General features: G+C 73.5%; 53 protein-coding genes and 1 tRNA gene (2 of these 54 only partly in view). 32 read left to right on the top strand and 22 right to left on the bottom strand.

Annotation, left to right across the window (positions count from 1 at the left end; genetic code table 11):
• Positions 1-185, bottom strand: the beginning of a protein-coding gene (locus ACFPIJ_RS18945) for an STAS domain-containing protein (protein WP_380116457.1). It extends 280 nt beyond the left edge of the window; 185 of the gene's 465 nt are visible here — the first part of the coding sequence; the start codon lies at positions 183-185; its stop codon lies off the left edge, out of view.
• Positions 186-280: 95 nt separating this feature from the next.
• Positions 281-835 (bottom strand): O-methyltransferase, encoded by a 555-nt coding sequence (locus tag ACFPIJ_RS18950; RefSeq protein WP_380116459.1) that lies wholly within the window; start codon positions 833-835, stop codon positions 281-283.
• A 79-nt stretch (positions 836-914) separates the two neighbouring features.
• On the opposite strand from ACFPIJ_RS18950, the gene ACFPIJ_RS18955 reads away from it, so the two are divergent.
• The gene (locus tag ACFPIJ_RS18955) at positions 915-1637 is read left to right on the top strand and encodes a DUF4097 family beta strand repeat-containing protein (protein ID WP_380116460.1); all 723 of its coding nucleotides are present in this window, start codon (positions 915-917) and stop codon (positions 1635-1637) included.
• Between the two features lie 5 nt (positions 1638-1642).
• Here ACFPIJ_RS18955 and ACFPIJ_RS18960 read toward each other — a convergent pair whose 3' ends face one another.
• From ACFPIJ_RS18960 to ACFPIJ_RS18985, 6 genes are all read right to left on the bottom strand, one after another.
• Positions 1643-2917: a serine hydrolase domain-containing protein gene (locus ACFPIJ_RS18960; RefSeq protein ID WP_380116461.1), complete on the bottom strand. Its 1275-nt coding sequence runs from the start codon at positions 2915-2917 to the stop codon at positions 1643-1645.
• A 22-nt stretch (positions 2918-2939) separates the two neighbouring features.
• Positions 2940-3515, bottom strand: coding sequence for an ATP-dependent Clp protease proteolytic subunit (locus ACFPIJ_RS18965; protein WP_380116462.1), 576 nt, complete (start codon positions 3513-3515; stop codon positions 2940-2942).
• Between the two features lie 187 nt (positions 3516-3702).
• Positions 3703-5610 carry an AMP-binding protein gene (locus tag ACFPIJ_RS18970; RefSeq protein WP_380116463.1) on the bottom strand — a complete coding sequence of 636 codons (1908 nt, stop codon included), beginning with the start codon at positions 5608-5610 and terminating at the stop codon, positions 3703-3705.
• Between the two features lie 10 nt (positions 5611-5620).
• Positions 5621-5899 carry a DUF6295 family protein gene (locus ACFPIJ_RS18975; protein WP_380116464.1) on the bottom strand — a complete coding sequence of 93 codons (279 nt, stop codon included), beginning with the start codon at positions 5897-5899 and terminating at the stop codon, positions 5621-5623.
• Between the two features lie 2 nt (positions 5900-5901).
• Positions 5902-6684, bottom strand: coding sequence for a dienelactone hydrolase family protein (locus ACFPIJ_RS18980; protein WP_380116465.1), 783 nt, complete (start codon positions 6682-6684; stop codon positions 5902-5904).
• 56 nt (positions 6685-6740) lie between these two features.
• The gene (locus tag ACFPIJ_RS18985; RefSeq protein ID WP_380116466.1) at positions 6741-9371 is read right to left on the bottom strand and encodes an FHA domain-containing protein; all 2631 of its coding nucleotides are present in this window, start codon (positions 9369-9371) and stop codon (positions 6741-6743) included.
• Positions 9372-9491: 120 nt separating this feature from the next.
• Here ACFPIJ_RS18985 and ACFPIJ_RS18990 point away from each other — a divergent pair, with 120 nt between their 5' ends.
• From ACFPIJ_RS18990 to ACFPIJ_RS19060, 15 genes are all read left to right on the top strand, one after another.
• Positions 9492-10676, top strand: coding sequence for a S8 family peptidase (locus ACFPIJ_RS18990; protein ID WP_380116467.1), 1185 nt, complete (start codon positions 9492-9494; stop codon positions 10674-10676).
• Positions 10677-10816: 140 nt separating this feature from the next.
• On the top strand, positions 10817-11380 hold the full coding sequence (locus ACFPIJ_RS18995) for an RNA polymerase sigma factor (RefSeq protein WP_380116469.1): 564 nt from the start codon (positions 10817-10819) through the stop codon (positions 11378-11380).
• 40 nt (positions 11381-11420) lie between these two features.
• Entirely contained in the window at positions 11421-11849 is a 429-nt protein-coding gene (locus ACFPIJ_RS19000; protein ID WP_380116470.1) for a hypothetical protein, read from the top strand.
• A 50-nt stretch (positions 11850-11899) separates the two neighbouring features.
• Positions 11900-12307: a VOC family protein gene (locus ACFPIJ_RS19005; RefSeq protein WP_380116472.1), complete on the top strand. Its 408-nt coding sequence runs from the start codon at positions 11900-11902 to the stop codon at positions 12305-12307.
• A tRNA-Ala gene (locus ACFPIJ_RS19010) sits at positions 12298-12370 on the top strand. Before ACFPIJ_RS19005 ends, ACFPIJ_RS19010 begins: the two co-directional genes overlap by 10 nt.
• Before the next feature lie 41 nt (positions 12371-12411).
• On the top strand, positions 12412-13713 hold the full coding sequence (locus ACFPIJ_RS19015; protein WP_380116473.1) for an SDR family NAD(P)-dependent oxidoreductase: 1302 nt from the start codon (positions 12412-12414) through the stop codon (positions 13711-13713).
• A complete protein-coding gene (locus ACFPIJ_RS19020) occupies positions 13707-14837 on the top strand; it encodes a leucine-rich repeat domain-containing protein (protein ID WP_380116474.1) in 1131 nt (376 codons plus the stop codon). The genes ACFPIJ_RS19015 and ACFPIJ_RS19020 overlap by 7 nt, the downstream gene beginning before the upstream one ends.
• Entirely contained in the window at positions 14834-16438 is a 1605-nt protein-coding gene (locus ACFPIJ_RS19025) for an ankyrin repeat domain-containing protein (protein WP_380116475.1), read from the top strand. Before ACFPIJ_RS19020 ends, ACFPIJ_RS19025 begins: the two co-directional genes overlap by 4 nt.
• 7 nt (positions 16439-16445) lie before the next feature.
• A complete protein-coding gene (locus tag ACFPIJ_RS19030; protein WP_380116476.1) occupies positions 16446-17921 on the top strand; it encodes a hypothetical protein in 1476 nt (491 codons plus the stop codon).
• A 52-nt stretch (positions 17922-17973) separates the two neighbouring features.
• Positions 17974-19392, top strand: coding sequence for a hypothetical protein (locus tag ACFPIJ_RS19035; RefSeq protein WP_380116477.1), 1419 nt, complete (start codon positions 17974-17976; stop codon positions 19390-19392).
• A gap of 94 nt (positions 19393-19486) precedes the next feature.
• Positions 19487-20674 (top strand): AAA family ATPase, encoded by a 1188-nt coding sequence (locus ACFPIJ_RS19040; protein WP_380116478.1) that lies wholly within the window; start codon positions 19487-19489, stop codon positions 20672-20674.
• A gap of 5 nt (positions 20675-20679) precedes the next feature.
• Positions 20680-21957, top strand: coding sequence for a vWA domain-containing protein (locus ACFPIJ_RS19045; protein WP_380116479.1), 1278 nt, complete (start codon positions 20680-20682; stop codon positions 21955-21957).
• A gap of 65 nt (positions 21958-22022) precedes the next feature.
• Positions 22023-22703, top strand: coding sequence for a YqeB family protein (locus ACFPIJ_RS19050; RefSeq protein ID WP_380116480.1), 681 nt, complete (start codon positions 22023-22025; stop codon positions 22701-22703).
• Positions 22700-23980 carry a sensor histidine kinase gene (locus ACFPIJ_RS19055; protein WP_380116482.1) on the top strand — a complete coding sequence of 427 codons (1281 nt, stop codon included), beginning with the start codon at positions 22700-22702 and terminating at the stop codon, positions 23978-23980. Before ACFPIJ_RS19050 ends, ACFPIJ_RS19055 begins: the two co-directional genes overlap by 4 nt.
• Positions 23968-24636 (top strand): response regulator, encoded by a 669-nt coding sequence (locus ACFPIJ_RS19060; protein ID WP_380116827.1) that lies wholly within the window; start codon positions 23968-23970, stop codon positions 24634-24636. Before ACFPIJ_RS19055 ends, ACFPIJ_RS19060 begins: the two co-directional genes overlap by 13 nt.
• Positions 24637-24639: 3 nt before the next feature.
• Here ACFPIJ_RS19060 and ACFPIJ_RS19065 read toward each other — a convergent pair whose 3' ends face one another.
• Complete coding sequence (locus ACFPIJ_RS19065; protein ID WP_380116483.1) at positions 24640-25548, bottom strand: SDR family oxidoreductase; 909 nt, start codon at positions 25546-25548, stop codon at positions 24640-24642.
• Between the two features lie 122 nt (positions 25549-25670).
• Between ACFPIJ_RS19065 and ACFPIJ_RS19070 the strand changes: the two genes are divergently transcribed.
• Both ACFPIJ_RS19070 and ACFPIJ_RS19075 read left to right on the top strand, forming a co-directional pair.
• Positions 25671-26291 (top strand): TetR/AcrR family transcriptional regulator, encoded by a 621-nt coding sequence (locus ACFPIJ_RS19070; protein ID WP_380116484.1) that lies wholly within the window; start codon positions 25671-25673, stop codon positions 26289-26291.
• Between the two features lie 72 nt (positions 26292-26363).
• The gene (locus tag ACFPIJ_RS19075) at positions 26364-27278 is read left to right on the top strand and encodes a proteasome assembly chaperone family protein (RefSeq protein WP_380116485.1); all 915 of its coding nucleotides are present in this window, start codon (positions 26364-26366) and stop codon (positions 27276-27278) included.
• A gap of 1 nt (position 27279) precedes the next feature.
• On the opposite strand, the gene ACFPIJ_RS19080 is transcribed toward ACFPIJ_RS19075, so the two are convergent.
• Positions 27280-28272, bottom strand: a complete 993-nt coding sequence (locus tag ACFPIJ_RS19080; RefSeq protein ID WP_380116486.1) for a phosphoribosylaminoimidazolesuccinocarboxamide synthase — start codon at positions 28270-28272, stop codon at positions 27280-27282.
• On the opposite strand from ACFPIJ_RS19080, the gene ACFPIJ_RS19085 reads away from it, so the two are divergent.
• A complete protein-coding gene (locus ACFPIJ_RS19085) occupies positions 28214-30229 on the top strand; it encodes an FAD-dependent oxidoreductase (protein WP_380116487.1) in 2016 nt (671 codons plus the stop codon). The two genes, ACFPIJ_RS19080 and ACFPIJ_RS19085, sit on opposite strands and share 59 nt — an antisense overlap.
• Here ACFPIJ_RS19085 and ACFPIJ_RS19090 read toward each other — a convergent pair.
• Together ACFPIJ_RS19090 and alr are read right to left on the bottom strand one after the other, a co-directional pair.
• On the bottom strand, positions 30190-31284 hold the full coding sequence (locus tag ACFPIJ_RS19090; protein ID WP_380116488.1) for a D-alanine--D-alanine ligase family protein: 1095 nt from the start codon (positions 31282-31284) through the stop codon (positions 30190-30192). The genes ACFPIJ_RS19085 and ACFPIJ_RS19090 overlap by 40 nt on opposite strands.
• Positions 31277-32404: an alanine racemase gene (gene alr / locus ACFPIJ_RS19095; protein WP_380116489.1), complete on the bottom strand. Its 1128-nt coding sequence runs from the start codon at positions 32402-32404 to the stop codon at positions 31277-31279. Before alr ends, ACFPIJ_RS19090 begins: the two co-directional genes overlap by 8 nt.
• A gap of 109 nt (positions 32405-32513) precedes the next feature.
• On the opposite strand from alr, the gene ACFPIJ_RS19100 reads away from it, so the two are divergent.
• Entirely contained in the window at positions 32514-34364 is a 1851-nt protein-coding gene (locus ACFPIJ_RS19100; RefSeq protein ID WP_380116490.1) for a sensor histidine kinase, read from the top strand.
• Positions 34328-34966, top strand: a complete 639-nt coding sequence (locus ACFPIJ_RS19105) for a response regulator transcription factor (protein ID WP_380116491.1) — start codon at positions 34328-34330, stop codon at positions 34964-34966. Before ACFPIJ_RS19100 ends, ACFPIJ_RS19105 begins: the two co-directional genes overlap by 37 nt.
• On the opposite strand, the gene ACFPIJ_RS19110 is transcribed toward ACFPIJ_RS19105, so the two are convergent.
• Genes ACFPIJ_RS19110 through ACFPIJ_RS19130 form a run of 5 tightly spaced genes read right to left on the bottom strand, consistent with a single transcriptional unit; the run spans position 34934 to position 41746 of the window.
• Positions 34934-35884 (bottom strand): WxcM-like domain-containing protein, encoded by a 951-nt coding sequence (locus ACFPIJ_RS19110; protein ID WP_380116492.1) that lies wholly within the window; start codon positions 35882-35884, stop codon positions 34934-34936. The genes ACFPIJ_RS19105 and ACFPIJ_RS19110 overlap by 33 nt on opposite strands.
• Positions 35884-36879 (bottom strand): glycosyltransferase family 2 protein, encoded by a 996-nt coding sequence (locus ACFPIJ_RS19115; protein ID WP_380116493.1) that lies wholly within the window; start codon positions 36877-36879, stop codon positions 35884-35886. The genes ACFPIJ_RS19110 and ACFPIJ_RS19115 overlap by 1 nt, the downstream gene beginning before the upstream one ends.
• Positions 36867-37982, bottom strand: coding sequence for a DegT/DnrJ/EryC1/StrS family aminotransferase (locus ACFPIJ_RS19120; RefSeq protein WP_380116494.1), 1116 nt, complete (start codon positions 37980-37982; stop codon positions 36867-36869). The genes ACFPIJ_RS19115 and ACFPIJ_RS19120 overlap by 13 nt, the downstream gene beginning before the upstream one ends.
• On the bottom strand, positions 37979-40390 hold the full coding sequence (locus tag ACFPIJ_RS19125) for a hypothetical protein (RefSeq protein ID WP_380116495.1): 2412 nt from the start codon (positions 40388-40390) through the stop codon (positions 37979-37981). The genes ACFPIJ_RS19120 and ACFPIJ_RS19125 overlap by 4 nt, the downstream gene beginning before the upstream one ends.
• 42 nt (positions 40391-40432) lie before the next feature.
• Complete coding sequence (locus tag ACFPIJ_RS19130) at positions 40433-41746, bottom strand: hypothetical protein (protein ID WP_380116497.1); 1314 nt, start codon at positions 41744-41746, stop codon at positions 40433-40435.
• Between the two features lie 92 nt (positions 41747-41838).
• Between ACFPIJ_RS19130 and ACFPIJ_RS19135 the strand changes: the two genes are divergently transcribed.
• From ACFPIJ_RS19135 to ACFPIJ_RS19145, 3 genes are all read left to right on the top strand, one after another.
• A complete protein-coding gene (locus ACFPIJ_RS19135; protein ID WP_380116498.1) occupies positions 41839-42858 on the top strand; it encodes an ROK family protein in 1020 nt (339 codons plus the stop codon).
• A 52-nt stretch (positions 42859-42910) separates the two neighbouring features.
• Entirely contained in the window at positions 42911-43099 is a 189-nt protein-coding gene (locus tag ACFPIJ_RS19140; RefSeq protein ID WP_380116499.1) for a hypothetical protein, read from the top strand.
• 313 nt (positions 43100-43412) lie between these two features.
• The gene (locus ACFPIJ_RS19145) at positions 43413-44300 is read left to right on the top strand and encodes a pirin family protein (protein ID WP_380116500.1); all 888 of its coding nucleotides are present in this window, start codon (positions 43413-43415) and stop codon (positions 44298-44300) included.
• A 7-nt stretch (positions 44301-44307) separates the two neighbouring features.
• On the opposite strand, the gene ACFPIJ_RS19150 is transcribed toward ACFPIJ_RS19145, so the two are convergent.
• The 5 genes from ACFPIJ_RS19150 to ACFPIJ_RS19170 form a co-directional block, all read right to left on the bottom strand.
• On the bottom strand, positions 44308-44673 hold the full coding sequence (locus ACFPIJ_RS19150) for an RICIN domain-containing protein (RefSeq protein ID WP_380116501.1): 366 nt from the start codon (positions 44671-44673) through the stop codon (positions 44308-44310).
• Positions 44674-44762: 89 nt separating this feature from the next.
• Complete coding sequence (locus ACFPIJ_RS19155) at positions 44763-45746, bottom strand: hypothetical protein (protein ID WP_380116502.1); 984 nt, start codon at positions 45744-45746, stop codon at positions 44763-44765.
• Positions 45743-46306 (bottom strand): sigma-70 family RNA polymerase sigma factor, encoded by a 564-nt coding sequence (locus tag ACFPIJ_RS19160; RefSeq protein ID WP_380116503.1) that lies wholly within the window; start codon positions 46304-46306, stop codon positions 45743-45745. Before ACFPIJ_RS19160 ends, ACFPIJ_RS19155 begins: the two co-directional genes overlap by 4 nt.
• 72 nt (positions 46307-46378) lie before the next feature.
• A complete protein-coding gene (locus tag ACFPIJ_RS19165) occupies positions 46379-46939 on the bottom strand; it encodes a hypothetical protein (protein WP_380116504.1) in 561 nt (186 codons plus the stop codon).
• A gap of 10 nt (positions 46940-46949) precedes the next feature.
• Positions 46950-47966, bottom strand: coding sequence for a potassium channel family protein (locus tag ACFPIJ_RS19170; protein ID WP_380116505.1), 1017 nt, complete (start codon positions 47964-47966; stop codon positions 46950-46952).
• An 83-nt stretch (positions 47967-48049) separates the two neighbouring features.
• Between ACFPIJ_RS19170 and ACFPIJ_RS19175 the strand changes: the two genes are divergently transcribed.
• The 8 genes from ACFPIJ_RS19175 to ACFPIJ_RS19210 all read left to right on the top strand — a co-directional run.
• Positions 48050-49162, top strand: coding sequence for a polysaccharide pyruvyl transferase family protein (locus tag ACFPIJ_RS19175; RefSeq protein WP_380116506.1), 1113 nt, complete (start codon positions 48050-48052; stop codon positions 49160-49162).
• Entirely contained in the window at positions 49159-50601 is a 1443-nt protein-coding gene (locus ACFPIJ_RS19180; protein ID WP_380116507.1) for an FAD-dependent oxidoreductase, read from the top strand. The genes ACFPIJ_RS19175 and ACFPIJ_RS19180 overlap by 4 nt, the downstream gene beginning before the upstream one ends.
• Before the next feature lie 73 nt (positions 50602-50674).
• Positions 50675-51718: a hypothetical protein gene (locus tag ACFPIJ_RS19185; RefSeq protein ID WP_380116508.1), complete on the top strand. Its 1044-nt coding sequence runs from the start codon at positions 50675-50677 to the stop codon at positions 51716-51718.
• Positions 51711-52358, top strand: coding sequence for a 4'-phosphopantetheinyl transferase family protein (locus tag ACFPIJ_RS19190; protein ID WP_380116509.1), 648 nt, complete (start codon positions 51711-51713; stop codon positions 52356-52358). The genes ACFPIJ_RS19185 and ACFPIJ_RS19190 overlap by 8 nt, the downstream gene beginning before the upstream one ends.
• Positions 52355-52915 carry an HD domain-containing protein gene (locus ACFPIJ_RS19195; RefSeq protein ID WP_380116510.1) on the top strand — a complete coding sequence of 187 codons (561 nt, stop codon included), beginning with the start codon at positions 52355-52357 and terminating at the stop codon, positions 52913-52915. The genes ACFPIJ_RS19190 and ACFPIJ_RS19195 overlap by 4 nt, the downstream gene beginning before the upstream one ends.
• A 148-nt stretch (positions 52916-53063) precedes the next feature.
• Entirely contained in the window at positions 53064-54086 is a 1023-nt protein-coding gene (locus ACFPIJ_RS19200) for a LacI family DNA-binding transcriptional regulator (protein WP_380116511.1), read from the top strand.
• A 3-nt stretch (positions 54087-54089) separates the two neighbouring features.
• Positions 54090-54827, top strand: a complete 738-nt coding sequence (locus ACFPIJ_RS19205; RefSeq protein WP_380116512.1) for a (Fe-S)-binding protein — start codon at positions 54090-54092, stop codon at positions 54825-54827.
• Positions 54824-55900 carry the 5' portion of a LutB/LldF family L-lactate oxidation iron-sulfur protein gene (locus ACFPIJ_RS19210; RefSeq protein WP_380116513.1) on the top strand. The gene runs 453 nt beyond the window's last position, so 1077 of the gene's 1530 nt are visible here — the first part of the coding sequence; its start codon is at positions 54824-54826; the stop codon falls past the right edge of the window. The genes ACFPIJ_RS19205 and ACFPIJ_RS19210 overlap by 4 nt, the downstream gene beginning before the upstream one ends.

A 55900-nucleotide genomic window follows, 5' to 3' on the forward strand; every position in this document is an offset into this window, starting at 1 on the left:
TGCCAGGCGAGCGTCGCGACCCGCACGAGCAGGGCCGCGCCGGCGGTGTCGCAGACCGTGACCTGGGACACGTCCAGCACCAGCCGCGGCTCCGCGGCGACAAGGCAACCGGCCAGGACCGGTTCGACGGTCTCGACGGTCCCTTCCACGAGCAACCCGTGCAGGGCAAGCACCACGGCGTTCATCGACTTCGACGGTACCGGCACACCCCGGCCCCGGCGCTTCCTTCGGTCGGATGACCCTGCCCGGGCCGTTGGTGCCTCCGGCACGCCCGAGGGTCTTACCGGCGGGTGCTCAGCACCATGCCGGAGCCGTGGTCGAGCTCGACGGAGACGAGGTGCGGGTGCTCGACGAGGGTCCGGCGGACCCCGTCCTGGCGGACCTTGAACTCGTCGGGCCAGTCCTCGACGGTCCGCATGTCGTCGACGACGAGGATGCCCCGCGGGCGCAGCGCGGCGATCGTCAGGTCCAGTCCTTCGCTCTTTCCACCCTGGGCGTCGGCGAAGATCAGGTCGAACGCGCCGGCGGCGGTGGCCAGGAACGTCAGGGCGTCGGCGATCCGCAGGTCTACATAGGACGGCCAGGTCTCCTTCGCCGCGACCGCCGCCGTCGCCGGGTCGAGCTCGATCGAGGTCACGGTCACGTCGGTGCGCTCGCCGAGCCCGCTGACCAGCCAGGCGACGCCGACCCCGGCGCCGGTGCCGAGCTCCAGGATGTTCCCGCCGGGTCGCACGCCCGCCGCGAGGGCCGCGAGCAACCGGCCGACGGGACGCTCGCAGGACATCGGGAAGTCACTGGCCTCGGCGCGGTCGTACGCGGCATCGACAAGGTTCATCCGGCGAGCCTACCGAGCCGCCCCTGCCGGGCAGTGCCCTGTTTGAACGGCGCGCTGGGCGCGTGCGAAGCTGACCTCCGTGAAGTCACCGCGGATTCTGACGCTCGCCGCCCTGCTGGCCCTCGCGGCACCGCCGGCCCTCGCCGGCTGCGGCTCCGACACGCCGTCGGGCAGCGACGGCGCCGGGAAGGGCAACGGCAGCTCGCAGACCGCCACCAACACGTTCGAGGTCAAGGACGACGTCAGCGTGGTCGAGATCGACAGCGCCGGCGGCGCGATCACGGTCAAGGTCGGCACCGGGCCGACGATCAAGGTGACCGAGACGTCGACCTTCAAGGCCGACAAGCCCGGCCGCAAGCAGAGCGTCGACGGTGGTGAGCTGGTCTTGGCCTCGACCGGCTGCAAGAGCGGTGACTGCTCGATCGCGTACACGGTGGAGATCCCCTCCACGCTGACCGTGCGCCTGGACAGCTCCGGTGGCACGATCGCGCTGACCGGGCTGACCGGCATCATCGACGTGTCCTCCGACGGCGGCGCGCTGACCGGCGCCGGCCTCGCCCCGCCGGAGCTGACCGCCCGCACCGGCGGCGGCGCCGTCGACCTCGCCGTGACGCAGGCCCCGGACCGGATCGACGTCGACAGCGGCGGCGGCGACGTGAAGCTCAAGCTCACGAAGGACCGCTACGCGGTCGCCGCCGAGCTCGACGGCGGCACGCAGTCCGGCGCCGTGCAGTCCGACGCTGCCTCGCTGCACAAGGTCCATGTGGCTACCAGCGGCGGGAACCTGAGCTTCAGTCAGTGAGCTGGTCAGTCGGTGAGCGCTGAGTAGATCAGCTGGCGCAGCTGCGGCCGGATCGGGTGGGTGCTGGACGGCAGCAGCTGGGTGTAGAACGCGACGGTGAGCCGCTCCGCCGGGTCGACCCAGAAGGCCGTGCTGGCCGCGCCGCCCCAGTAGTACGAGCCGGGCGAGCTCGGTGTCCGGGCCGGCACCGGGTCGCGGACCACGGCGAAGCCGAGCCCGAAGCCGATGCCCTCGAACGTGGTCTCGGCGAACCCCCCGGTCTGTAGCCGGTCCAGGTCGACGCCGCCGGGCAGGTGGTTGCGGGTCATGAACCGCACGGTCCGGCTGCTGAGCAGGCGCTCCCCCGCGGCAGTGCCCTCACTTGCAACAGTGCCCTCACGGAGCAGCATCGACGTGAAGCGGTGGTAGTCCGCGGCGGTGCAGATCAGGCCGCCGCCGCCGGAGTGCAGGTCCGGCTCCCGCAGCGCATGCTGGCCGATGGGATCGAACCTGGTCGCGGCGCCGGCTTGCACTGCGGCATTGGCAGCGGGGCCCGGCACGTACAGCGCGGCGAGGCGTTTCGCGTCGTCGCCGGCCGGGTCGACCCACCAGTGGGTGTCGGTCATGCCGAGCGGCTCGAAGATCCTGGTGCGGAGGAAGTCGCCGAGCGACTGGCCGGACACCACCTCGACGAGCCGGCCGAGCACGTCGGTGGACACGCCGTAGCCCCAGCCGGTGCCGGGCTGAAAGAGCAGTGGCAGCGCCGCCCAGTCGCGGCAGGCCTGGGCCAGGTCGACGCCCGGCTTGGACATGATGTCGTAGCCGGCCTTGCGGTACAGCGCGTCGACGACCGACGTCTGCAGGAACCCGTACGTGAGGCCCGACGTGTGCGTCAGCAGGTGCCAGACCCGGATCGGTTCGGCCGCCGGCACCGTGTAGGGCTGCCCGGCGGAGCCCCGGTCGTACACCTGCGGTGCGGCGAACTCGGGCAGCCATCGGCTGATCGGGTCGGTCAGCTCGAAGCGGCCCTCCTCCCAGAGCATCATCGCGGCGACCGACGTGATCGGCTTCGTCATCGAGTAGACGCGCCACAGGGTGTCGGGCTCGACCGGCAGACCGGCCTCCAGGTCGCGCCGCCCGCACGTCGAGGCGTGCGCGACCCGGCCGTCCCGGCTGATCACGAGCTGCCAGCCGGCGAGCCGGCCGTCCTCGACATACCGGGCGAAGTGGGCGTCCAGCGCGGCCAGCCGTTTCGCGTCGAAGCCGACCTGCCCGGGCGCGACCTCACGTTCGATGCTCACGCCCGGCAGCCTAAACGCGCGATCAGGAAACGGCCAGCTGCTCGGCGCCGGCGACGACCTTGTCGACGAACCCGTAGTCGACGGCCTCCTGCGCGGTGAACCAGCGGTCCCGGTCGGAGTCCTCCTCGATCTGCTCATACGTCTGGCCGGTGTGCTCGGAGATCAGCCGCTGCATGGTCTTCTTCGTGAAGAGCATCTGCTCGGCCTGGATCGCGATGTCGGAGGCGGTGCCGCCGATGCCGCCGGACGGCTGGTGCATCATGACCCGCGAGTGCGGCAGGGCGTAGCGCTTGCCGCGGGTGCCGGCGCTGAGCAGGAACTGGCCCATCGACGCGGCCATGCCCATGACGACCGTCGACACGTCGTTGGGCACGAACCGCATCGTGTCGTAGATGGCCAGGCCGGCGCTGATGACCCCGCCCGGTGAGTTGATCCAGAGGCTGATGTCCTTCTCGGCGTCCTCGGCGGCGAGCAGGATCAGCTGCCCGCAGATGCGGTTGGCGCTCTCGTCGTTGACCTCGGTGCCGAGGACGATGATGCGCTTGGCGAGCAGTCGGTCGAAAACTGCGCTGTCGAAGGGGATCTGCGTGTCGGCCATGGCTTGACCGTATGCGCGGCGTCCCGGAAAAGCTCCTCCGGTTCGCTCACAGCGTGTTCGCTGTCAGCGTGTTCGCAGGATCAGGCTTGCCTGATCAGGATGAGCGCAGGATCAGGCTTGCCTGATCAGGATGAGCGCAGGATCAGGCTTGCCTGATCAGGATGAGCGCAGGATCAGGCTTGCCTGATCAGGATGAGCGCAGGATCGGGCGCAGCGTGTCCAGCACTGACGCGTCCTCGATCGTGGACGGGACCGCCGGGTCGTCGCCGGCCGCGATGCCGCGCATGGTCTTGCGCAGGATCTTGCCGGAGCGGGTCTTGGGCAGTGCCGGCACGACCTGCACCCGGCGCAGCGATGCCACGGCGCCGATGCGCTGGCGCACCAGCGCCACCAGCTCCGACTCGAGGACGTCGTGGGCGGTGCCGACGCCCGCCTTCAGCACCACGAAACCACGCGGCACCTGGCCTTTGAGGTCGTCGTCGACGCCGATCACCGCGCACTCGGCGACGGCGGGGTGGGCGGCGAGGACCTCCTCCATGGAGCCCGTGGACAGGCGGTGCCCGGCGACGTTGATGACGTCGTCGGTGCGCCCCATCACGTAGAGGTACCCGTCGGCGTCGAACCGGCCGCCGTCGCCGGTGAGATACACGCCGTCGGGGTACGTGTCGGTGAACGCGGACAGGTACGACGCGACGAACCGCTCGTCGTCCTGCCACAGCGTCGGCAGGCAGCCCGGCGGCAGCGGCAGGGCGATGACGATCGCGCCGTCGACGTCCGGCGGGGCGGGCGTGCCGTCGGGCTGCAGGATCCGCACGTCGAAGCCCGGCACCGGCACCGACGGCGAGCCGGGCCTGGTCGGCATCGGCTCCAGGCCGCGCGGGTTCGCCGCGACGGGCCAGCCGGTCTCGGTCTGCCACCAGTGGTCGACGACGGGGACGCCGAGGACCTGGCCCGCCCATTCGTAGGTCTGCGGGTCGAGCCGTTCACCGGCGAGGAACAGGGTGCGCAGCGTCCCGCCCTGCCGTGGTCCCGCCCGGTACTTCGCGATGAGCGCGCCGTCCGGGTCCTCCTTGCGGATCGCGCGGATCGCGGTCGGGGCCGTGAACAGCGCCGTCACCCCGTGCTGCTCGACGACCCGGAAGAACGCGCCGGCGTCCGGGGTGCCGACGGGTTTGCCCTCGTACAGCACGGTCGTGGCGCCGACGAGCAGCGGCCCGTAGACGATGTACGAGTGGCCGACGACCCATCCGACGTCCGACGCCGCCCAGAACACGTCCCCGGGTCCGGTCGCGTACACGTTGGCCATCGACCAGGTGAGGGCGACGGCATGGCCGCCGTTGTCGCGCACGATGCCCTTCGGCCGGCCGGTGGTGCCCGACGTGTAGAGGATGTACAGCGGGTCGGTGGCGGCGACCGGCACACACGCCACCTCGGGCGCACCGTCGAGCGCCTCGTCCCAGGTCAGGTCGCCGGGGCCGAGCTCGCCCGGGGCCTGCCCGCGTTGCAGGATCACGCAGTGCGCGGGCCGGTGCGCGGCCTCGGCGAGCGCCGCGTCCAGCAGCGGCTTGTAGGCCACGACGCGGCTGCCCTCGATCCCGCACGAGGTGGCGACGACGACCTTCGGCCGGGCGTCGTCGATGCGGGCGGCGAGCTCCTTCGGCCCGAACCCGCCGAACACGACGGAGTGCACGGCGCCGAGCCGGGCACAGGCGAGCATCGTGATGATCGCCTCCGGCACCATCGCCATGTAGATGACGACCCGGTCACCCTGGTCGACGCCGAGCCGGCGCAGCGCTCCGGCGCACACGGCGACCTCGTCCCGCAGCCGGCGGAAGGTGTACGTGCGCAGCGTCCCGGTGACCGGGCTGTCGTAGATGAGCGCCGTGTCCTCGCCGCGCCCGGCGGCCACGTGCCGGTCGAGGGCGTTGTGGCAGGTGTTGAGCTCGGCGTCGGGGAACCAGCGGTAGAACGGCGGGCGGTCGCGGTCCAGCACCCGGATCGGCATGCGCGCCCAGTCGACCCCGGCCGCGGCGTCCCGCCAGAACCAGTCGGGGTCGCTGAGGCTGCGCTCGTACGTGTCGCGATAGGCGCCCATCCCTGGATGTCTACACCTGCATCTCCCTGCTCGCCAGGCCTGCGGGCGCGTGGTCCAGGGCGGCCGTGATCGCGGCGACCAGCGCCCGGGCGGCCTCCTCGGTCAGCTCGACCGCCACCCGCGCCGACGGGCCCAGCGCCGGGTCGGCGAAGTCGATGTTGAGGGTGTGCCCGAACGGCGCGTGGTGCGGGTGGTCGACGTAGACCGCGGCGCGGGTGACCGGGAACCAGCCGGCCGGCCCCTTGGCGCTGCCCTCGAGCTCCACGGTCTCGGTGTCGTAGGTGCACATGCTCAGACTTCCAATCGCTTGCCGCCGAGGTGCCGGTCGAAGAACGCGAAAATCCGCTTCCAGCCGTCGACGGCGGCCTGCGGCCGGTAGCCGGGCCGGTCCGGGGCGAAGAACCCGTGGCCGGCGCCCTCGTAGCTGTGCCGCTCGAACTGCTTGCCGTGCTCCGCGAGGATGCCGGCGAGCCGGTCGACCTCCGCCGGTGCCGGGTTGCTGTCGTCGTCGCCGAACAGGCCCAGCACCGGGCAGTTCAGGTCGCCGAGCCGGTCCTTGATCGAGGTCATCTTCAGCCCGCTCGCCGCCGGCGGCGGCTCCAGCGCGAACGCCCCGTAGCAGTCGACGGCGGCATCCAGGGGCAGCGCGGTCGAGACCAGCAACGCCTGCCGCCCGCCGGAGCAGTGCCCGATGACGCCGACCTTGCCGTTGTGTGCGCTGCCGTTGTGGATCGGCGTGCCGTCGGCGCTGTGCACCGCGTGCAGCGCGGCCGCGGCGGTCCGCACGTCGGCGATGATCTGCTCGTCGGGGATGCCGCCCTGGCCGCGCACGAATGCCGACGCGTCGTCCGGGGCGGCGCCGGGCGCCTCCCGCCAGAACAGGTTGGGGCAGATCGCCAGGTAGCCGTTGACGGCGAACCGGCGCACCATCTCCTTCGTCGACTCGTCGAAGCCGGGCAGGTGGTGGATCACCACCACGCCGGGGAACGGCCCGGCGCCGAGCGGCACCGCCTGGTAGGCCTGGATCTTCTCGTCGCCGATGTACACCGTCTCGGCGCGGATCGCATCTGACATGATCTCAACGCTACTGCCGGGCACCGGCCGGGATCACTGCCGGGCACCGGCCGGAATTACTGCCGCCCCGGTTCCAATCGGCGCAGGGCCAGGCGGGCCAGGCCGATGAGCGCGGCGATCTGCAGCGCCAGGATCAGCACGGACCGCCACCATGCGCCCGTGGTGTGCTCCCAGAGCGAGTCCTCGAACGGGATCATCGACGTCAGGTCGACCGTGGACGCGCCGGCCGCCAGGCCCCAGCGGGTCGGGAAGATCCACGCGATCACCTGCAGGACCGTCTGCCCCTGCAGCTCGAACAGGCCGCCGGACAGCACCAGCTGCGCCATCACCACCACGACGAGCACCGGGGTCGTCTGCTCGGTCGTCTTCGCCAGGGCGCTGACCAGCAGGCCGAACGCCATCGACGCGAGCGCGACCAGCGCGACCGGGATGCTGATCTCCAGCAGCCAGTGCTCCTGGAAGATCAACGGGTCCTTCGGCGGGTTCTTGCCGAGCAGCGCGAGCCAGGTGAACAGCGCCGTCTGCCCGACGATGATGATCGAGAACACGAAGACCTTCGACGCGAGATACGCCCCGGCGGACAGCCCGACGGCCCGCTCCCGCTTGTAGATGGTCGCCTCGTTGACGATCTCGCGGATCGCGGCGGCGGTGCCGAGGAACGCGGCGCCGACGGCGAGCACGACCAGCAGGCGCTGCGCCTCCAGGCTGATCCTGCCCGGGCCGGGCGCGAGCCCGTTCTCCCCCGGCACAGTGCGGGTCAGCAACGCCAGCGCCAGGGGCAGCCCGACGGTGAACAGGGCGAGGCCCCGGTCGGCGCCGATGACCCAGAACATGCGCAGACACAGGGTGAGGAACTGCCGGATCGGCGCGGCCGGGTGCAGCGCCCGGCTGCGCAGCGACGCACCGCCGAGTTTCACCCGCGCCCGGCCGACCGCCCGGGCCGGTTTCCCGCCGGGGGACGGCTCAGGGGCCGGGGACGCCGCGGGTGCCGACGACGGCCGCTTCGGCATCGCCTGCTCGTCGGTCGGCGAGTCGAGGGACGTCGCAGCGGGAATCGCCGCAGTCGGAACGGCCGCAGTGGGAACGGCTGCAGGAATCGCAGCGTCGGCCGGGTCGCGGGGCATCGGGACGGTCACGCGCTCGACCGCGGCCGGCTTCGGCAGCGGGGCCTCGGCGATCTGTGCCGTCACGTACTGCGTGTAGAGCTCGGAACTGCGGTAGGTGCGGGTCCAGTGCTCGGCGTTGGTGGTGACCTCGCGGAACACCTCGGCGTAGTCCTCGGCGCCGAAGAAGGACAGCAGGTCGGCGGGCGGGCCGAAATACCCCATCCGGCCGCCGACGGTCAGGACCAGGACCCGGTCGCACAGGTCGAGGTGCATCACGTTGTGGGTCACGACGGCCACCGTGCGGCCCTTGTCGGCCAGGTCGCGCAGCTCCTCCATGACCTCCTTGTCCAGGGCGGGGTCGAGGCCGGAGGTCGGCTCGTCCAGGAACAGCAGCGACGGCTCGGTCAGCAGCTCCAGGGCGACGGAGACGCGCTTGCGCTGGCCGCCGGACAGCTTGTCGATGCGCATCTTGGCGCGCTCGGTGAGGTTGAGCGTGCGGAGCACCTCCGCGACGCGGACCCGGCGCTCCTTGCGCGGCACGTCGTCGGCGAAGCGCAGCGCGGCGGCGAACCGCAGCGCCCGGCGCACGGTGAGCTGGCGGTGCAGCACGTCGTCCTGGGGGACCATGCCGATGCGGTAGCGCAGCTCGGCGTAGTCCGCATAGAGGTCGCGGCCGTCATACCGCACCGTGCCCTGGGTCGCCGGCCGCAGCCCGGCGACGGCCTTGACCAGGGTCGACTTGCCGCAGCCGGAAGGTCCGATGACGGCCAGGAGGCTGCCCTCGGCCAGCGCGAAGCTGACGTCGTCGAGCAGGATCGCGTCCTTGATCCGCACGGTGAGGTCGTCGGCGATGAGGGACGACGGGCCGGCGTCCTCGAACTCGTGCAGCCGCATCCCGTCGAAGATGAACTCGTGCTTGCCGATCGAGATCATGTCGCCGGGCTGCATCGCCTGGCGGGTGACCTGCTTGCCGTTGTGGAACGTGCCGTTGCGGCTGCCGAGGTCGACGACCTCGTAGCCGGTCGGGGTGCGGCGCAGCTCGGCGTGGTTGCGGGAGGTGCGCAGGTCGCTGAGCACGATGTCGTTGTCGGGCCCCCGGCCGAGCCGGATCAGCGCGCCCGCCGTGTGCAGCGCGGCCTCGCGGGGCACGGCGGGCGGATGCTGCGCCGGCTGTTGTGCTGCCGGCTGTTGTGCTGCCGGCTGCTGCGGCACCGGCGGCTGGACCGGGATCTGCTCGGTGATCGTGATGACCTTGAACGTGACGGCGGGACCGTCGGCGGCGCCGAGGTGGACCTCTCCCCCGTCGACGGCGGCGACGAACGCGGCCTTCTCGCCGGCCACGTAGGTGCCGTTGCGGCTGCCCAGGTCACGCAGGAACCAGCCGTCGTCGTTCCAGATCACCTCGGCGTGCCGGCGGGAGATCAGGGTGCCCTCGACCACCAGGTCGTTGGCGGCGTCGCGGCCGATGGTCACGGTGTCGTCCGGGCGCACCAGTGAGCGCGCCGTCCCGGTCGCACCGGCGACCGTCACTTCGAGGACGGTGAGTTCACGGGTCACGGTCTGCTGGTCATCGCTCGCCACGGGCATCATCATGCCGCCCGGGTACGACAGAAAACAGCCGGGGCGGACACCGGCCAGGAATTTGTGTATCAGGAACCCGACCGCCTGCCTCTTCTTTGCAGACCACGTGAGGAGGAGCCCATGGCAGCAGCGGACGCCCGTTCGGAGCAGTGGCGGTCACGCCGTGCCCGGCGGCTCGCCGGGCTGGGCTGGGTGCGTCGCGAGGACCGGGCGGACGGCACCCCGGTGCGGTTCGTCGCGGACGAGCTCCTGGTGCTCGACGACCACTTCGCCACCGCTCGTCAGGCGTTCCTGGAGCAGGGCTTCACCGTGCGGGACATCGTGGAGGAGGGGGATGTCCCGGACGGGTTCCGGCGGGTGCGGTTGCCTGGCCTGGACGTCGCGCGCGCCGCGAGGCGGGTGCGGGTCCAGGCCGAGGCGGCCGGTGACGGCAGGGTCGCCGCCGGACCCAACCACGTGTTCGTGTCGACGCCGTTCGAGCACGCCGGGCCGTACGGCCCGCCGCGGCCGGTGGCGCCGGGGCATCTCACGGTCCGTGACCGTGCGGTGCCGGAGGTCGAGGTGCTCGTGCTGGACACCGGGGTGTGGCTGAACAGCCCGCTGCCCAAGGACCGGTATGTCACCGACGACTTCGAGTCCGACCTGCAGCACGACGCCGGCACGGACGACGGGGTCCGCGACGGCGACGTCGGGCACGCCAACTTCGTCGCCGGCGTGCTGCTCACCAGGTCCGAGCATGTGCGGCCGAGGGTGATGAGGATCGTCGACACGTACGGGGTCTGCCGTGAGAGCGATCTGATCGCCGGTCTCGGGCAGGCGTACGACCATCAGATCATCAACCTGTCGCTGGGCGGTTACACGCTCGACGACCGGCCGCCGTTGCTGCTGACGGCGGCCCTCGCGGGACTGCTCGGCACCGGCGACCGGGTGGTGGTCGCCGCCGCCGGCAACGACGGGCAGCACGACCGGCCGTTCTGGCCGGCGGCCTACGCCGGCACCAGCGTGTCGTGGCGGCGGCGGGTCATCGCCGTCGCGGCACACGACGGCCGGCGGATCAGCGACTGGAGCAACACCGGCACGTGGATCACACTCGCCGCGCCGGGCGCCGACATCACGAGCACGTTCGTCCATCACGAGGGGTTCGACGACGGCTGGGCGACGTGGAGCGGGACGTCGTTCGCGGCGCCGTTCGTCGCCGCCGCGATCGCCGACGCGCTGCCCGGGGCCGGTTCGGCCCGGCTGGCGGCGGAGGCGGTCATCGCGGGCGCGAACCGCAGATACGGCCGCTACGCGGGGCTGGCGTGATCGCCGTGCTCCGCCCGACCGGCCGCCGGCTTCACACGAAAGGCCATCGGTGCCACACCAGGGGGAGGGGGGTGACGGGGTGCGGCACGCAGGTCGCCGCATCCCGTCTCCCTGGGGGCTCGATGATAGCCTTCGAGACCATGGCTGAGCCTGAAAACGCCGAGGTCCTGAGGGCGGCCGCCACCGGCGACCAGAAGGCTTGGGAGTCCATCGTGGACAGATATGCCAACCTTGTCTGGTCCGTCGCGCGCAGCTTCCAACTCGCCCAGTCCGACGCGTCCGATGTGAGCCAGGCCACCTGGCTGCGTCTGGTCGAGCACATCGACGACGTTCGTGACCCGGACAAGCTCGGCTCGTGGCTCGCCACCACCGCCCGGCGGGAGGCCCTGGCGCTGCTGCGCCGCGGCGGGCGGGACGTGCCGGCGGGCGCGGCCACCGACTTCGTCGGCACCCTGGCCGGCAGCATCGTCAGCTCGGACGAGGAGCCCGACGCCGGCGTCCTGCGCGACGAGCGCGACGCCGCGCTGTGGCACGAGTTCCGCACGCTGTCGGAGCCCTGCCAGCAGCTGCTGCGGGTGCTCATCGCCGACCCCCCGCCGAGCTACGCCGAGGTCTCGGCCGCGCTCGACGTGCCGGTCGGCAGCATCGGACCGACCCGGCAGCGTTGCCTCGGCACGCTGCGACGCAGATTGGGTTCGACATGACGTTCTGGGCAGGGCCGACCCGATGATCGGGGAGGAAGAGGTGCTGAGGGCCTTGCGCGACATCGCCGGACGGCGCGACCCGGTGCCGGACAACGTCCTCGCCGCCGCGCGGGCCAGCATCGCCTGGCGCGACCCGGACGCGGCCCTGGCCCAGCTCACCGCCGACTCGGCCGCGACGCGGCTGGTCGCGGTCCGGGGCGGCGGGTCACCGCGGCTGCTGTCCTTCTTCGGCGGTTCGCTGACGATCGACGTGCAGGCGACGACCCGCGCGGGTGCCGTCGAACTGGTCGGCGAGGTGTCCCCGGCGGTGCCGGCGCGGGTGGTGCTGGAGTCCCCCGCTGGCAGCCTCGAGACCGACGTCGACGGCGAGGGCCGGTTCCGGTTCCGGGGCGTCGTGGCGGGGTCGGTGCGGCTGCGGTGCGAGCCCGTCGAGGGCGCCGCCGTGCACACCGAATGGGTCCTGCTCTAAGAGGGGCAATTCGCCACGAGACGGACACTTCCGGCGGTACCCTGCAAAGCATGCCGATCGATCACGTGCAGATCGTGTCCATCCCGGTGAGCGACCAGGACCGGGCACGCGACTTCTACGTCAACGCGCTGGACTGGGAGCTGGTCAGCGACAACGACTCCGGCGACCGCCGGTGGGTCGAGGTGGCGCCCAGGCACGGCCAGACCGCGTTCACGCTCGTCACCTGGTTCGAGACCATGCCTGCGGGTTCGCTGCGCGGCATCGTGCTGGACACCGACGACATCGAGAAGACCTTCGAGGAGCTGTCCGAGCGGGGCATCATCTTCGACGGACCGATCGAGGAAGGGCCGTTCTCGCGGGTCACGAGCTTCTCCGACCCCGACGGCAACACTTTTGTGCTGCACCAGCTCTACCAACCGCGCACGAGGGTACTAAGCTACCCGCCGGCAGGGTCGTAGCGCAGAGGTCGTCGCGCCGGCACAGCACGCTGGAGGACGTCGGTTCGATTCCGACCGGCCCTGCCCCGAACTCACCGCTTGCGCACAGCGGCTAGGCTCTGCCGGTGCCTCGTCTGGACCCCTCCGACGTCGCGGCGTGCCTGCGTGTGCTCGCCGCGCTCAACGACGCGGACGACGACCCGTCGGCGCCGGCGGTGCGCGAGGCGGTCGTCAGTGCGTACAAGAGCCGCAAGAAGCACCAGAAGGCGGCGCGGCGCGCCGAGACCAGCACCCACGATCTGCGGGTGCTGACCGCCGAGGACGAGAACGCCGGGCAGGACGACGCCGCGCTGCTGCGGGCGCGGCGCTGCTACGTCTGCAAGAAGCACTACCGCACGGTCAACCGGGCGTATCCACTCATGTGCGTGCCATGCTCGACCGGCAACACGGCTCGCCGCACGGCCCGGTGCGACCTGCGCGGACGGCGCGCGCTCGTCACCGGCGGGCGGATCAAGATCGGCTTCCAGACCGCGCTGAAGCTGCTCCGCGACGGCGCTGACGTCATCGTCACCACCCGCTTCCCGCACGACGCTGCGCGCCGCTTCGCCGCCGAGGCCGACTTCGCCGACTGGCAGGACCGGCTCCGGGTGCACGGCGTGGACTTCCTGGACCTGCCCGCGGTCGTCGGGCTCGTCGACGCGGTCACCGCCCGCTGGGGCCACCTCGACATCCTCGTCAACAACGCGGCCCAGACCATCTCCCGGCCGTTCGAGTACCACCGCTCGCTGCGGGCCGCCGAGACCGCCGCGCTGGAGGGTGCCGCCTCGGGGGAAGCGCCGCCGGTGCCGGTGGTGCCCGCGACGCAGGTGCCCGCGCTGCGCTCCACTGTGGACTACTTCCCGCTCGGCGCGGTCGACGAGACCGGCGAGCCGCTCGACCTGCGTCCCGTCAACAGCTGGGTGCTGCACCTGCACGAGGTCAGCCCCCGCGAGTGGATGGAGGTGCAGGTCGTCAACTCGTTCGTGCCGTTCCTGCTCACCGCCCGGCTGCGCCCGCTGCTGCTGGCCTCGCCGCACCCCGACCGCTACGTCGTCAACGTCTCGGCGATGGAAGGCAGCTTCAGCCGCCGCAACAAGACCAGCCGGCACCCGCACACGAACATGGCCAAGGCCGGCCTGAACATGCTGACCCGGACCATCGCGGCGGACTACGCCCGCGACGGCATCCACGTCACCAGCGTCGACACCGGCTGGGTCACCGACGAGCGGCCGCAGGGCACGAAAGAGGCCTTCCACGAGGCCGGTTTCCGGGTGCCGCTCGACGTCGTCGACGGCGCCGCCCGGGTCTACGATCCGATCGTCCGCGGCGTGCACGGCGACCGGATCTCCGGTGTCTTCCTCAAGGACTACCAGGTGGTGCAGTGGTAGACGACGTTCCCGACATTGCCTGCCCGGTGCTCGCCGTGCCGGCCGTGCCCCAGGCCGACCTGGCCGACCTGTCGCCGCTGCTGCGACGGCTCGCCGACCCGGAGCCGGTGCGCGGCACCGAGCGCTTCCCGCTCGGCACGCTGCAGCCCGACGGCCGGGTCGACCTGTGCAAGCAGGGGCTCGGCGCGGCCGGCGTGGCCCAGGTCCTGGACCGGGTCGTCGGCTCGCCGCACGCGGTGCACCTGTTGTTGGGCACCAACGGGCTCGGCGCCACCGGCACCGCCGCGCTCGCGTCCGGGCTGCCGGACGGGCACCGGGTGGAGACGCTGTACCTCGGCTGCAACGCGATCGACGCGGCCGGCGCGGCCCCTTTGTTCGAGCGGCTCGCCGCCGACGACCGGGTGCGGGCGCTGTGGCTCAAGCGCAACCCCCTCGGCGACGAGGGCGTGGCCGCGCTCGCGGAGACGCTGCGCCGCAACACCACCATCGACACCGTCGACCTGGTCAACACGGGACTGACGACCGCCGGCCTGGAGACGCTCGTCGGCGCGCTCGTCGCCCGGCCCACCCCGGTGACCCGGGTCTTCCTCGGCGGCAACGGCCTCGGTCCGTCCGCCGGTCCGCTGCTGGCGCGGCTGCTGCGGGAGGCCGGCGTCCGGGGCCTGTTCCTGGCCGCCAACCGCCTCGGCGACGCGGGCGTCGCGCCTGTCGTAGACGCACTGGACACCGACGGCAGCACGCTCGGGCTCGGCGGCAACGGCCTCTCCCCCGCCGCGGTCGCCGGGATCGCCGACCGGCTGTCCATGCTGGACAGTCTCGACCTGAGCCGGCCGCAGTCGCTGCGGGTGCTCGGCGCCGCCGACAACGTGGTCGGCGACGACGGTGCCGCGCTGCTCGCCGCGGCGCTGCCCGGCACCCGGCTGCGCCGGCTCGACCTGCGCCACACCGGCGTCGGCGGCCGGGGCGCCAAGGCGCTCCTCGCGGCGCTGCCCTCCACCGACCTGACCCGCCTCGCGCTCGGCCCGGACGTCCCGCGCCGCGTGAAACGGGCCATCACCGCGCTGCTCCCGCCGGCGGACGCCGGCACGGGATCCGGCAGCGAGATCGTGAGCGTGTACCGGTGACGACACTGAGCCGCGCGGGCGCCGGGAACTGGGGCCGGATCCGGCGCTGGGCGACGCCCCCGTCGATGATCCGGGCCGCGACCGCCGCGCGCCTCGCCGGTGACTGGCGGGCCGCCTGCGCCGCGGCGAACGTCGACGTCGCGCCCGGGGACTACACGCCGTTCGAGGACGACCTGGCGCACTTCGCGCCCGACCTGCTGCGCTGGCACCTGCCCCGCAAGCCGGGCCGCGGCGACACCCACCTCGACGCCCGGCAGGTCGTGCACCTCGCCGGAGGCGACGAAAAGGGCCCCGCGCTCTACGTCGGCGGCACCCGTCTCGGTTTCGGCTCGCAGCGGCTGCGGCTCTTCGTCACGGATGAGCCGCTCGACCCCGCCGTGTGGGACGACTGGGAGTGGGACGACGGCCCGCGACCGTTCCACGCCCTGCACGACTACCGGGCCCGCCGGTCCCTGTGGGACGCCCGCGAGTCCGGCGCGCTGCTGGCCGGCTGCGGCTGGACCCACCTGCCGTTCTTCGACCCGGCCGGCAACCCGCTGCCGGAGCGGGCGTGGGGGCTCACCGAGCGGGTCCTCAGCCTGCACGACGCCGGGCGGGGCCCCGAGGCGTGGCAGGCGGCCGGCGCCGACATCCCCGAGCCGCCGCTGCCCGCCAGCCGGTGGGACGCGCGGATCCTCAAGCAGCACTGGCAGGGGTTCCTCGCCGACCACGTCGCCGTCGTCAACGCGGCCCGGGACCGTGGGTCGGCGCGGGTCGGCATCCTGTTCGGCTGGACCAACCTGGTCGAGCTGACCGGGTTCGAGAGCCCACAGCTGACCGGCACCTGGGCGACGGTCGGCTACCGGGACCGCAACGCCGACTGGCACCTCGACCTGACGCCCTTCCAGCGGCCGATCGACGCCGAACTGGTCCGCGCGGGCGTGCTGCCGGTGTCGTCGCTGCATCCGCTCGTGCACGCCGCGTTCTTCCCCGAGGCCGAGCCGCTCGCGCCCCGGGCCGTCCCGGCACCGGCGGCGGAGGCCCGGCTGCGGTGCCGGGACGGTGCGTGGCATCACGTGCGGATGACCGGCGGACGCTTCGACATCCCGCACGACGACGAGGAACGCCGCCGCGAACAGGCCCTGTCCGCTCTCGGCGGTCAGGTGTACGGCTGTGTCGCCGCCGAACGGGCCTGGCGCGAACCGGGTTCGACGCTCCCCCGCGCCCTGCGTGAACTGCGCCGCGACCTCATGCTGCGGGCCCAGCACGGCGACCTGCCCGGCGTCGTGGAGCTCCTGGACGCCGGCGTCGACCCGCACGCCCGCGACCCGCACGGCCGGACGCTGCTGCACCACATCAGCGGGCTGATGGCCGCCCCCGGCGACCTGGCGCTGTTCCACCGGCTCATCGCCGCCGGCCTGGACATCGAGGCCCGCGACCGGCGCGGCATGACCCCGCTGCAGACGGCGGTGTACGACACCGGCTCCGCGCAGCTCGTCCTCGCGCTGCTGGAGGCGGGCGCCGACGCCGGGACCGTCGACGACAACGGCGTCTCCCTCTTCGACACGCTGGACCGGTTCAGCCGTCCGGAGCTCGAATTCCTGCAGCCACCAGGCGAGTGAGCCGGACGTGGCGGGGCCCGGCCGGGTGAGCGGCGAGCTGCGCGGGTGGCACCTGGTGCGGCGGTTCACGGTGCCCCGCTGGATGATCGAGCAGGCCACCCGGCGGCGGCTCGCCGGTGACTGGCGTGGCGCCTGCGACGCGGCCGGCGTCGACGTCGCCCTGGACCTCGCCCAGGTCCGGCGGGACCACGGCGCCGCGGTCGCCGCCGCGGTCGAGGACGACCTGCGGCACCTCGCGCCGGATCTGCTGCGCTGGCACCTGTTCCGGGCGGTCCCGGCAACGGCGCTGCTGCCGGTCACGGTGCAGCTGGCCGTGCACGGGACGATGGCGCTGAAGGTCCAGCCGCGGCACCGCGGCACGCCCAGCCAGCGGCTCAAGCTCGTGTTCACCGAACGCTCCGGCAGCGCGCCGCTGGGCCTGCCGCACGGCCTGGACCGGGACCGGGAGCGGTGGGACAGCCGGCACGCCGGCGCGCTGCTGGCCCGGTGCGGCGGATACGACGGGCACCTGCCGTTCTTCACCGCGACCGGGGACCGGCTGCCGGAGGCGGCGTGGACCGACCGGGAGCGGGTGATCGCCGCGCAGGACGCCGGCGACTGGGTCCGGGCCTGGAACGTGGCCGGCTTCGACGTCCGGGCGCTGCAGGCACTGGTCGAGCGGGGGCATTGGATCGAGCGGCACCTGCGCGACAGCCGGCCGGACCTCGCCCAGGTGCGCGCCGCCCTGAGCGGCGTCGGGGCGGAACGCCAGGACCGGGTGCGCGTCGGGCTCAGCGACGGCAGCGGCACAGGGTTCACCGCCCAGTTGTCGGTCGACGCGGACCTCCGGGTGGTCTACCCCAGTGCCCCGGTGCCACAGCCGGACCTGCCGGTCGTCCGCGGTGACCGGGTCGTGGACTTCGACCTCGTGCGCCACGGGCTGCTGCCGCTGGAGCAGCTGCATCCGCTCGTCGGTGACGCCCTCTTCCCCGGCCTGGCCGGACTGTTCGAGGGCCCGCCCGACCCGGTCCCCGACCTGTCGCCGGTGCGGGTCCGGTGCCAGGGGGCCTGGCACGTGCTCGGCGACGGCCACCACACGGCCGAGGAGATGCGCCGGGAGCTGGCGCTGCGGGCCCTCGGCGGGGCGCCGCTGCGCGGGTGCTTCGCGGCGCGGGCCGGGTGGCGCGACCCCGACGCGTGGACCCCGAAGGCGCTGCGGCTGCGGCGCCGGGACATCGTCCTGCACGCCGTGAACGGTGACGCCCCGGCGATCGCCGCGTGGCTCGACGCGGGGCTCGACCCGCACCTGCGCGACCACCTCGGCCGGACCCTGCTGCACCTGCTCGCGTGGCTACCGGACCCGGAGCCGGTCATGTCCCGCCTGCGGCATGCCGGGCTCGACCCGCGGGCCCACGACCGGGCCGGGCGGACGCCGCTGCAGCACGCCGTCGCCGAGGGCGGCACCCCACAGGCGATCCAGGCGCTGCGGGAGTTCGGCGCATGAGCGGCCAGCGCAGCGTCTCAGGCCGACGCCGGAGCGCAGCGGAGGCGGCGGCATGAGCTGGCGCCGGGAGCTCGCGGCGGCGCGGTGGACGCGGCGGCTCGGGGTGCCCGCCTGGATGATCGCGGCGGCGACGGCGCGGCGCCTCGCCGGCGACTGGCGCGGCGCCTGCGCGGCGGCGCACGTGGACGTCGAGCTGGACCCGTCGGCGATCGCCCGCGGCGACGGCGGCGCGGTCGCGGCGCGGGTCGAGGACGACCTGCGGCACCTGGTGCCGGACCTGCTGCGCTGGCACCTCGACCCGGCGCAACCCGTCACCGTCCTCAGTGTCTACGAAGGCGGGCGGGCGTTGTTCGTGCTGCGGCGCGCGCCCGAGCGGCTGGCGCTGCGCTACGGCGCCGTGCCGCCGGACTCGTGGCGGGGATCGCTGGTGCACAGCCGGGAGCGGTGGGACAGCCGGAAAACGGGCGCCCTGGCCGAGCGGCCCTTTCTCAACGCCGACGGGTCGCGGCTGCCGGAGGAGGCGTGGGGGCTCGCCGAGCACGTCATCACGATGCAGGACGCCGGGGACTGGATCGGGGCGTGGCGGCTCGCCGGCTTCGACCTCGAGCCGCTGGTCGGCCGGCGGCCCGAGCTGCGCGTGCCCGGCGCTCCGGCGGCGCGACGGGTGTGGCGGCTGAACCTGACCGGGCTCAGTGCGGCGATCCGGTCGGCGGGTGCTCCCTCGGAGGGGGTGCTGCTGGATCACGTCGACGGGGCGTACACCACCCATGTCAAGGATGAAACGGTCACTGGTGTTGCCGGTGAGGCCGACTCCGAGGCCGCGTGGCGGTTGCCGGCGGCGCTGGTGGAGCGGCCCGTCGACGCCGACCTCGTGCGGCTCGGGATGCTGCCGGCGTCCGCGCTGCACCCCCTCGTCGGCGCGGCGCTGTTCCCCGCGCTGTCGACGATGCCGCCGGCGCCGGAACCAGGCACGGGTCCGGTCCGGGTCCGCCGCGACGGCGCCTGGCAGTTCGCCGACCCGGCCGACCTCGGCTGGCACGATCCCCTGGCCGCGTTGCCGAAGGCGCTGCGGTTGCGCCGGGACACGGTGGTGCGGCTGGCGCGGCACGGCGACGTCCCGGCCCTGTCGGCGTGGCTGGCGGCAGGCGGTGACCCGTACTTCCGTGACCCGGCCCGGCGCACGATGCTGCACCTGCTCGCGTATCTGCCCGGCGGCCCGGAGGCGGGCGCGCAGGTCGAGACGCTGCTGCTGGATCTCCTGGCGGCCGGGCTGGACCTGGAGGCCCGCGACCGGGCGGGCCTGACGCCGCTGCTGTTCGCGGTCGCCAACGGCGGGGCGGCCACGACCGTCCGGGCGCTCGTCACGATGGGCGCGGATGTGAACGCCGTCACGTTCAGCGGCGCCGGGTGGGCCGACCTGGCCCGGTCCGCCGGGTGCCTCGACGAGCTGTGGTTCCTGCTGGAGTCCTGACCGTGGGGCCTGGAGTCCAGACCGTGGGGGTCTGGTGTCCTGACCGTGGGAATGCCGTCGGGAATTGTCGTACGTGCCCGCTACCGTGTCGCCCATGACCGCAGAACCCACGGCGCTGACCCTGCTCGCAGCGGCCGACGAGCTGCTCGCCGCGACCCGTTCGACCCGCGTGGAGCGCCGTGACAACACGCAGTTGGAGGCCCTCGCGCTCGCCGTCTCCGCCAACCTGCCGGTCCTGCTGTGGGGCGAGCCCGGCATCGGCAAGTCCTCGGCGCTGCAGCAGCTGTCCGACCGGCTCGAGGTGCCGATGGAGACGGTCATCGCGAGCATCCACGAGCCGTCGGACTTCGCCGGGCTGCCCGTCGTCGGTGACGACCCCGCAACGCAGGGGGTGCCGATGGCGCCGCCGGACTGGGCGGTCCGGCTCGCGAAGCGCGGCTACGGCCTGATCTTCTTCGACGAGCTGTCCTCGGCGCCGCCGGCGGTGCAGGCGGCGCTGCTGCGGGTCGTGCTGGAGCGGCGCGTCGGCAGCCTCGAGCTGCCGCCCGCGGTGCGGGTCGTCGCCGCCGCCAACCCGCCGGCGAGCGCCGCCGACGGCTGGCACCTGAGCCCGCCGCTCGCGAACCGGTTCGTCCACCTGCACTGGACCCACGACCCCGCGGTCGTCGCCCGGGGCCTGGCCGGCACCTGGCCGACGGCCGACATCCCGAGCGTCGACCCGAAGCGGGCGGCCTCGGCGCTCGCCCGGGCGCGCGGCACGCTGTCCGGGTTCCTCACCGCCCGGCCGGGCCTCGCCCACCACCTGCCGGCCGACGCCGAGGCCCGCGGCGGGGCGTGGCCGTCGCCGCGCACCTGGGAGATGGCGCTGCGGCTGCTGACGTTCGGCATGGCCAGCGACGCGTCGCGGGCCGCGCTGTCCACGGCGCTGATCGGCGCGATCGGCGACGGGGCCGGCCTGGAGCTGGTCAACTACCTCGACGAGCTCGACCTGCCGGACCCGAACCGGGTCCTGGCCAACCCCGACGCGTTCCAGCTGCCGACCCGCGGCGACCGGCAGCTGGCGTTCCTGACCGCGGTCGTGTCGGCCGTGCAGAGCAACACGACCCGCGAGCGGTGGGAGGCGGGCTGGACGGTGCTGAGCAAGGCCGTCGACGCGGGGGTGCCCGACGTGGCCGCCCGCGCCGCCGCCGACCTGGCCGCGATGCGGGAGAAGACGTGGCCGGTGCCGGCGACCATCGACGCGTTCATCGACATCCTGAGCCTGTCCGGCGCGCTGCGATGACCGCTGTGCCCGAAGCCGCCGTGCCCGAAGCCGCCGTGCCCGAAGCCGCCGTGCCCGAAGTGCCCGCGGCGCGGGCGCTGGACCGCACGAAGCTGCTCGCGGCGCGCTACAAGGCAGCGATGCTGCGGCCGTATCTGGCCACGGCGCTGTATGCGCTGTCGGTGGTGCCGAGCCGGCACCTGGCGACGATGGGGGTCGACCGGCGGTGGCGGCTGTATGTGTCGCCGGAGTTCGTCGACGGGCACAGCGTCGAGGAGCTCGCCGGAGTGTGGGTGCACGAGGTGGCGCACCTGCTGCGGGACCACCACGGGCGGGCGGACCGGCTGCCCGCCGGGGACCGCGCCGACCACCTGCGGGTCAACCTCGCCCAGGACTGCGAGATCAACGACGACCTGGTCGCGGACCATCTCACGCTGCCGGCGTCGCGGGTGGTGCCGGCGACGTTCGGGCTGCCCGAGGGGCGGCTGTTCGAGGAGTATCTGGCCGGCGTGCCGCACACCCACGAGCACCTGGTGCAGTGCGGGTCCGGCGCCCACGGCATCCCCGTCGACGGCGAGGTCGGCGACGGTGCCGGGCCCGGCGTCCGCGACGTGGAAGCGGTCGCGATCCGCCGGCAGACCGCCGACGCGATCCGCGCCCACGTGCGGTCCCGCGGCACCGTGCCCGCCGGCTGGCAGCGCTGGGCCGACGAGATCGCCGAGCCCGTCGTGGACTGGCGGCGGCTGCTGACCGGTGCGCTGCGCCAGGCGGTCGCGTGGGCCAGCGGCGCGGTCGACTACACGTATGCGCGGCCCGGCCGGCGGACCGGGGCGATGCGCGGAGTGGTGCTGCCGAGCCTGCGGCGGCCGCTGCCGCGGGTCGCGATCGTCGTCGACACGTCCGGCTCGATGGGCGCCGACGACCTGGCCGCGGCGCTGAGCGAGGTGACCGGCGTGCTGCGGACCGTCGGCATCCGGGGCAACCGGGTGACCGTCGTGGCCTGCGACGCCGACGTGCACGCCGTGACCCGGGTGGTGAAGGCGGAGCAGGTGGAGCTCGGCGGTGGTGGCGGCACCGACATGCGGGTCGGGATCGCCGCGGCGCTGCGCTCGCCGGACCGCCCGCAGATCGTGGTCGTCCTCACCGACGGCGGCACCCCGTGGCCCGACGAGCCGACCGCCTGCCGGCTCATCGCCGGGCTGATCGGGCCCAACCCGCCGCTGCCGCCGTCGTGGGTCGAGTCGGTGCACATCACCCCGAGCGGCGAGGGCGGCAGCGGCGCTCCGAGCGGGCACAGTCGCTGATGGCGGTGGACGCGACGACTTTCGGAGACTGTCCGGCGGCGACCGGGCTGCCTACCGTGAGTCGTATGGCGGAACACGAGCTGGGGCTCTCACGCGGCGACCGGTGGCTGATCTGGGTCGGCTTCCCCCTGGTGGGGCTCGCCGTCGGGTGGGTGCTGCCGGTGCTGGCGCGGTGGCTGCTGAGCCTGCCGTGGGTGCCGTTCGGCGGGCCGCTGCGGCTCGTCGACGCGCTCGGCGCCGGGTTCGGCCGGTTCGCGCTGGTCGGCGCGGGGTTGCTGCTCGGCCTGGTCTTCGCGTTCGTCGCGGTCCACGAGACGCTGCAGGTGACCGTCGCCGACGGCGAGGTGCGGCTGCGGCTCGGTGACAACGACCGCACCGTGCCGCGGGGCGAGGTCTCGGCGGTGTTCGTCGACGGGCGGCACCTGGTGGTGCTCGACGGGGAGTCGAGGCAGGTGGTGCGGGAGCGGCTGGAAGGGGCCGGTGGTCCACGCGTGGCGGCGGCGTTCCGGGCGCACGGCTACCCGTGGCTGGAGCACGACCCGTATGCGAGGTTGTTCCGCCGCTGGGTCCCGGACCTGCCGGACCTGCCGGGCGCCGTCAACGCGGTCCTCGCCGCGCGGGCGGTCGCCCTGAAGAACAAGAGCGCCACCGACGCCGCGGAGCTGCGCGACGAGGTGCAGAAGCTGGGCTACACGGTCCGCGAGGACGGCGCCACGCAGCACTGGCGTCCCCTGGTGCGGTCATGAGCGCACAAACCAGCAGGGCCCGCAACATCGTCGTCGACGTCAGTGTGTTCGTGCTCTCCGCGCTCACGATGGTGATCGTCGCGACGCTGGCCCTGGACAACGAGACCATCAGCGACGAGCGGCTGCTGCTGTCGACGGCCGTGTCCCTGCCGGCGCTGGTGCTGATCTGGTGGCGGCGGCGGTGGCCGGTGCAGGTGGCGCTGCTGCTGCTGATCCCGGCGGCGCTGACCGACTTCGTCGGCGGGGTCACGACGATCGCGGTGTTCACGGTGGCGGTGCACCGGCCGCTGCGGGTGGCGCTCGCCGTCGCCGCCGCGCACTTCGTCGTCCCGATCCCGCTGACGGTGCTGTATCCGGACCCCGATCTGCATTTCGTCGGGATCAACACGGCGGCCGTGATGATCCTCGCGCTCGTGGTCACGTGGGGGGTGACGGTGCGCACCAGGCGGGAGCTGATCGCGTCGCTGCGGGAGCGGGCCGTGCGCGCCGAGGCGGAGGCCGAGCAGCACGCCGATCTGCTGCGCAGTCTCGAGCGGGAGCGGATCGCCCGCGAGATGCATGACGTCCTCGCGCACCGGATCTCCCTCATCAGCCTGCACGCCGGCGCCCTGGAGATCCGCCGGGACCTGTCCGGCGAGCAGGTCGCGGCGGCCGGGGGCACCATCCGGGCCAGCGCGCACCAGGCGATGGAGGAGCTGCGGGAGATTCTCGGCGTCCTGCGCACCAGCGACGACGACGGGCTGCGCCCCCGGCAGGACCTCGCCGACCTCGACGAGCTGATCGAGGAGGTCCGCCTCGCCGGCACCCCGGTCCATCTCGACAACCGGCTCGCCGGCCAGCTCGACGGCCAGGGCGACGACGGGCCGGAGACGCTGCCGGCCGCGGTCAACCGGACCGCGTTCCGGCTGGTGCAGGAGGGCCTGACCAACGCCCGCAAGCACGCCCCGGGCGCCGAGGTCGCCGTCCGCCTCGACCGGACCGACGGCGGCGAGCTGCACGTGTGGCTGCGCAACCCGCTGCCGGCCGAGCCGGTGCGCCCCGCGCTGCCCGGCTCCCGGTCGGGCCTGGTCGGCCTCGCGGAGCGGGTCACCCTGGCCGGCGGCCGGCTGCGGCACGGGCCGCGCCGCACCGCGCAGCCGAGCCACACAGCGCAGCCAAGCCACACAGCGCAGCCAAGCCACACAGCGCAGCCAAGCCACACAGCGCAGCCAAGCCACACAGAGCAGCCCGACGAGGTCGGGTTCCACCTGGAGGCGTGGCTGCCGTGGCGGGCGTGACCCGGGTCGTGATCGTCGACGACGACGCGCTGGTCCGGGCGGGCCTCGCCATGGTCCTCGGCGGCGACCCCGACCTGGAGCTCGTCGGCGAGGCCGGCGACGGCGCGGCGGCCGTCCGGGTCGTGCGCGCCAGTAGGCCCGACGTGGTGCTGATGGACATCCGGATGCCGCGGATGGACGGCCTCGCCGCCCTCGAGGCTTTGCGGGCGGAGGGGGTGCCGGCGGCGGTGGTGATGCTCACCACGTTCGACACCGACGAGCACGTGCTGCGGGCGTTGCGCCTCGGGGCGCACGGCTTCCTGCTGAAGGACACCCCGCCGCTGTCGATCCTCGACGCGGTCCGGCGGGTCGCGGCCGGCGAGCAGATGCTGTCGCCGTCGGTGGTGCGCCGCCTCGTCGAGCACGTGGTCCGCGACGACACCGCCGAGCGCCGGGCCGCGACGGACCGAGCCGTGCAGGCCCTGGAGGCGCTCACGCCGGCGGAGCGGAAGGTCGCCGACGCGGTCGCCGAGGGCCGCTCCAACGCGGAGATCAGCGCGGCGCTGCTGATGAGCGTGGCGACGGTGAAGACCTACGTGTCACGGATCCTCGGCAAGCTCGACTGCGCCAACCGCGTCCAGGTCGCGATCCTGGTGCACGAGAGCCGCAGCGGATGAGGCTCAGCGCGTGTAGCGGTCGGCGATGAAGCCCGGCGCCGACGGCTCGGCGGCGGCGGGCAGGCCGGTCGCGGTGTGCGCGCCGAAGCCGCGGCGCAGCGAGCGGACCTGCTCCTCCATGGCCGGGACGCTGGTGCGGGCCTGCCGTTCGATGACCCGCTCGGACAGCCGGCTGTTGACGAACGTGCGCAGCCAGTAGACGGCGGCGACGCTGCGTGGGACGAAGACCTTGCGCCGGCGGCGCTCGACGGCGGTGACGAACGCCGCGGCGCAGCGCTCCACGGACGTGGTCGAGCCCAGCGGGGGCGGCAGCTTGCGCAGCGTCTCACGGAAGGTGGGCATGTCGTCCTGGGCGTCGCGGACGAGGTCGGTGTCGATCCACGACGGGTGCGCGGTGCCGACCCGGACGCCGTGGTGGGCGACCTCGAGCCGCAGGGCGTTGCCGAAGTGTTCGACGCCGGCCTTCGAGGCACAGTAGGGCGCCATCCCGGGCAACGCGGCGAAGGACGCGGCTGAGGCGACGATGAGCAGGTAGCCACGCGCCGCGATGAGGTGCGGCAGGACGGCGGCGGCGGTGCGCATGACGCCGATGAGGTTGACCTCGACGGTGCGCACGAGCGCCTCCACGTCGCCGGTGGCCACGGTGCCGCGGCTGGCCACGCCCGCGTTGGCGACGACGGCGTCGATGCGGCCGTGCGCGGCGACGGCACCCTCGACTGCGGCGGCGAGACTGGCCTGGTCGGTGACGTCACACGCGAACCAGGCCGCGCCCAGCTCGGCACCCAGGGCGGCGAGGCGTTCGGGTTCGAGCCCGGCGAGGACGACCGTGGCCCCGCGGGCGGCGGCGAGGCGGGCGGTGTGTTCCCCGATCCCCCGCGCGGCGCCGGTGATGAACACCACCTTGCCGGACATGCGCTGCTGCATCTGTTGCCGCACTGCGGGGCCTCCCGTCGGCGGTACCGTTCAGTACCAGGCAAACTAACACCCACGTACATTCTGGCGAAAGGCCAAGGCAACCGCATGACGAGGACCGCATGACGAGCACCAGGACCGGTGCGGAGGTCCGCGAGGCGCTGACCGGTGGGCTGGCCGCGGCGATCGCCGACAAGGGCTACGCGGCGACCACGATCGCCGACGTGGTCATGCACGCGCGGGTGTCGAAGCGCACGTTCTACGAGCACTTCACCGACAAGGAAGCGTGCCTCATGGCGCTGTACGAGCAGGGGTGCGACTACCTGCTCGCGGTCGTGCGCAGCGCGGCGACCGACAGCAAGAGCACGAGCTGGAAGGCGATGGTCAACCACGGGGTGACCGCCTATCTCACCGCGCTGGAGGGCATGCCGGCCGTGACCCGCACGCTGCTGGTGGAGATCCAGGCGGCCGGCCCGAAGGCCTACCGGCTGCGCCAGCAGATGCAGCGGCGGTTCGCCGATACGCTGGTAGAGGTGGTCGACGCGGCCCGCGCCGCGGACCCGGCCATCCCGGAGCTGTCGCAGCTGCTGGCGATCGCGCTGGTGGGAGGGGTGCACGAGATGATGCTGCAGGTCTGCGACCCCTACACGGGCGCGGGCGTGGAGTTCACGTCCCTGGCCACGGCGGTCGACGAACTGGTCTACGCGATCCTCACGAATCCCTGGTCCGCCGGGATGGAATGATCGAGCACACCCGGAGGTTGCGGGTGACAGGCCCCGAAGGGTGGCAGACGCAAACAAGGAGGCTCCGTTCCGGTGCTCAACCCCAGCGAGCTCTACACGCTCACCGAGGACCTGCCGGCCGTCGACCGGCCGGTGCTCGTGCATGCGCTGACGGGCTTCGTCGACGCCGGCAACGCCAGCCGCCTCGCGCGTGAGCACCTGCTGACGGTCGGCTCGCCGCGCACCCTCGCGACGTTCGACCTGGACCAGCTCTACGACTACCGCAGCCGGCGCCCGGCGATGCTCTTCGTCGAGGACCACTGGGAGCACTACGAGCAGCCGCAGCTGCTGCTTCGGGTGCTGCGCGACGCGACCGGCACCGAGTTCCTGCTGCTGGACGGCCCGGAGCCGGACCTGCAGTGGGAGCGGTTCACGGCGGCGGTGATCGAGCTGATCGAGCGCTTCGACGTGCGCGCGACGGTCGGGCTGACCGCGATCCCGATGGCGGTGCCGCACACCCGCCCGACCGGGGTGACCGCGCACGGCACGAGCCGCGACCTGATCGCCGGGTTCGAGCCGTGGCTGCAGCGGGTCCAGGTGCCGGGCAGCGTGGGCAACCTGCTCGAGTACCGGATCGGCCAGCAGGACCGCGACGCGTTCGGCTTCGCCGTGCACGTGCCGCACTACGTGGCCCAGGCGGAGTTCCCGTCGGCGGCGGAGAAGCTCCTGGGCTGCGTGTCGGAGGCGACCGGGCTGCAGCTGCCGACGGAGGAGCTGCACGCCGCCGCGGAGTCGGTGCGGGCCGAGATCGACGTGCAGATCGCCCAGGCCGACGAGGCGGCGGCGCTGGTGCGGGCCCTGGAGGAGCAGTACGACGCCTACACCCGCGGCCGGGCCGGCAACAACCTCCTCGCCGACTCGCCGGCGCCGTTGCCGACGGCCGACGAGATCGGCGCGGAGCTGGAGCGGTTCCTGGCGGAGCAGACCCGCAACGACGAGAACCCGTAGGTCAGAACGAAGTGCCCGTCAGCCGCTCGTAGACCTCGATGTAGCGGGCCCGGGTCCGCTCGACCACGTCGGAGGGCACCTCAGGCCCGGGCGCGGTCTTGTCCCAGCCGGCGGTGAGCGACCAGTCCCGCACTGACTGCTTGTCGAAGGAGTACTGGACGCGGCCCGGCGTCCACTGGTCCAGGGGCCAGAAGCGGGACGAGTCCGGGGTGAGCACCTCGTCGGCGAGGATCAGGGTGCCGTCCGGGGTGCGGCCGAACTCGAGCTTGGTGTCCGCGACGATGATGCCGCGCTCCGCGGCGACGTCCCGGCCGCGCGCGTAGATCCGCAGCGTCAGGTCCCGCAGCTCCTCGGCGAGGTCCGCGCCGACCTGCTCCTGCACGTCGGCGAAGGTGATGAACTCGTCGTGCACGCCGACGGCCTCCTTCGTCGTCGGGGTGAAGATCGGCTCGTCCAGGCGGTCGGCCTCGACCAGGCCCGGCGGGAGGGTGACGCCGCTGACGGCGCCGTCGCGCTGATACTCCTTCAGGCCCAGCCCGGTGAGGTACCCGCGGGCGATGCACTCCACCTGGACCACGTCGAGCCGGCGGCAGCGGATGGCCCGGCCGGCGAACTCGGCGGGCACGTCGGTCGCGGACAGCACGTGGTTGGGCACGATGTCGGTGAGCTGCTCGAACCACCACAGCGACAGCCGGGTGAGCACCTCGCCCTTGTCCGGGATCGGGGTGGGCAGCACCACGTCGTAGATCGAGATCCGGTCGGACGCGACCAGGATCAGGTCTTCGCCGTCGAGATACACGTCGCGGACCTTGCCGGAATGCAGCAGCTTCACGCCCGCCAGCCTAACGTTTAGACTCCCTTCAATCTCAGGGGCGCGGCGGCCCCGCCATGCAGGAAGCCCAGCGCAAACGCAGCAGGCAAGGGAGCCCAGCAGCATGCCGTACACCCGCCGCACCATGATCCAGGCAACCCTCCTCGGCACCGGCGCGACCATCCTGTCCCCCACGAGAGCAACCGCGGCCGGCCCGGTGATCACCGCCGACCTGGTCGTCTACGGGGCGACGCCGGGCGGGCTCGCCGCCGCCGTCCAGTTCCGCCGGTCCGGTGGCACCGCGGTCGTGGTGGAGGCCGGCACCCACGTCGGCGGGATGACCACCGCCGGGCTCGGCGCCACCGACACCGGCAACACGGCCGCGATCGGCGGCCTCTCGCACGAGTTCTACCGGCGCGTCTACGGCAGGTACAACGGCACCCCGGTCACCGCGACGTCACCGGCCCGGTTCACGTTCGAGCCGCACGTCGCCGCGGCCGTGTTCACCGACCTGCTCACCGAGGCGGGGGTGACCGTCCACGTGGGACGGCCCCTGGCGACGGTCACCAGGGCCGGCAACCGGATCGTGGAACTGTCCACGCAGGACGGTCAGGTCTACCGCGGGCTGATGTACGTCGACGCCAGCTACGAGGGTGACCTCCTCGCGAAGGCCGGGGTGGCGAGCACCGTGGGACGCGAGGGCAACGCCCAGTACGGCGAGAGCATCAACGGCGTCCAGCTGCGCGACAAGCACCAGTTCACGAAGGCGGTCGACCCGTACGTGACGCCCGGGAACCCGGCCAGCGGGCTGCTGCCCGGCGTCTCGGCGGCCACCCTGGCGCCGAACGGCACCGCAGACGGCAGGATCCAGGCGTACAACTTCCGCATGTGCCTGACCAAGGCGGCGGACCGGGTGCCGTTCCCCCGCCCGGACGGCTACGACGCGGGCCGGTACGCGCTGCTGCTGCGCTACATCGAGGCCGGCTACACCGGGCCGTTCTTCAACGCCGTCAGCGTCGGCGGCGGCAAGACGGACTCGAACAACGACGGCGCGTTCTCCACCGACGACATCGGCATGAACACCGCCTACCCGACCGCGTCGTTCGCCGCGCGGGACACGATCGTCGCCGAGCACCGCACGTATCAGCAGGGCCTGATGTGGTTCCTCAGCAACGACACCCGGGTGCCGGCGGCGATCCGGTCGGCCACCGCCGCCTGGGGCCTGGCCGCGGACGAGTTCGGCGGGACCGGTCACTGGCCGCCGCAGCTGTACGTGCGGGAGGCGCGACGGATGGTGTCGGCCTACGTGATGACCGAGCACAACTGCCGCGGCGCCGCCCCGGTCGCGGACTCCGTCGGCCTGGCCAGCTACACCATGGACTCGCACAACTGCCAGCGCCTGGTGGTGGGCAGTGGCACGACAGCCGTCGCGAAGAACGAGGGCGACGTGCAGGTGGGCGTGCCCGGGCCGTACCAGATCAGCTACCGCTCGATCGTGCCGGTCGAGGCGCAGTGCGCGAACCTGCTGGTGCCGGTGTGCCTGTCGGCGAGCCACATCGCGTACGGGTCGATCCGGATGGAGCCGGTGTTCATGGTGCTGGGCCAGTCGGCGGCGGTCGCGGCACGGCTGGCCCTGACCGCCGGGTCGAACGTCCCCGTGCAGCAGGTCAGCGTCGCGACGCTGCAGAGCCAGCTGCGCGCCCTCGGCCAGCGAATTGACATTTCGGGCAATTCGGAAATTGTAGTCGACAGCCGCAGCGCCAGCGGGGTCACGCGGGCCGGGACGTGGTTGTCCAGCATCTCGATCGGCGGGTACTACGGCAGCGACTACGAGCACGACAACAACACCGCCAAGGGCGTCAACCGGCTGCGGTTCACCCCCGCGCTGCCGGCGGCGGGCGCGTGGACGGTGCAGCTGCGGTGGACCGCGCACGCCAACCGGGCCAGCAACGTGCCGGTCGACGTCGTGCACGCGGGCGGGCTGAGCACGTTCGGCGTGGACCAGCGCACCTCCGGCGGGCAGTGGGTGGCGCTGGGCACGTTCCAGTTCACCGCCGGCAGCGCCGGCAGTGTGCTGATCCGCACCGAGCAGACCGACGGTTACGTGATCGCCGACGCGGCCCGGTTCGTGCGGGCCTGAGCACCGACGCCACGCGCCAGGGCGGTCGCGATCAGGACGTCGAGGAGGGCCGGGTAGTCCAGCCCGGCCACCCGGAACATCTGCGGGTACTGGGAGACGGCGGTGAAGCCGGGGAACGTGTTGACCTCGTTGATGACCGGCTCGGTGCCGAAGCGCAGGAAGAAGTCGACCCGCAGCAGTCCCCGGCACTCCAGGGCGCGGAACGTGCGCACCGCCAGGTCCTGCAGCTGCTCGATGATCGCCGGCTCCAGCTTCGCCGGGATGTCGAAGATCGTCGTGGGGTCGAGGTACTTCGCCTCGTAGTCGAAGAACTCGTGCTTGTCCGGGAAGCTGATCTCCAGGGGCGGGCCGACCTGCAGCGAACCGTCGGGGTGCTCCAGGACGCCGAGGTCGACCTCGCGCCCGTGCACCATCTCCTCGACCAGGACCTTCGCGTCGCTGGCGCGGGCCTCGGCGAGGGCGTCGTCGAGCTCGGCCCAGTCGTCGACCTTGGACACGCCGAGGCTGGACCCGGCCCGGGACGGCTTCACGAACACGGGCAGGCCGAGCCGCTCCCGCTCCTGCGGCGACACGGTGCCGGCGCCGCCGCGCAGGACCACGCCGTCGGCGACGGGCAGCCCGTCGGCGACGAGGATCCGCTTGGTGAACTCCTTGTCCATGCCGGCGGCGCTGGCGAACACGCCGCTGCCGACGTAGGGCAGGCGGACCATCTCCAGGACCGACTGGATCGTGCCGTCCTCGCCGTAGGGGCCGTGGATGGCGGGGAACACCACGTCGCACTCGCGCATGGCGCCGATCGCGTCGGCCAGGCTGGTGAGGGCGGGCGCGTCGGTCTCCTTGGTCAGCGCCAGGAGGCCTTCCAGGTCGAGGGCCTCGGGCGAGTCGGCGTCGCGGCCGAAGACCCAGGTGCCACTGGGCGTGATGCGCACCGGCACGACCTCGTAACGGCCACGGTCGAGGAACCGCACGATGCTCAGCGCCGACTTGCACGAGACCTCGTGCTCGCCGCTGCGCCCCCCGAAGACGACGGCGACGCGGATGCGACGTTCAGCCATGCGGTAACTCCCCACTGCTCACATACGTTCGCGGCACCCGGGCGCCGATGCCCGTCAAGATCTCATGCGGGTTGGTCTGTGCCCAGGCCGCCCACTCTTCCACGGTCGGCTCGGCGCCGTCTCCCGGTCCGAACAGCACGACCTCGTCACCGAGTGCCACCGGAAGATCACCGGCGTCGACCACGAACTGGTCCATGGCGACCCGCCCGGCGATCGGGCAGCGCACCCCGCCGATCGCGACCGCACCACGGTTGCTGAGCAGGCGGGGCACCCCGTCGGCGTATCCGGCCGGGACCAGGACCACGGTCGTGTCACGGTCCGTCACGTACTGATGGAGGTACGACACCCCGGTGCCCGGCGGGACGCGTTTGACGTTGACGGCCCTGGCGCGCAGGGTCATCGCCCGGCGCAGCCCGGCGACGACGCCGTCGATCGGCTCGACCCCGTAGAGCGCCAGCCCGGCCCGGACCAGGTCGTAGTGGGCCGCCGGCACGTCGACGATCCCGGCGGAGTTGGCCAGGTGCCGCAACTGCGGCTCCAGCCCGGCCTTCGCGGCGACTGCCAGGGCCTCCTCGAAGCGTTCCAGCTGCCGGGCGACGGCCGGGTTGCCGGGGTCGTCCGCGGACGCGAGGTGCGACCAGATCCCGCGGACCCGCAGCGTGCCGCGCCGCTCCAGGTCCGCGGCCCGCCGGACGAGGTCCGGCCAGTCGGCCCAGGCGACCCCGTTGCGGGTCAGCCCCGTGTCGACCTTGAGATGGACGGTGACCCCGGGCGGCATCGCGTCGAGGTGCTCCGGCGTGGACACCGACAGGTCCACGCCGTGCCGCGCCGCCCAGGCGAAGTCGTCGTCGGTGCCGTACAGCCAGGCGAGCACCGGCGCGTCGATCCCGGCGTCGCGCAGCTGCCGGGCCTCGGTGATCGAGGTGACGCCGAGCCAGGTGGCCCCGCTGGCCAGGACGGTGCGCGCGACCGGCAGCACCCCGTGACCGAACCCGTCGGCCTTGACGACCGCCATGGTCGCCGCGCCCCGCCCCTGTCCACGCGCGGCGAGACCGGACAGGAGCCGGGTATTGTGCGCCACGGCGTCGAGATCGACGACCGCCTCGGCCACTGGTCCCACGAGCCACCCCCTTGTCCGCCGATCATAGTCAGGGGTGGAGGTAGCCCCACCCCGTAGACGGCGGGCAGGGCCGATGTGCCCGCCGGAGCGCGACCCGAGACTTGGACGTATGACCTGGTTCAGAGGTGTGTACCGCAGCGTCGTCCTGCTGGGCGTCGCCGCCGCCGTGCTCGTGCAGTTCCTCGGATCGCTGGTGCTGCTGCTCCCCGGCGTGCTGCTCGGCTGGGTCTTCCTGATCCCGCCGCCGGTGCGGCACGGGCGGCGGCTGACGAACCGGTGGCGGGCGATGTTCGCGGCGTGGACGGGCCGGGAGGTGCCGGCGCCGTACCAGCCGCCGCCCGCGCCGCCGCAGCCGGACGCTGACGGCCGGTACCGCCACGACACCACCCTCTACAAGTCGCCGCGCTTCCCGCGGTTCTTCCGGCGCCTCGACTGGCTGATGAAGGACCCGGCGACGAAACGGGACCTGGTGTGGCAGTTGTGGTTCCCCGTCGTCGTCCTCGCGGTCGTGCCGGTCGGGCTGGTCGTGGCGCCGTGGACGGTCCGGCTGGTCGCCACCTGGTCGGCCTGGCTGCTCGCCCCGATGGACCCGGCCCGGGCGGCGCGCAAGGCCAGCCGGGGCGCGCGCACCCAGCGGATGCTGCTGGCCTGGGCGCGGGCGGCGCTGCTGGTCTGCTTCGCCGCGCTCGAGGTGGTGCTGTTCGCGTTCAGCATGGCCTGCTTCGCCCTCGGTTTCGGCCTCGGACTCGTCTTCGTCATCCCCGTCGGCATTTCGCACCACCGGTGGCTGGTGAACCTGCGCCGGCACTTCGCCGGCTGGGGCGGGGTGCAGGTCGACCGCCCGTACACGCCGGAGCTGGTGCCGCAGCGCCGCCCGGACGGGATGCTGCAGGTCCGCAACAACCTGTACAAGACCGAGGCGATGGCGTCGTTCAACGCCCGCTGGCTGTGGACGTGGCACGACATCGCGTCGTGGCGGGACCTGGTGTGGCTGGGTGTCGACCCGGCCGTCACGGTGGCGCTGCTCGGCCTGCCCGTCGTCGCCGTGGTCTACGGCGCGTTCGGGCTGGTCCTGCCGTGGGTGTGGACGCAGGTGTTCGGGGCCGACTGGTCCGCCTGGTACGGCGCCGCCGCCGGCAACCGCACGGCCGGCCTGGTCCTCGGGGTCGCGCTGGTCGCGGCGGGGCTCGCGGTCACGGGGCGCCTGGTGACGGTGCACGCGCGGTGGACGGCGCTGCTGCTGCGCCCGACCCGGGCGGCGGCGCTGCGGCTGCGGGTCGAGCAGCTCACCCGTAGCCGCGCCGACGCCGTCGACGCGCAGGCCGCCGAGGTCCGCCGGATCGAACGGGACCTGCACGACGGCGCGCAGGCCCGGCTGATCGCGGTAGGCCTGACCCTCGGCGCGATCGAGCGGCTCATGGACACCGACCCGGCCGCGGCCCGCAAGCTGGTCGCGCAGACGAGGGAGACCGCCGAGGCGGCCCTGCGGGAGCTGCGGGATCTGGTCCGCGGCATCCATCCGCCGGTGCTGTCCGAGCGCGGGCTCACCGACGCGATCCGAGCGCTCGCCCTGGATCTCGACGACGTCGCCACCGGGATCACTGCCGGAGTCACCGCCGACATCACCGTCTCCGGGCGGCTCGACGGCCGGCCGCCCGCGCCGGTCGAGTCGGCCGCCTACTTCGCGGTCAGCGAGCTCATCGCCAACGCGATCCGGCACGGCGGCGCCGGCGCGGTGACCGTCGAGATCGATCACCGGGAGGGGCTGCTGCGGGTCACCGTCACCGACGACGGCTCCGGCGGCGCCGACCCGTCGCGGGGCACCGGCCTGCGCGGCATCGAGCGGCGGTTGGGTACCTTCGACGGGACCCTGGCCCTGAGCAGCCCGCCGGGCGGGCCGACCGTCGCAACGCTGGAGCTGCCGTGCGTGTTGTCCTCGCCGAAGACCTCTACCTCCTGAGGGACGGCATGGTCCTGCTCCTGCGCAGCCACGGCTTCGACGTCGTCGCCGCCGTGGACACCGGACCGGCGCTGCTCGCGGCCCTGCTCGAGCACCGCCCGGACGTCGCGGTCGTCGACGTGCGGCTGCCGCCGAGCTTCACCGACGAGGGACTGCAGGCGGCCCTGGCGGCCCGGCGGGAGGTGCCGGGGCTGCCGGTCCTCGTGCTCTCCCAGCACGTCGAGCAGCTGTACGCGCGGGAGCTCCTCGCCGACGGCACCGGCGCGGTCGGGTACCTGCTCAAGGACCGCGTGTTCAACGCCGACCAGTTCGTCGACGCGGTCCGCCGGGTCGCGGCCGGCGGCACGGTGATGGACCCGACGGTCATCGCCAAGCTCGTGGCGCGGCCGAGCACGACCGGCACGCTCACCCCGCGGGAGCGGGAGGTGCTGACGCTGATGGCCGAGGGCCGCTCGAACGCCGCGATCGGCAAGCAGCTGTTCCTCAGCGACAGCGCCGTCGGCAAGCACATCGCGAGCATCTTCGGCAAGCTCGACCTGCCGGTGTCCGACGACGACAACCGGCGGGTCCTAGCGGTGCTGGCCCATCTGCAAGGCTCCTGAGACGAACTCGGCGTGGTCGCGGATGTAGTCGGCGGCGTCGTAGTAGTGCGACGCGAAGACCAGCAGCGTCGCGTCCGGCGAGTACCGGTACTGCGTCGCCCACGTCATCGGCGGCAGGTACAGCCCGGTCGCCGGGCTGTCCAGGAGGAACTCCTGCCGGCTCACCCCGTCGTCGGCGACCACACTGCACCGGCCCTTGACGCAGATCAGGAACTGGTGGCATTCGCGGTGCGCGTGCTGGCCGCGGACCTTCTCGTTGGGCACGTCGAAGACGATGAAATAGCGCCGCACCGGGAACGGGACGTCCCGCTCGAACTCCCCGACGGACAGGTCGCCGCGCAGGTCCCGGACGTAGTCGAGCCGGTGCACGGTCACCCCGCGGACCTTGGTCCCGTTCACGCGTTCCCCGGTCGGGGTGTCATGCGGGCCGTGCTGCGCGGGGACGGGCTGGGCGGCGTCGACGTAGCCGGTGAGCCGGGCCGGGTTGCCCACGACGATCGCGTACGGCGGCACGGACCGGGTCACGACGGCGCCGGCGCCGACCATGGCGTGCCGGCCGATGGTGACGCCGGGCAGGATCGTGGCGTTGGCGCCGATCGACGCGCCGGTCTCGACCGTGGTGCGGGCGAAGGTCTGCGGGCGCCGGCGGCTGCGCGGCATCCGGTCGTTGGTGAACGTGACGTTGGGCCCGACGAACACGTCGTCCTCCAGGGTCACGCCGTCCCACAGCTGCACCCCGCACTTGACCGTGACCCGGTCCCCGACGACGACGTCGTTCTCCACGAACACGCCGTCGCAGACGTTGCAGTCGGCGCCGATGCGGGCGCCGGGCAGCACGTGCGCGAACGCCCAGATCCGGGTCCCCGCCCCCACGGCGGCGCTCTCGCACAGGGCGTTCGGGTGGGTGAAGAACGACATCAGCGCTGCCTTCCCTGCAGGACCGCGGTGTGGTGGATGCCCGTGTACCGCAGCTCGCGCGCCGCCACGGCCAGGGGCCGGCGTTTCGTGTTCTCGTAGCCGCGCCACGCGTAGGAGCCGACGACGCCGAGGCCGAGGGCGTTGATGCCGCCGAAGAACAGCACGACGAGGATCGTGGCGGCGTAGCCGGGCACGTCGAAGAGGCCGGCCAGCCGCGCGGAGAGCACGACCGCGCCGAGGGTCAGCGAGACGAGCAGTCCCGTCAGGCCGAACGTCATCAGCACCCGCACCGGCAGGTCGGTGAACGCGAAGACGCTGTCCATGAGGTACGTGACCTTCTTGCGCAGCGTCCAGCCGGACCCGCCGTGGACCCGGGCCCGGCGGGTGTAGGCGACCTGCTTGCGGCGGAACCCGAGCCAGAACAGCAGCGCGACCAGGGACGTGTTGGCCTCCTCGCACTCCAGCAGGCAGTCGCGGAACGCGCGGTTGCAGCCGAAGATGTCGACGCCGCCCGGCGGCATGTCCGGCACCACGAGCCGCCGGTACACCCCCCAGAACACGCCCGCGGCGAGCCGGCTGCCGAGCGGGTCGGCGCGGCCCTCACGGGTGCCGACGACGACGTCGTGCTCGTCGGCGGCCAGGGTACGGAAGAACTCGAGCGCCAGCTCCGGTGGTTCCTGCAGGTCGGCGGCCATGACGGCGAAGTACTCGCCGGTCGCGTGCTGCAGCCCGACCCGGATCGCGGCGAACGAGCCGAAGTTGCGCGACAGCAGCACCAGCGTCGCGGGGTACCGCTGCCGGGGCAGCAGCGCCTGCAGCAGCTCCGCGGAGCCGTCGGGGCTGCCGTCGACGACGACCACCGCCTCGAGCCGGTGGTCGAGGGCGTCGTACAGGTCCTCCACGGCGGCGAGCAGGTCCGGGATCGACCCTTCGTTGCGGTACACCGGGACGATCAGCGAATACACACTCAGCGAATACACACTCAGCGAATACACACCGAGCCTCCGAAGTCTCCGAACGCGTTGAGGGCGGCGGCGACCCGGTCCACCTCGGCGGGGTCCAGCGCCGGGTGGCACGGCAGGCTCAGCACCTCGGCGCACAGCCGCTCGGTGACCGGCAGGTCGCGGCCGGCGTACCGGCCACGGTGCACCGGCTGGCGGTGGTCGGGCACCGGGTAGTGCACGTCGTGCGGCACGCCGTGGGCGCGCAGGTGCGCCGACAGCGCGTCCCGGTCGGTGGTGCGCAGCACGTACAGGTGCCCGACGTGCGACGGTGCCGCGACGCCGGGCAGGGTCAGCTTCGGGTGCTCGATGGTGGCGGCATAGCGGGCGGCGACCGCGACCCGGCGGGCGTTCCACCCGTCCAGGTGCGGCAGCTTCGCGGCCAGCACGGCGGCCTGCAGCTCGTCCATGCGGCTGTTCCGGGCCGGGCCGGCGACCTGGTGATACTTGCGGTCCCAGCCGTACTGCCGCAGCCGCCGGACCCGTTGCGCGACGCCCGCGTCGGCGGTGAGCACGGCTCCGGCGTCGCCGAGCGCGCCGAGGTTCTTCGTCGGGTAGAAGCTGAACGCGGCCGCGTCGCCCCACGCACCGGCCCGCCGGCCGTCAGTGCCGCCAGAGTTGCCGGCCGCGCCGTGCGCCTGCGCGCAGTCCTCGACCACGGCGGCGCCGTGCCGGTCCGCGACCACGCGGAGGGCGGCCATGTCGGCGAGCCGGCCGTACAGGTGCGTGACGAGGACCGCGTCGAACGTCTCCCGGTCCAGCAGCACCGGGTCGAGGGTGGCGGTGTCCTCGTCGACGTCGACGTAGACGGGTTCGGCGCCGAGGGCGAGCACGGCGGTGGTGCCGTAGCCACCCGCGTTCGCGGCCAGGGCGATCCGGCTGCCGCGCCCGGCGCCGACGGCGGCGAGGGCGAGCTCGATCGCGTCGGTGCCGTTGCCGACGCCGACGGCGTGCGGAACACCGCAGTACGCGGCGAACGCCGCCTCGAAGGCTTCGACCTCCGGGCCGAGGATGTACCAGCCGCTGTCCACGACCCTTCGCACGGCCGCCGCCACCGCGTCGGCCAGGGGGGCGTGCAGCGCCACGAGATCGTTCATGTCACCTCATAGACGGTCAGCTGGCCGGCGGTGAACCGCAACACCACGGGGGCACGGAGGGCACCGAGGTCGCCGACGGGTCCGGCGGTCGCGTCGGCGACGAGCCAGCGGACGTGGTACCGGTCGCGCAGCACGCCGATCGTCGCGGGACCGGGGTCGGTGAACGCGGCGTCGTTGGCGGCGAGCCGGTCGGGGTCCCAGAAGCCGGCGAACCACGGCGGCACCCCGTCCGCGGCGGCGCGTTCGTAGGTGGTGTTGGTGAAGCCCCAGCCCTCGACGAGGACCCGGCGGCCGCTGGCGGCGGCGAGCGCGAACCGCCGGTTGTCGCACGGCTCTCCCACGGTTCGCAGGCCGAAGCAGTGCGCGTTGGTGGCGAGGAGGTCGCCGGGTGCGGTGTGCGCCTGCAGCCAGCGGCCGGCGTCCCAGGTGTCGCGGTCGATGGCGCTGGTGCGGCCGTCGCGGTCGACCAGGTCGGCGGCGGGCACGGCGCGCCAGCCGCCGGCGGCGGTGTCGGTGACGACGACGGCTGTCTGGTCGTAGGCGGTCGGCAACCCGTACCCGGCGCAGAGCGCGACCGCCACGGCGAGGATCCGGCCGTCCCGCCGGATCAGTCCCGCCACCGCGCCGACCACTGTGACGGCGAGCGCGATCCCGGCGAGGATGAGGTACGAGCGGGCGAGCTCCCACCCGAGCCGCTCCCCGGCCGGCGGGACGGCGTCGAGCCGGCGCATGAGCAGCACCGCGGCGACCCCGGCGGTCGTGGCGAGCCCGAGGACGCCGCCACGGGCCCAGGTCATGGCGCCGGACGCACCGGACGCGCCGGACGCCACTGCCAGCCCGGCGACGGATGCCAGCGCGAGGTACGGCCGCGCCGACACGATCAGGTAGGACTGGGAGCCGCCCGGGTGGCCGAACAGCAGCACCCCGGCGAGCCCGCCGGCGCCGACGGCCAGGAGCAGCAGCGTCGACGGGGCGAGGAGCAGCTCCCGGTGCCTGGGGGCGGTGAGGACGAGGATCCCGGCCCACATGAACAGCCAGCACAGGACGGTGAGCCCGGCGGCGACCCGGGCGTGCCCGGCGGGGGTGCCGGGGCCGGTGTAGCCGGTCCAGGTGGCGGCGACGGTGGCGAACCCCTCCATGGTGGCGAGGGGCCGGACGACGAGTCCCTGGTTGGCGCCCCCGCCGTAGAGGACGACCTGGGCGGCGACGGTGCACGCGGCGGCGAGCGCGGCCGCGAGCAGCGCCGGGCGGTGCAGGCCGCGGCGGGTGGCGAGCCGGACGAGCACGACGAGGACCAGGGCGCCGGTCAGCAGCGGCAGATACGGCGACTTCGCCCCGGCCAGCCCGGCGAGCAGCAGCGTGAACAGCAGCCAGGGCCCCTTGCCCCGGTCGCCGTTGAACCGGTCGAGCAGCACCAGGACGACGGCGGCGAACAGCAGGGCGCCGAACGTCTGGGTCGGGCTGCTCCAGGCGACCATCCGGAACATCGAGCCGTCCTCGTACGCGCCGAAGCCGAACCAGCCGTCGTAGTGCAGCCAGCCGTACGGGTCCGGGGCGAGGACGAACAGCGTCACGACCGCCGCGACCGGCCCGGTCCACCAGCCGCCGGTGAGGCGCCGGGCGATGACCGCGACGAGCAGCAGGGTGCCGGCGAGCATCGGCAGCGGCGTGAGCCGGACGAGGAGCGTCAGCGGGTCGATGCCGGTGACCCAGCTGGTCGCGGCCATCTCCGGGTAGACGAACCAGTGGTAGATCAGCGGCTCGCCGGACACCCACGGCGCCTGCATCGGCATGTGGTGCTTCGCCTCGGCGATCAGCGCCAGGTGGAACGGGGTGTCGGCGTCGGCCGGGTTGGTGACGGGCCAGCCGAGGCCGTGTGAGCGGAACATGCGGACGCTGCGCAGGACGAGGACGCCGATGACGAGCAGCATCGACCAGGCCCACAGCGCCGGGGTCCGCTCCGCCGCACCCCGCCACACCCGGCGCAGCCGGGGCACGACCAGAGACACGGCGATCATCCCGGCGGGCCAGGCGAGCACCAGCAGCGGCTGGCCGGCGGCGCGGGCGGCGATGTACGTGAGGACCTCCACCACGTAGCCGACGGCGGCGCCGGCGACGACGTCGGCGACGAGCCAGCCGGAGCGGCCCCGCAACGCCCGCCACAACAGCAGCCCCGGCAGCACCACGCCGATCGTGAGCCAGCCGGCGAACGCGAGGGTCGTGGGCAGCGACACCCCGTAGAACCGCAGCGTGGCCGCGGTCCCGGCGAGCCCGGCGGCGAGCGGCGGCAGGGACGGCAGGCGCAGCAGGGACGCCAGGAGTTCGCGCGGGCCCAGGCGGCCGGCGGTCGCCGGTGGCTCGCCCGGACCTGCGACGGGGTCCCGTGTCGCGTCCAGTGTTGTGCTCACTACCCCGTGCAACTGTTCCGGCGCCGGACGGGTCGCGCCCGATCACCCGTTCGCGGCGCACACGGCGGCGGTCGCCGGTCCCGGCGGCAGCGGATGCGCGAGGCCGGCCGCGGCCACGACGACCAGCACGGCCGCGGCGGCCAGGACCGCCACGGCGAACCGCAGCGGCACCCGCCGCCCGGTGTGCCCGGTGTCCCACGCGGGCGGGGCGAGCAGCGCGCAGCCGGCGACGCCGAGCAGGACGAGGGGCAGCGCGAAGCGGGTCTCGGTGGCCGACGTCATCAGCGAGGCGCACACGCCCGCGGCGAGCACGGCCAGGGCCCGTGCGCCGGGGGTGCGGCACAGTGCGCCGATCCCCGCGGCGACGATGAGGACGACCGGGACGGCAAGCTCGTAGCGTTCGGCGGTGGCGGCCGTGCTGTACGGCGTCGAGAACGACCAGGCGAGCGCGGCGGCGACCTTCTCCAGGAGGAACAGCGCCGAGCCGGGCAGGTTGCCGGCGAGGGCCCCGGCGAGTCCGCCGGTGGAGTGGACGGGGTGCCCGGCGACCGCCCCGGCCAGGGCCGGGTCGCAGTAGAACTGCTGCGGCGGCCCGCCGGTGGTCACGGTGTCGTAGCGCACCACGTAGGAGGCGTAGCCGGCCTGGAACCCGGCGAGCCCGGCGGTGCCCGGTGGCGTCAGTCCCGGCGGGAGGCCGCGGGCCAGGTTGACCGCCAGCTGCGGCAGCGACCCGGCCAGGACTCCGGCGGCGAACCATACTGCCGGCCATCCCCTGGTCACGGCCAGGAGACCGCCGAGCGCGGCGAGGGGCAGCAGGTATGCGGGCCGCAGGTTGAGCGTGACACCCGCCGCGACCCCCGCCGCCGGCAGCGCCCACCGGGTCCGGTCCCCCAGCGCCAGGCGGGCGGCGGTCAGGAAGGCGGCGGCGGCCGGCAGATCCATCAGCGGGAACGGCGCGAACCCCGCCGCGACCACCCAGGTCAGCGCCGCGCACAGCCACCCGGTGGCCGGGCCCTCACGGCCCGCGAGCCCGGGCAGCAGGACCGCTCCGATGACCGCGACGAGCAGTGCGTTCTCCACCAGGACGCCGTGCCGGCCGGCGCCGCCGACCAGGTGCTCGGCGAGGGCGGCCGGCGCGTAGACGACCGGGGTCAGCGCGCCGCGGAAGTCCAGGTCGCCCTCGCGGACCACGTCCGCGTCCGTGAACAGCGCCAGGGAGCCGTTGAAGTAGCGGGCGGCGTCGTAGACGAACCCGCCGGCGGGTCCCTGCGCGACGGTGGCCGTGAACAGCGCCGCCGCCGGACCGAGCCGCGCCCACCAGGCAGTCCGGTGCCGTTGCCGCTCACGCACCGCCATGAGGTTCCTAACGATCGAGGGGAGCGCCGGGGTACGCCGTGCGATACCGTGTTCGCCGCTCGCATTCGTACTTCGCGACAGGAGCAGGACCGATGGGGATCGCGCAGGACCAGGTCGTGGTCGGCCTGGACAACGGCGGCACCGCCAACAACGCCACGGTGCTCTCGCACGACGGGGCGTTCCTCGTCGACGGCCTCGTCGAGGTCCCCAGCCGGGTGCTGGAGGGGCCGGCAATCGCGGTCGAGGCCCTCGCGGGGGCGTTCGACAACATCCTGGCCGTGACCAAGGTCGACCGGGAGCGGGTCGCCGCCGTCGGCCTCGACACGCCGGGCCCGGCCACCGCCGACGGGGTCATCTCCTCGAAGGGCTCGACGAACTTCTCCCAGCCGGCCTGGTGGGGCTTCGACTTCCGGGGCGCCCTCGAGCAGCGGCTCGGCCTGCCCGTCGTCTACAACAACGACGGCAACGCCGCCGCCCTGTACGCCCACCACGTCCACTTCGGTGCCGACGCGAACGAGCGGTCTTCGGTGTCGGCGATCGTCGGCACCGGCCTCGGCGGCGGTGTCATCGAGCAGGGCAACGTCATCAAGGGCGCCGCCGGGATGGCGGGCGAGCTCGGCCACGTCCACATCCCGATGCACGGCCTCCTCGAGGAGGGCCAGCCGCTGCCGTCGTGCGGGTGCGGGTTCCTCGGCGACGTGGAGAGCGTCAGCTCGCTGACCGGCATCGTGCGCAACCTGCTGCCGTACTGGCTGACCCGGTTCCCGGACCACCCGCTGCACCACGCCGACACGATCCGCGCCGCCGCGAAGCAGGTCCGCTCGTTCGCCGAGCAGGGCGACGAGCTGGCGCTGCACATCTTCGACCAGCAGGCGATGGGGCTCGGCCGGATGTTCACGATCGCCGCGAACTTCACCGACCCGGACTGCTACTTCGTCGGCGGCGGCGTCGTCGAGGCGGCGCCGCACTTCCGTGAGTGGTTCCTGGCGAAGGTCCGCGAATACACGCTGCTGCGCGAGGAGCAGGCGGCGGTCGCCACGTTCGCCCTGGTCCCGGACCGGGACATGGCCGGCGCCCGGGGCGCGGCGATCGCCGCGGCGGCGAGCCTGTAGCTCACGCCTGCTCCACCGGCGCCGGGGCGCGGGCGACGGCAGCTCGACGTGCATGTCGGCGGACGGGGCGAGCCGGATCGTGCCGTCCTCGTTGATCCGGTCCCGCTCGACGGGCCCGTCGGTGTTCTCTTCGTCGAAGCCGGCGTACACCTCGGGCTGCTCCGCCGGCGGCACGATGCGGACCCGGCGGATCGCGGTCCAGGCGGCGGGCGGGTCCCGGAAGACGATCTCCAGGTCGTAGACGGGGGTCTGCCCGGCGTTGCGGATCGCGGCGCCGACCACGCCCCGGGTGATGATCTTCTCGAACGTCTCGCGCTCGCTGACCGCCCACGCACACACCCGCTCGGCGTCGGCGCGCGCCTCGGCGAGCTGATGGGCGGCGAGCAGACCGGCGGACGCGGACGCGGCGCGCTGGACGCCCTTGAGCGCCTGGAACGCGAGGAACACTGCGGCACCGGCGACGAGCATCGCGAGCGCCGCCACCACCAATGCCATCACATCGGACAAATTACCCGTTCCCGGGTGTACGTGGGACCGCGAGAGAGAATCGGACGATGGAACTCCTCGAAGGACGGGACGTGCCGCTGGGCCGCTACTCGGTGGTGCGGCGGACCCTGCCGAACAAGACCCGCCGGACGGTCGGCGCGTGGTGCTTCCTCGACCACTTCGGGCCGGAGGAGGTCACCGGGAAGCCGGGCATGCGGGTCCCGCCGCACCCGCACATCGGCCTGCAGACGGTGACCTGGCTGTTCGACGGGGAGATCCGGCACCGCGACAGCCTCGGCTCGGACGAGCTGATCCGCCCCGGCCAGCTCAACATCATGACGTCGGGGCGCGGGATCGCACACTCCGAGGACTCCCCCACCGCCAAGCCGCCGCTGCTGCACGGGGTGCAGCTGTGGGTGGCGCTGCCCGATGCCGCGCGCCACCGGGAGCCCGCCTTCCAGCACCTCGAGGACCTGCCCGTCGCCGAGGTTCCCGGGGTACGGATGACCGTCGCCGTGGGGTCCCTCGGCGGGGTCACGTCGCCGGCCGCCGTGCACAGCCCCCTCGTCGGCGCCGAGGTGACCGTCGCCGCCCGTACCCCCGCAGAAATCGCCATAAATCCGGCTTTCGAGCACGGTCTGGTGGTCACCGACGGCACAGCGCGGGTCGAGGGGGTCGACGTGACGGCGGGGTCACTGCTGCACCTTCCCGAGGGACGGACGTCGCTGGCGTTCGAAGGGGACGCGCGGCTGTTCCTGATCGGCGGGGTGCCGCTGGAGGAGGAGCTGGTCATGTGGTGGAACTTCGTCGCGCGCTCGCACGAGGAGATCGTGGCGGCGCGCGACGAGTGGGAGGCCGGGTCCTCGCGGTTCGGCACGGTGCCGGGCGGGCAGGAGCCGCTGCCCGCCCCGGCCCTGCCCACCACGCGGCTCCTGCCGCGACACCGGTTCTCCTAGCGCAGTTCTAGAGCAGTCGCCACAGGTGGTCGGCGGTGCCGTTGTCGTCGTACTGCACGACCTGCGCCGAGTTGGCCGTCGACATGCCCGAGACGCCGAGCACCTTCATGCTGTGCTGGACCTGCCCGTCGGCCTCGATGTTGAGCTGTGTGCGAAGCCAGCCCCGCGGCTGGACCGCGCCGGGTGGAAGTTTCAGGAACGCGGTGGCCTTCAACGGGGCGAGATTCGGCCAGTAGTGACCGCCCCTGGCCCCCGGCGTGACGGTTTTCGCCGTCCGCACCGCGGCGTTCGCGGGGCTGGCGACGGTGGTGGACAAGGCGATCGCGCCGCCGGTGAGGGCGACACCGCTCGCGACGAACGTTCTGCGGTCCATGGACCGGACTCCTTTGCTCCCGGCGGGGAACATCGATGCCCGATTATGCGCAGAAACGCGCCTTTGTGAAAGAACTCGTTGGTTTTTGTTTATTTACCAACTGGCGGTGTGCGGTACCAGCGGAGGCCGCCGCCGGCCAGCAGTCCGAGCCCACCGCCCAGCGCGACCGCGACCGCCCACCGGGACCAGCCGGGGCCGGCGAGGCTGCCGTTGCTGAACACGGCCGCGTCGGCGAACCCGGTCATCACGGCCAGGCACGCGCCGGCGATGGCGGTCACGATGTTCGCGGCGGGGCGGCACAGGACCTGCAGCGCCGCCGCGGCGAGCACCCCCACGCCGGTGAGCAGCGGCCACAACCTGGCGAGCAGCTGGGTGCCGAGGTGCTCGGCCGGCGACGTGGCCAGCCCCGCGCCGGCGACGATCCACGCCACGACGACCGCCCCGGCCACCGCCGCGACGGCCGCGAGCACCCACCGGGACCTCGGCGCGGCCGCACTGCTGACGACGCTGACGACGACGGCCGCGAGCACCGCACCCGCCCACCACCAGCCGGTCTGCGGCGGGGCCGCGCGGACGATCGTGCCGCGGACGATGCCTGGGGTGGTGCCGTCGACCTCGAGGGGAACGCTCCACGCGCGGGCGGGCAGCTCCCGGGCGCGCTCGTCGTGCCAGCGGACGGTGCGCTGCGCGGACACCCGCCGCCAGGCCGGGTCACTGCTGCCGGTTTCGCCGGTGCGCGCGGCCCGGCCGGTCAGGGAGCGGCTGGCGGACCACGTCGGGGAGCGGCGGTTCTCGGCGACGCCGTCCCTGTCGACGCGCAGGAACGGCTCGCCCTGCAGGCCGAGCACGACGACGGTCCGGTCGGTGGTGCTGCGCAGTTCGAGGCGGGCGCCGCCCTCGACCGCGCGGACGGTCACCCCCGGCACCGACACCGAGTCGACGCGCACCACATAGTCGACGGCGGCGGGCGCGTCGGCGCCGTGGGCCGCGGCCGGGGTCACATAGCCGAGCGCCGCGAGCACGCCGAGCAACACTCCCAGCGACGCCGCCGCGAGCAGCCGCGTGCGGGTCATCCGGCTCGGGCGGCGGCGATCGCGGCGACGAGGTCGGCGCGGGCGCGGGCGACCCGGGAGCGGATCGTGCCGACGGGGACGTCCTCGATCTCGGCGGCCTCCGCGTAGGACAGGCCGAGCACCTGGGTGAGCACGAACGCGACCCGCCGCTCCGCCGGCAGCGCCGCGACCAGGTCGGCGGCGGCGTGCAGCCCCGCGTGGTCGGCGCCGGCCAGCTCCTCGGGCTCCGCGGCGACCCGGGCCTCGAGCCGCCGCCCGCGCACCGCCGAGCGGACGTGGTCGGCGCACGCGCGCCGGGCGATCGCCAGGACCCAGGTCCGCCCGGTGGAGCGCCCGGCGAACTCCGGCAGGGCGCGGAATGCCCGCAGATAGGTGTCCTGGGTCACGTCGTCGGCGTGGTGCGGGCCGACCAGCGCGGCGACGAACCGCCACACCTCCGGCTGCGTCGCCCGGACGAACACCGCGGCCGCGGCCCGGTCCCCGCCACGCGCGGCCAGCAGCGCGACCGTGGCCGGATCGCGGCTGGGGTCTGCGGCTGTCCGGTCGGCCTCACCAGTCACGCGGGAAGCGTAGCGCCCGTTCCTGCGAACCGGATGAGCGCCTCGCCAGGCGTCCCACCCAGTGACCACCGTCTACGTCTGCCGCTGCTTGCGGCGGCGGATCACCTCGGCCACCACCAGGCCGGCGATCAGCAGGATCCCCAGGGTCACCCAGAGCGGGGCGAGGCTGCCCGCCCCCGATGACGAGGCCGGCGCGTCGCCGGCCGGGGCCGTGCCGGCCGACGCCGGGATCAGGCAGGCCACCTCGACCGGCTGCGGGGTGGCGGCGCCGGCACCGGCGACTGCCGGGACCAGCGCCTGGCAGTGCCCCTCGACGGGGGCGCCGAGGTCGATCGCGACCCGCCACGACCCGGGCGGCAGCACACCGCTCCACGTCTGCGTGCCGCGCTCGTCACCGGTCTGCGTGAGCTTCTCCCCGGCGATCGCCGCCGTCCCGCCCGCCGCCGGCGTCGCGGTCAGCGTGACCGGGGTCGGCTCGTTGATCGGGTGGCCGTCCTGCCACTGGGCGGTGATCCACACGGAGCCGCGGCCGTCGGAGTGGATGGTGACCGACGCGCCACCGTGGGCGGCGGCGGGCGAAGCCAGGCCCAGCGCTGCCAGCAGCACCGCCGCGACAACGGCGAACCGCCTCACGGCTGGGCACTCATGGCATGGCCGGGGCGGCCTGCGGGCGGTCGTCGCGCACGTAGACGACCATGTCGCCGGTCTGGATCGTGGTGCCCTCGGGGTCGGCGAGCGACAGCACCTTGCCGCGCCGGAACAGCGCGATGACCAGCTCCGACAGGTCCCGCGGCGCCGAGCCGACCTCGTCCCGGCGGGCGGAGCGCATCGCCAGGGCCATCCCCTGGCCGGGGGTGAGGAGGTCCTCGACGACCTCGATGAGCGGCGGCGCGGTCGTCGACAGGCCCAGCAGCCGGCCGGCGGTGGCCGAGGACACGATGACGTGGTGGGCGCCGGACTGGCGCAGCAGCGGCGCGTTCTCCGCCTCGCGGGCCGCCGCGATGATCGAGACCTTGCCCGCGGTCAGCTGCCGGACCGTGAGCGTGACCAGGACCGACGCGTCGTCGCTGTCGGTCGCGATGATGATCGCCTTGGCGTCCTCGACCCGGGCCTCCTTGAGCACCGTCGAACGGGTCGCGGAGCCCTCGACGACGACCAGGCCGTCGGCCTGGGCCTGACGCGCGGCGGCGGATTGGCTCTCGACCACGACCACCTGGGACTTGTCCAGGCCGTTCTCCAGCAGGGTGCCGACCGCCGCCCGGCCCTTGGTGCCGTAGCCGCAGACGATGACGTGGTTCTTCACGCGTTTCCTCCACCGCTGCAACCTGAGGTTGGTGCGGTACTGCTCGGTCAGGACTTCCAGGGTGGTGCCGACCAGGATGATCAGGAACAGCACGCGGGCCGGGGTGATGATCAGGATGTTGGCGAGGCGGGCCGACTCCGACACCGGCGTGATGTCGCCGTATCCGGTGGTCGACAGGGTGACGACGGCGTAGTAGAAGCAGTCGAGAAGGGTGAGTCCGTCCTCGTTGACGTCCCGGTAGCCGTCCCGGTCGACGAAGATGACTGCGACGATCGACGAGACGAGCAGCACCGCAAAACCGAGCCGCGCGCTGATCGCCCGCAGCGGGCCCCGCCGCACAGCCGGAAACTGGATCACGTGCCCCGCCCACGGTTGCCGAATGGTCGAAACCCACCATACGGGCTACGTATGACCCGACGCCTGCTGGGTAGCGGGCGACGATGACAAGAGTGGGCGTCCTCGGCTCGTACGGCGGTTGCAATCTCGGCGACGAGGCGATCCTGACGAGCATCCTCGCCGACCTGCGGGCCAGGCGGCCGGACGTGGACGTGCTGGTGTTCTCCCGTGAGCCGGAGCACACCGCCGACGCGCACCCGGACGTCGAGGTGGCGCCGTGGGAGGGGGTCAGCCGGGACCGGACCGCGGCCGAGCTGCAGCGGCTGGACCTGATGATCCTCGGGGGCGGCGGCATCCTGTACGACACGGAGGCGCGCCGGTATCTCCGCGTGGTGCGCACCGCGCAGGAGCAACGGGTGCCGGTCTTCGGGTACGCCCTGGGCGCCGGCCCGCTCACCGAGGAGATCGACTGCTCGATGGCGCGCGACGTCCTCGCGCAGGCGGTCGAGGTGACCGTCCGGGACGAGGAGTCCAAGGTCGCGCTCGAGGAGGCGGGGGTCACCTGCCGGGTGTCCGTCACCGCCGACCCGGCGCTGCTGCTGGCCCCGGAGGAGTTCGACGCCGGTCTGCTGCGTGACTCACTGCCGGCCGGCCGCCGGGTGGTCGGCATGAGCGTCCGCGAGCCGGGCCGCGCCGCGCAGCACCTCGACGCCGACGGGTATCACCAGCTCCTCGCCCACGTCGGCGACTTCCTCGTGCACCGGCTCGACGCGGCGCTGCTGTTCGTGCCGATGGAACGCTCCGACATCCGCCACGCCCACGCGGTCCTGTCCCGGATGACGGCGGCGGAGCACTGCCGGGTCCTGCACGGCGAATACCGGCCGGGGCAGATCCTGGACCTGATGAAGCACCTGGACCTGGCCGTCGGCATGCGGCTGCACTTCCTGATGTTCGCCGCCCTCGCCGGGGTGCCGCTGCTGGCGCTGCCCTACGCGGGGAAGGTCTTCGACTTCGCCCAGCGCATCGGCGCGCCGGTGCCGCGCGGCGTGGTCCGGGAGGCGGCCGGGCCGCTGCTCGCCCAGGTCGACCGGCTGTGGGACGAGCGGCCGCAGCGCCTGGAGGAGACCGCGTCGCGGGTCGCGGCCCTGAAGCAGCGGGCCACGGAGACCGGCCGGCGCCTCGGCGCGCAGCTCGAGCGCACGAAGGTCGCGGCGTGAACGGGGGCATGAACGGGCCCGACGGCGCCTCGCTGGGCCGGCTGGGCGGCGCGCAGCGCGTCCACCTGCCGCCGAGGACGGCGGAGTACGGCGGGCACACCGAGGTCCTGGTGGTCGGCGGTGGCCCGGCCGGGTTCGGTGCGGCGATGGGCGCGGCGGCCGCCGGCGCCGAGGTCGTGCTGGTGGAGCGCTACGGGTTCCTCGGCGGCAACGCCACCGCGGCGCTGGTGATGCCGCTGATGAGCTTCCACAACGAGATCAAGCAGGCGGTCGGCGGCGACGACAGCCGGCTGCTGCCCACCGACCACGGCGAGGGCGAGCCGGTCGTCGCCGGGGTGCTGTGGATGCTGCTGGACCGCCTGGTCCGGGCCGCCGGCGCGATCACGCCGGCGAAGGAGACCGGGTACACGGTCCCGTTCGACCCGGAGGTGTTCAAACTCGTCACGTACGACATGCTCGGCGGCTCCGGCGTGAAGCTGCTGCTGCACGCGTTCGCCTCCGACCTCATCGCGCTGCCCGACGCCTCCCGCGTGGTGTTCGAGACGAAGTCCGGCCCCGTCGTGATCGACGCTGACGTCGTCGTGGACTGCACCGGCGACGGCGACCTGGCCGCGTCGGCGGGCGCCCCCTACGAGGTGGGCCGCCCCGAGGACGGGCTGACCCAGCCGATGACGCTGATGTTCCGGATCGGCAACCTGCGGCGGGACGGCTTCGCCGACTACGTCCGCGAGCACCCCGACCAGTGGAAGGGCGTGCACGGCCTGTGGGATCTGATCCGGGCGGCGCGCGACGCGGGCGAGCTGGACCTGCCGCGGGAGGACGTGCTGTTCTTCGCCACCCCGCACGAGGGCGAGGTGTCGGTCAACTCGACCCGCTTCGGCGGCCTGGGCATCAGCGTGTGGGACCTGACCCGGGCGGAGCTGACGATGCACCGCCAGCTGGCCAGCATCGCCCGGTTCCTGCGGACCCGCGTGCCCGGCTTCGAGTCCTCGTACGTGATCCAGAGCGGCGTGCAGGTCGGCGTGCGGGAGACCCGCCGGGTGCTCGGCGACTACCAGCTCACCGGCCAGGACGTCCTCGACGCGCGGAAGTTCCCGGACGTGGTGGCGCGCGGCGCGTATCCGGTGGACATCCACAACCCGAACGGCCCCGGTACGATCCTGCGCCGGCTGCCGCAGGGCACGTCCTACGACATCCCGCTGCGGACGCTGCTGCCCCGCGACGTGGACCGGCTGCTCATCGCGGGGCGCTGCATCTCCGGCGACCACGTGGCGCACAGCTCGTATCGCATCATGCCGATCTCGATGGCGACCGGCCAGGCGGCGGGCGTGTGCGCGGCCCTCTCGGCCCGGGCCGGCAAGCCGCCGCGCGAGATCCCGGCGGCGCACGTCCAGCGGGTCCTGCGCGCGCAGGGCGCCAGCCTTCCTGACGCACCGTAGTTTGTTGACTTCGTAGCGGGCATTTCCACCGGACGGATCGCCTCGCCTCCGTCGATGCGTCAGGATCGATCCCATGGCGACCACCACCGCTCCGTCCGCGACGACCGCCCGCGACCGGCCGGTGTCGACCCCGCGCCGGGACCTGGCCGTCGCGCTCGCGACGCTGTGGCTCACCGGCGGGCTCTACCTCGACGGCTGGGCCCACTCCCACGTGCCGGAGCTGGAGACCTTCTTCACCCCATGGCACGGCGTGCTCTACAGCGGCTATGCGGCGCTCGCCGTCGCCCTGGTCCCGGCGAGCCTCTGGCGCGGTCGCCCGGCCGGCCCCGTCCGGGACTGGGTCCCCGCCGGCTACGGGCCCGGCCTGCTCGGCGCCGTCCTCTTCGCCGTCGGCGGCGCCGTCGACATGGCCTGGCACACGCTGCTCGGCATCGAGGTCGATCTCGAGGCCCTCCTCAGCCCGCCGCACCTGCTGCTGCTGACCGCCGGCATGCTGATGATCACGACCCCGGTCCGCGCCGCCGCGGCCCGCCACGCGACCGCGGCCGGCCCGGCCCGGCCCTCGGTCCTCGGCGACCTGCCGGTCCTGCTGAGCATGCTGAGCGCGGTCGGCATCGCCGCCTTCTTCCTCGACTACCTGTCGCCGTTCATCGACGCGCCCGCCGCGTCCGACGGGTATGGCAACGGGCAGCCGTTCGGGCTCGCGCAGCACCTGACCTTCACCACGCTCGTCGTCGCCGCCGCCCTGTTCGTGTGGACCCGGCTCGGCCGGATCCCCGTCGGCCTCCTCACGGTCGTCGTCGCCGCGGCCTCGGTCCCCAACGGCGTCTTCAACGACTTCGAGAACCTCGCCGCGCAGCTGTGGCCCCTGGCCGGTGCCGTCGTCGCCGACGTGGCGGTGCAGTGGGTCGCCGCGCAGCGCCCGCACCGGGTCCCGGTCGCGGTCGGCGCGCTGCTCCCGCTGCTGGTCTGGGCCACCCACCTGATCGGCGTGCAGACGTCGCTCGGCGTGGCGTGGTCGGAGGAGCTGTGGGCCGGCGTCGTCGTGCTCAACACCCTGGCCGGCGCCGTCCTCGGCACCCTGGCCGCCGGAGGTAGAGTTCCGGCTCGTGCGTGACCTGTTGCCGGAGTTCGTGATGGTCGAGGTCGCCGGGGACGACGACTGGACCGGCGCGTTGCTGCCCGACGAGGCGGCGAACCTGTCGCCACGGGCGGTCGAGGGGCGGCGGCGCGAGTTCACCGCGGGGCGCGTGTGCGCGCGGCGGGCCCTCGAAAGGGTCGGGATTCACGGCCAGCCGGTGCTGGCGGCGCCGAGCCGGGCGCCGATCTGGCCGGCTGGGGCGACCGGGAGCATCACCCACACCACCGGCTACTGCGCGGTCGCCGTCGCCCAGGTGCCGGACCTGCGGGCGGTCGGGATCGACGCGGAGCGCCGCACCCTGCTGCCGGCCAACATCGTGCAGCAGATCCTGCTGCCCGGGGAGATCGCCTGGTGCGAGGCCCGGCCGGACGAGCCGTGGTGGCCGGCGGTGCACTTCAGCGCCAAGGAGACGGTGTACAAGATGTGGTCGCCGATCATGGGGACCTGGCTCGGCTTCCACGACGCCAGGCTGACCATCGACGTGGCGGCGGGCACGTTCGAGGCGCAGATCCTGCCGGAGAAGCTGGCCGAGTCGCCGGGCGCGCCGGAGGTCTTCCACGGCCGGTTCGCCGCCGAGCCGGACCTGATCCGCACCGCGGGACACGTCGAGCGGTGACCGCGTTCGAGCGGGCGCTGGCCGAGCCCGGGCCACGGCCCCTGCCGCCGGAGGTGGTGGCGATCCTGCGCCGGGTGGACGCGCCGCCGCGGCTGGTCGCGCACCTGCGGCTCGTGCACGACGTCGCCGCGCAGCTGCTGGACTGGCTGACGGTGGCGGCACCGGGGCTGGTGGTGGACCGGGCGGCGGTGCTGTTCGGCGCGGCGACGCACGACATCGGCAAGGCCGTGCACCGGCGGGAGCTGTCGGAGCCCGGCAGCGCGCACGAGGCCACCGGCGCGGACCTGCTGCGTGACCACGGGGACCTGGCCAGGTTCGCGGCGACGCACGCCCAGTGGGAGCGGCCGGACGCGACCACGGAGGAGCTCCTGGTGACGCTCGCCGACAAGGTGTGGAAGGGCAAGCGGGTGGCCGGCCTGGAGCAGCGGGTCGCGGCGCTGCTCGGCGGCGGGCGCGAGCCGTGGGAGGCGTTCCTGGTCCTCGACGACGAGCTGACCCGCGTCGCCGAGGACGCCGACGCCCGCCTGGCGTTCCAGGCTGCCTTTCCGGTGGACTGATGCGATCAGGCTGAACGACGGTTGTGAAACGTTTCATGCACTGACTACAGTGACGCCGGAAGCGGATGCGTGACACCGTCAGGGGTTCGACAACCAGGTGGCACACTGCTCCAGGCGCTGACACGTTTCAGGGAATTCCGGGAGATCGATGTCCAACACGACCGGCATCAAGGAGGTGGCCCGCCGCGCGGGCGTCTCCATCGGCACCGTCAGCAACGTGCTCAACCGGCCCGAACTGGTCGCCTCCTCGACCCGGCAGCGGGTCCTGGACGCCATCACCGAGCTGGGCTACGTGCGCAACGACTCGGCCCGGCAGCTGCGCGCCGGGCACAGCCGGCAGATCGCCCTCGTCGTGCTCGACGTGACCAACCCGTTCTTCACCGACGTGGTCCGCGGCGCGGAGGCCGCCGCCGAGGAGCACGGCGTGATGGTCGTGGTCTGCAACAGCGGCGAGGACGCCGGCCGGGAGCAGCGCCACCTCGACCTGCTCGAGGAGCAGCGGGTCCGCGGCGTGCTCATCACGCCCGTCGACGAGTCGCCGAACTCGCGCCTCGAGCTGCTCATCCAGCGCGGCACCCCGGTCGTCCTCGTCGACCGCGGCTCGGGACGGCACAGCCGCTGCTCCGTCGCCGTCGACGACCTGCTCGGCGGGCGACTCGCCGGCGAGCACCTCGTCGAGCAGGGCCACGAGCGGATCACGTTCGTCGGCGGGCCCGCCACGATCACCCAGGTCCGCGACCGGCACGCCGGGATCGTCGAGGCGGTCCAGGGCCGCGCCGAGCTGTCCGTGGTCTCCACCGCCAACCTCACCGTCGCGGCCGGCCGCGCCGCCGCGGCCGAGATCGACGACGCGACCGCTGTGTTCTGCGCCAACGACCTCGTCGCGCTCGGCGTCCTGCAGGGCCTGACCCACCGCGGCATCCGCGTGCCACAGGACGTGGCGATTGTGGGATATGACGACATCGAGTTCGCCGCCGCGGCCGCGGTGCCGCTATCCTCCGTGCGTCAGCCTCGGGAACAGCTCGGTCGCACCGCCACGGCCCTGCTGCTCGAGGAGATCGAGGACGACGGGCGGCACGAACACCGGCACGTGGTGTTCCAGCCGGAGCTGATCGTCCGCGAGTCGAGTGGCCGGCCCCGCACCCGCCGGCCCCGAAAGATTGGGCGGTGATCTATGCGGGTGGCACTGTTCGTGACCTGCCTCGCCGACGCGATGTTCCCGCAGGTCGGCCGGGCCACGGTCGAGCTGCTGGAGCGCCTCGGGCACGAGGTGGTCTTCCCCGAGGCGCAGACCTGCTGCGGCCAGATGCACATCAACACCGGCTATCAGCGTGAGGCCGTGAAGCTCATCGAGCACCAAGTCGACACGTTCGCCGGGTTCGAGGCGATCGTCGCGCCGTCCGGCTCGTGCGTCGGCTCGATCCGGCACCAGCACGCCGCCGTCGCCCGCCGGGCCGGGCGGGTCGCCCTGTCGCACCGGGCCGAGGAGGTCGGCGAGCGCACCTACGAGCTGTCGGAGTTCCTCGTCGACGTCCTCGGCGTCACCGACGTCGGCGCGCACTACCCGCACCGGGTCACCTACCACCCGACCTGCCACTCGCTGCGCATGCTGCGGGTCGCCGACCGGCCGCTGCGACTGCTGCGGGCCGTGCGCGGCATCGACCTGGTCGAGCTGCCCGGCGCCGACCAGTGCTGCGGTTTCGGCGGCACGTTCGCGCTGAAGAACGCCGACACGTCCGCGGCGATGCTCAGCGACAAGCTCCGCAACGTGCTGTCCACCGGCGCCGACGTCGTGGCCGCCGGCGACTCGTCGTGCCTGATGCACATGGGTGGCGGCCTGTCGCGGCTGACGGCCGACGCCGGTGCCGTCGCCCGCCCCGTGCACCTCGCCGAGATCCTGGCGGCGACATGACCTCGACATTTCTCGGGATGCCGGTGTACGCGCCGCGCGGTGTCGGTGCCCTCCGGGGTGACGAGCCGTTCCCCGACGCCGCCCGCACCGCGCTCGGCAACGGGCAGCTGCGGCGCAACCTCGGCCACGCCACCCGCACCATCCGCGGCAAGCGCGCCGCCGTCGTCGCCGAGGTCCCCGACTGGGAGGAGCTGCGCCTGGCGGGCGAGGCGATCAAGGCCGCGACCATGGCCCGCCTGCCCGAGCTGCTGACCCAGCTGGAGGAGCAGGTCACCGCCCGGGGCGGCACCGTGCACTGGGCCCGCGACGCCACCGAGGCCAACGCGATCGTGCTCGGCCTGGTCCGGGCCGCCGGGGCCGACGAGGTCGTCAAGGTCAAGTCGATGGCCACCCAGGAGATCGGGCTCAACGAGGCCCTGGCCGAGGGCGGGGTCACCGCCTGGGAGACCGACCTCGCTGAGCTCATCGTGCAGCTCGGCGACGACAAGCCGTCGCACATCCTGGTCCCCGCCATCCACCGCAACCGCACCGAGATCCGCGACATCTTCCGCCGCACCATGCCCGACGTGGGCGAGCTGTCCGACGAGCCCCGCGACCTGGCCATGGCCGCCCGCGCGTACCTGCGCGAGAAGTTCCTGACGGCGCGGGTCGCGGTGTCCGGGGCGAACTTCGCGGTCGCCGAGTCCGGCACCCTCGCGGTCGTCGAGTCGGAGGGCAACGGCCGGATGTGCCTGACCCTGCCGCAGACCCTGATCACCGTCATGGGCATCGAGAAGGTCGTGCCGGCCTGGACCGACCTCGAGGTGTTCCTGCAGCTGCTGCCGCGCTCCTCGACCGGCGAGCGGATGAACCCGTACACGTCGCTGTGGACCGGGGTCACCCCCGGCGACGGCCCGCAGGACTTCCATCTCGTCCTGCTCGACAACGGCCGCACCGCCGTGCTGTCCGACGAGCGGGGCCGGTCCGCGCTGCACTGCATCCGGTGCAGCGCCTGCCTCAACGTCTGTCCCGTGTACGAGCGCACCGGCGGGCACGCGTACGGCTCCGTGTACCCGGGCCCGATCGGCGCCGTG

Source organism: Dactylosporangium cerinum (assembly GCF_042653625.1).
Taxonomy (GTDB): Bacteria; Actinomycetota; Actinomycetes; order Mycobacteriales; family Micromonosporaceae; genus Dactylosporangium; species Dactylosporangium cerinum.

Excerpts from the sequence above, each read along its gene's own strand:
- ACFPIJ_RS18950 (WP_380116459.1), bottom strand. The coding sequence starts at position 835 with ATGAACCTTGTCGATGCCGCGTACGACCGCGCCGAGGCCAGTGACTTC.
- ACFPIJ_RS18965 (WP_380116462.1), bottom strand. The coding sequence starts at position 3,515 with ATGGCCGACACGCAGATCCCCTTCGACAGCGCAGTTTTCGACCGACTG.
- ACFPIJ_RS18970 (WP_380116463.1), bottom strand. The coding sequence starts at position 5,610 with ATGGGCGCCTATCGCGACACGTACGAGCGCAGCCTCAGCGACCCCGAC.
- ACFPIJ_RS18975 (WP_380116464.1), bottom strand. The coding sequence starts at position 5,899 with ATGTGCACCTACGACACCGAGACCGTGGAGCTCGAGGGCAGCGCCAAG.
- ACFPIJ_RS18980 (WP_380116465.1), bottom strand. The coding sequence starts at position 6,684 with ATGTCAGATGCGATCCGCGCCGAGACGGTGTACATCGGCGACGAGAAG.
- ACFPIJ_RS18990 (WP_380116467.1), top strand. The coding sequence starts at position 9,492 with ATGGCAGCAGCGGACGCCCGTTCGGAGCAGTGGCGGTCACGCCGTGCC.
- ACFPIJ_RS18995 (WP_380116469.1), top strand. The coding sequence starts at position 10,817 with ATGGCTGAGCCTGAAAACGCCGAGGTCCTGAGGGCGGCCGCCACCGGC.
- ACFPIJ_RS19005 (WP_380116472.1), top strand. The coding sequence starts at position 11,900 with ATGCCGATCGATCACGTGCAGATCGTGTCCATCCCGGTGAGCGACCAG.
- ACFPIJ_RS19035 (WP_380116477.1), top strand. The coding sequence starts at position 17,974 with ATGAGCTGGCGCCGGGAGCTCGCGGCGGCGCGGTGGACGCGGCGGCTC.
- ACFPIJ_RS19040 (WP_380116478.1), top strand. The coding sequence starts at position 19,487 with ATGACCGCAGAACCCACGGCGCTGACCCTGCTCGCAGCGGCCGACGAG.
- ACFPIJ_RS19050 (WP_380116480.1), top strand. The coding sequence starts at position 22,023 with ATGGCGGAACACGAGCTGGGGCTCTCACGCGGCGACCGGTGGCTGATC.
- ACFPIJ_RS19055 (WP_380116482.1), top strand. The coding sequence starts at position 22,700 with ATGAGCGCACAAACCAGCAGGGCCCGCAACATCGTCGTCGACGTCAGT.
- ACFPIJ_RS19065 (WP_380116483.1), bottom strand. The coding sequence starts at position 25,548 with ATGTCCGGCAAGGTGGTGTTCATCACCGGCGCCGCGCGGGGGATCGGG.
- ACFPIJ_RS19070 (WP_380116484.1), top strand. The coding sequence starts at position 25,671 with ATGACGAGCACCAGGACCGGTGCGGAGGTCCGCGAGGCGCTGACCGGT.
- ACFPIJ_RS19085 (WP_380116487.1), top strand. The coding sequence starts at position 28,214 with ATGCCGTACACCCGCCGCACCATGATCCAGGCAACCCTCCTCGGCACC.
- ACFPIJ_RS19080 (WP_380116486.1), bottom strand. The coding sequence starts at position 28,272 with ATGGTCGCGCCGGTGCCGAGGAGGGTTGCCTGGATCATGGTGCGGCGG.
- ACFPIJ_RS19090 (WP_380116488.1), bottom strand. The coding sequence starts at position 31,284 with ATGGCTGAACGTCGCATCCGCGTCGCCGTCGTCTTCGGGGGGCGCAGC.
- ACFPIJ_RS19100 (WP_380116490.1), top strand. The coding sequence starts at position 32,514 with ATGACCTGGTTCAGAGGTGTGTACCGCAGCGTCGTCCTGCTGGGCGTC.
- ACFPIJ_RS19110 (WP_380116492.1), bottom strand. The coding sequence starts at position 35,884 with ATGTCGTTCTTCACCCACCCGAACGCCCTGTGCGAGAGCGCCGCCGTG.
- ACFPIJ_RS19120 (WP_380116494.1), bottom strand. The coding sequence starts at position 37,982 with ATGAACGATCTCGTGGCGCTGCACGCCCCCCTGGCCGACGCGGTGGCG.
- ACFPIJ_RS19130 (WP_380116497.1), bottom strand. The coding sequence starts at position 41,746 with ATGGCGGTGCGTGAGCGGCAACGGCACCGGACTGCCTGGTGGGCGCGG.
- ACFPIJ_RS19135 (WP_380116498.1), top strand. The coding sequence starts at position 41,839 with ATGGGGATCGCGCAGGACCAGGTCGTGGTCGGCCTGGACAACGGCGGC.
- ACFPIJ_RS19140 (WP_380116499.1), top strand. The coding sequence starts at position 42,911 with ATGTCGGCGGACGGGGCGAGCCGGATCGTGCCGTCCTCGTTGATCCGG.
- ACFPIJ_RS19145 (WP_380116500.1), top strand. The coding sequence starts at position 43,413 with ATGGAACTCCTCGAAGGACGGGACGTGCCGCTGGGCCGCTACTCGGTG.
- ACFPIJ_RS19150 (WP_380116501.1), bottom strand. The coding sequence starts at position 44,673 with ATGGACCGCAGAACGTTCGTCGCGAGCGGTGTCGCCCTCACCGGCGGC.
- ACFPIJ_RS19155 (WP_380116502.1), bottom strand. The coding sequence starts at position 45,746 with ATGACCCGCACGCGGCTGCTCGCGGCGGCGTCGCTGGGAGTGTTGCTC.
- ACFPIJ_RS19175 (WP_380116506.1), top strand. The coding sequence starts at position 48,050 with ATGACAAGAGTGGGCGTCCTCGGCTCGTACGGCGGTTGCAATCTCGGC.
- ACFPIJ_RS19185 (WP_380116508.1), top strand. The coding sequence starts at position 50,675 with ATGGCGACCACCACCGCTCCGTCCGCGACGACCGCCCGCGACCGGCCG.
- ACFPIJ_RS19200 (WP_380116511.1), top strand. The coding sequence starts at position 53,064 with ATGTCCAACACGACCGGCATCAAGGAGGTGGCCCGCCGCGCGGGCGTC.
- ACFPIJ_RS19205 (WP_380116512.1), top strand. The coding sequence starts at position 54,090 with ATGCGGGTGGCACTGTTCGTGACCTGCCTCGCCGACGCGATGTTCCCG.